Genomic DNA, 57671 nt, shown 5'->3' on the forward strand with positions numbered 1-57671 from the left:
CTCGCCCCGACCGAAACCGGCCGAGAACGGGGTATCAACATATCTGGCGTTGATTTTTGGCACGCTGTTGAGTTCTCAAGGAACGGACGCTTCCTTTGTACTCACCCTCTCGGGCTTTCCTCCAGGCGCTTCCCTTCGGTGTTCCAAACTCTATCAGTGTTTTTCCGTCCCCCTGACCACCTCCCTGCAGGCATGCAGAAGGTGACCCCGAGATAGGATCTGACAAGTGTGGGTGATGCTGAACCAAGGACGCTTGGTCGCGTCGCTCGGCCTCAAGCAGGAGTACGACTGTACACGGGGCTGGGAAGCAGGTGCAAATCGATAGGGCTGGTGGTCTAGACCACTATCCGGTATCTTCCATGCGGAACCGGCAGTTCATATGACATACCCTGCTCCACAGTGCGCCGTCCGGTACAGGGAGTGACGGCCCATATGGATCTCCACCTCTGGGAGGCTTCCCATGACCACCGTGACGTCCCCGATTGCAGGACGCGCCATCGGCCTGGCAGCAGTGCCCGATCCAGTCTTCTCCGGGGCCATGGTGGGCCCGGGTACGGCGATCGACCCCGTGCGTGAGGCGTCCGAGGCCGTCGCTCCCGTGGACGGAGTCATCGTCTCTCTCCACCCGCACGCCTTTGTCGTTGTCGACGAGCAGGGGCATGGAGTACTCACCCACCTCGGTATCGACACCGTGCAGCTCAACGGTGACGGCTTCGAGCTGCTCGTGAACAAGGGCGACACCGTGACGCGCGGGCAGAGTGTGGTCCGCTGGAATCCGGCCGCCGTGGAAGCCGCCGGCAAGTCCGCGGTGTGCCCCGTCGTGGCGCTCGAGGCCACTGCCGAGGCCCTCTCCGATCTTCGTGACGATGGTGACGTGAAGGCGGGCGACAGTCTTTTCGTCTGGAAGTGACGTCAGTGCCGTCGTATGACGGCAAGCAGGACAACCACAGCGGCGGCGGGACCCGCCGCACTATCGGAGACGGGTGAGATGGAGACAACGCTGCAAGGCGTCGGTGTGAGTCACGGTGTGGCGATCGGCGAGGTTCGGCACATGGGAACGGCGGTGCTGGAGCCGCCTGCCAAGCAGATTCCGGCCGAGGACGCGGAGCGTGAACAGGGGCGCGCCCGCCAGGCCGTGGACGCTGTGGCGGCCGACCTGATGGCGCGCGGCAATCTGGCGGGGGGCGAAGCCCAGGCGGTGCTCGAGGCACAGGCCATGATGGCGCAGGACCCCGAGCTGATGGCGGATGTCGAACGGCGTATCACCGTCGGCAGTTCGGCCGAGCGTGCCGTGTACGACGCGTTCGCCGCGTACCGCGCTCTGCTGGCAGGTGCCGGCGAGTACCTGGCCGGTCGTGTGGCCGACCTGGATGACGTGCGGAATCGTATCGTCGCCCGGCTGCTCGGGGTGCCGATGCCGGGTGTTCCGGACAGCGACGAGCCATACGTTCTTATTGCACGTGACCTTGCGCCTGCCGACACGGCGCTGCTGGACCCTGCTCTGGTGCTCGGTTTCGTCACCGAGGAGGGCGGGCCCACCAGCCACAGCGCGATTCTGGCGCGGGCGCTCGGTGTTCCGGCTGTGGTGGCGCTGCCGGGTGCCGGTGAACTCGCCGAGGGCACGGTGATCGCTGTCGACGGCAGCACCGGCGAGATCCATGTGAACCCCAGTGAGGAGAAGAAGGCGCAACTGGAGTCCGCGGCCGCTGAGCGCAGAGCAGCGCTCGCCGCCTCGACCGGTCCGGGCGCCACCTCCGATGGCCACAAGGTGCCGCTGCTGGCCAACGTCGGCGGGCCCGCGGACGTACCTGCCGCCGTTGAGGCCGGGGCTGAGGGTGTGGGCCTGTTCCGCACCGAGTTCCTCTTCTTGGACGACAGCAAGAACGCCCCTTCGGAGGCGAAGCAGATCGAGGCTTACCGGCAGGTGCTCGAGGCGTTCCCCGAGGGCCGTGTGGTCGTCCGTGTGCTGGACGCCGGCGCGGACAAGCCGCTGGAATTCCTCACGCCTGGCGACGAGCCCAATCCGGCGCTGGGCGTACGCGGCCTGCGGACGTTGCTCGACCACCCAGAGGTGCTGCGCACCCAGCTGACGGCGCTCGCGAAGGCTGCCGAGGGTCTGCCGGTCTACCTCGAGGTCATGGCCCCGATGGTGGCGGACCGTGCCGATGCCAAGGCGTTCGCCGACGCCTGCCGTGAAGCGGGACTGCAGGCGAAGTTCGGAGCGATGGTCGAGATTCCTTCGGCCGCGCTACGGGCTCGGTCGATCCTGCAGGAGGTCGAGTTTCTGTCGCTGGGGACCAACGACCTCGCGCAGTACACGTTCGCAGCGGACCGTCAGGTGGGGGCGGTGTCCCGTCTGCAGGATCCGTGGCAGCCCGCGCTGCTCGACCTGGTGGCGCTGTCCGCGGAGGCAGCGAGGGCCGAGGGCAAGAGCTGTGGTGTCTGCGGTGAGGCCGCGTCCGACCCGCTGCTCGCGTGTGTGCTGACCGGCCTTGGTGTCACCTCCCTTTCCATGGGCGCGGCGTCGATTCCCTATGTGCGCACGACTCTTGGCAAGTACACGCTGGCCCAGTGTGAGCGTGCTGCTGCTGCGGCCCGGGCTGCGGAGAGCGCCGAGGAGGCGCGCAACGCGGCTCGTGCGGTGCTGTCCGGCGAGTAGCCGAGCGGCGGCCGCCGGCTGTTGTTTCGCCGAGTGTTCTTGAGGGGCGCTCCACCCGCGGGTGGAGCGCCCCTTCTGCCTTCAGTGGCGGTGGCCCGGGCTCTGTCCTTCCTCCCCGAGGTCCGGCGGTACGCAGTAGTCGACGTCCGATTCCGGGGAGATCAGGTCTCCGGAATCGATGTCGGTGCAGTAAGCGTCGAACACCTCGCCTGCTGTGAGGGGTTCGAGGCCTTCTCCGCGCAGTCGCCAGCCGTAGACGCGGTCGGTGGTGCCGGGGGCGCTGGTGCGCATAACGAGCCCGCCTGGGGTCTGGGTGGCGATGCCGAGGGCCAGGACTGTGGTGAATTCGAGAGCCTCGGCCTCGTCGAGTTGGATGGCGCCTTGGTCGTCTTCGTCTGCGTGGAGGACGGAGAGGAGTGTCTCGGGGGTTGCCGAGACGCTGCAGACGAGGTGCCGGTTGCCTGCCCCTGCTGTGTCGAGGATGCGTACGACGAGGTGGGAGGCGCGTGTGAAGGCGGCGCGGCCGATGTCCTCGCCGCAGGAGGCACAGGCGCCGAGGCGGGCGAGGAGGGTGGACGCGTACTCCCAGGTGGCCTGTCGGACGGCTTCGTCGACAAGGGCGGGGACGAGGTCGGCCAGGGGCTGGCCCTCGTAGGGAAGCACAGGTCCTGTTGTGGCCAGTTCGGCGGTGAAGCGTGTTCGGCTCGACTGGACGTCGGGGTCGAGGCCCGTGTCCGCGCAGAATTCGGCGTACTCCTGCGGGTCGAAGAGGGCGACCGCGGTGTGACTGCCCTGGGAGGCGCGTGTCTTGAGGAGGGCCTCCACCTGTTGGAGATAGTGCGTGTGGTTGTCGAAGGTGAAGCTGCGGTAGCGCCGCATGGCACGGAAGTCGTGCTCGTCGGTCAACAGGCCGATGGTGCCTGCGATTTCGCGGTGCAGGACGCGTCGCATGGTCTGGTGGTCGGTGTACGCCATGTTTCCCCCTGTGCACGGTCGATCAATGCTCACTCACAGTAACCGCGGGCACTGACAATTGCGTCGGGGTGAGGTGATCACGGACCAGTCGGTGCTGAATCAAGCAGGTCAGACTGATGATGGCGCCGAAGGTCATCCAGCCGACCGGGCCGGTGGAGATGGCCGCGGTAACGGCCAGTGGCCCGACGCTGCGTTGGGCGGACTGAGCCAGACCGTGCACGCCGAGGTAGGCGCCCTGCGCGGTGCCGGGGGCGAGGGCGACGGAGAGTTCCCAGGAGATGGTGGCGTGGAGCATCTCGGCCAAGGTGAAGGCAGCGGCCGAGGCCGTGAGGAGCAGGGTCGCGGAGACGGCTCTCCCGGTGGCCGAGAGCGCCATGGCGATGCCGCCGAGAACGAAGGCGGCTGACAGCGGGAGGAGGAGCGCGCGGGCGGCCGCGGTGGTGGTCCCGAAACGGGCCAGGGGAACCTGGAGGGCCACCACCATCACGTTGTTGAGGACCAGCAGCAGGGGGGCGAGGCCGTGCGGTGCGTTGCCTGCGTGCACGATCCACAGCGGCAGGCCGACCTTGAAGACGGCGTCGTCGAGGAAGAGGACGGTATCGGTGGCTACGTATGCGAGGTAGGCGCGGTCACGCCAGGGGGTTGTGTGTGTCGGCTTGGTCGCGGGTGCCGGGGTCTTCGAGCTGGTGACGGTGCGGGAGGCGGACGGGGGCTCGCCGCAGCGCAGGGTGAGGAGGGCGGCGGCCAGGAAGGAGAGGGCGTCGCCGGCAAGGAGCCACTGATAGGCGCTGGTGGTGCCGAGGGCCAGTGCCGCCGCGGCGGCGAGGCCACCCAGGGCCCAGCCGGCGTTGGCGATGGTGCGGTGGACGGCCTGGTAGCGGACGCGGTCGGGGCCGGCCACGCGGGTGGCGTAGAGCCTGGTGAGGACGCTTGCCGCGCGATCTCCGAGGCTGCCCACTGCGGAAATGGCGAGGAGTAGGGCGTAGTCGTTGGTGGTGAGGAGTGCCAGGGAGGCCATTGCGCGCAGGAGTTGGACAGCGAGCAGGACTCGGGTGAGCGGGAACCGGTCGGCGATCCGGCCGCCCAGGGGTGCACCGGCGATGCCGATGGCCCCCGCGGTTGCGGCGAGTGTGCCGACCTGCGCGATGGAGAGGCCTGAGACATAGGTGAAGTACAGGACCGAGACGGACGCCCACAGACCACTGCCGACACGATCGACGAGGGCGATGGCGAGCATTCTGCGTCCGTCACGCCCCCCGGGTATCCGGCTCGACCATGCGGCTGCGCGGCGCATCGGATGCACTGCTCCCCCTTGCTTTCAGTTATGTACTGATACATAATTAGCAACGTGGCAACACAATATGGGATCACTGGTACGACAGCCAAGGGAATTGCCGGGTCCGTCGAACGGGCCGTGACGGAGGGAACGTTGGGGCCCGAGGCCGCGCTGCCACCGGTGCGGCGGCTCGCGGACGACCTCGGAGTCAGCCCGGGGACGGTCGCGACGGCCTACAAGGAGCTGCGGCAGCGCGGGATCGTGGTCACGCGAGGGCGTGGCGGAACCGTCGTGGCGGCGGCGCCGGCGGTGGCGTCACGGAGGCCGCCAAGGGTCCCGGAAGGACTGCGGAACCTGTCCGGCGGGCACCCGGATCCCGCGCTCCTTCCTGCCCTCGTACCTCCCTCCCGCCTGTCCCCCGGCGTCCGGGCCCATCGCTCGACGCCCCGCCTGGCCCGGCTGGAGGACGTGGTGCGCGACTGGATCGGGGCCGACGGCGTGCCCGCCAAGCATGTGACGTTCGCGCATGGAGCGCTGGATCTGATCGGGCGGCTGCTGTCCGTGGAGTTGCGGCCCGGCGACGCCGTGGCCATGGAAGACCCCGGATATCACCATCTGCTGGATCTGGTCACGGCGTTGGGTCTGCGTATCGTGCCGGTGGCCGTGGACGAGGAGGGTGTGCGTCCAGATGCCCTGCGTGGGGCGCTGCGGGCCGGGGCGCGGGCTCTGGTGTGCAGCCCGCGGGCACAGAATCCGTACGGCGGCTGTTTCTCCGCCGTACGCCGGGACGCACTCGTGGACCTGCTCCGGGACGAGCCCGACGTGCTGGTGGTGGAGAACGACCACGCGTCCGCCGTGGCCGGTGCGCCCCTGCACTCGCTGGCTGTCGGCGGGCTGGCGCGCTGGGTGCACGTGCGGACGGTCAGCAAGTTCCTTGGTACGGATCTGAGGTGGGCCGCGGCGGCGTGCGACGCGACCACCCTGGCCCGCCACGACGGCAGGCTGCTGCTGACCTCGGGCTGGGTCAGCCATCTGCTCCAGGAGATCGTGTACGGGCTGCTGTCGGACGACGGCACGCGCGCGTTGGTCGCCCGCGCGCGGGACACGTACGCGCTGCGCCGCGGTGCTCTGCTCCAGGAGCTCGGACAGCGCGGGATCGACGCGCACGGGGCGAGCGGCATGAACCTGTGGGTGCCTGTGCGCGACGAGTCGGCCGTGGTGAACGGGCTGCGGTCCCATGGCTGGTGGGTCGCGGCCGGCGCCAGGTTCCGGTTGTCGTCGCCGCCGGGCGTACGGATCTCCGGGACCGACCTGGAACCGGCCGACGCGGCTCGGCTGGCCTCGGATTTCGCTGCCGTGCTCGGCGAGTCCGAGGCCACCTACGGCGGTTGAGCCGCCCCTGTCAGGCGCGCTTGCGGGCGAGGTCCTCGTAGAAGTGCAACAGATCCAGGTTGTCGATGGAGCCCGGGTTGACGGCCTTCTCCAGTGGCGTGCCCTGGAGGAGGCGCTTGACCGGGACCTCGATGCGCTTTCCGGTGAGCGTGTGCGGAATGCCGGGTACCTCGATGATCTCGTCGGGGACGTGGCGCGGTGAGAGCTGTTCGCGGATGGTCCGCTTGATGCGGTCCAGCAGGGCATCGTCCAGGGCGGCGCCGGGGACCAGGTGCACGAAGAGGGGCATCCAGTAGCCGCCGTCGGGTTGTTCGACGCCGATGACGAGAGATTCCCTGATCTCGGGGATGCGCTCGACGGCCTCATAGATGTCGGCCGACCCCATGCGCACGCCCTGGCGGTTGAGCGTCGAGTCGGAGCGGCCGTGGATGACGACGGAGCCGCGGGAGGTGACGGTGATCCAGTCGCCGTGGCGCCACACACCGGGATAGGTGTCGAAGTAGCTGTCGTGGTAGCGGCTGCCGTCGGGGTCGTTCCAGAAGTGGATCGGCATCGACGGCATGGGGTTGGTGACCACGAGCTCGCCGACCTCGTCGATCACGGGCTTGCCGGTGGGGTCCCAGGACTGAAGGTCGGTGCCGAGGCCGGGTGCCTGGAGCTCGCCGATGTGGACCGGGAGAGTCGGTACGGCTCCTGCGAAGCAGGAGCACACGTCCGTCCCGCCGCTCACGGATGCGATCCACAGATCGTGGCGTACCTCGTCGTGCAGCCACCGGAAGCCGTCGGGCGGCAGCGGTGATCCGGTGGTGGCGACGCACTGCACCTTGGAGAGGTCGAAGTCGCGCGCCGGGTGGACGCCGGCCTTGCGGCAGGCCATGACGTAGGCCGCCGAGGTGCCGTAGAGGGTGGCTCCGGTCCGTTCGGCGATACGCCATTGGGCGCCCGCGTCCGGGAAGCCGGGGCTGCCGTCGTAGAGCACGATCGTCGTTCCGGTGAGGAGGCCGGAGACGAGGAAGTTCCACATCATCCAGCCGGTCGAGGTGTACCAGAAGAAACGGTCCTCGGGGCCCAGGTCGCAGTGCAGGCCGAGCTGTTTGAGGTGTTCGATCAGGATGCCGCCCTGGGACTGGACGATGGCCTTGGGCAGGCCGGTCGTGCCCGAGGAGTACAGCACCCACAGGGGGTGGTCGAAGGCGACCTGCTCGAAGACGGGCTCCACGTCCGCGCCGGTCAGGGCCGACCATTCCAGGGCGCCCTCGGGGGGTTCGGTGCCGAGGAGGGGGATGTGGACGACGGCACGCAGCGTGGGCAGTTCGTGGCGGAGCTCGGCGACGATGTCGCGGCGGTCGTGCTCCTTGCCGCCGTAGCGGTAGCCGTCGACGGTGAAGAGGACGACCGGTTCGACCTGCTGGAAGCGGTCCAGGACGCTGCGGGCGCCGAAGTCGGGGGCGCAGGAGGTCCAGACGCCGCCCACGGAGGCCGTGGCGAGGAGAGCTACGACGGCCTGCGGGATGTTCGGGAGGTAGCCGCTGACGCGGTCTCCGGGGCGTACGCCGAGGGTGCGCAGTTCGGCGGCCAGGGAGCCGACCTGGCGGCGCAGCTCGGCCCAGGTCACCGGGAGCGGCTCGTGTGTCTCGTCGACGTGCAGGAGGGCTGGTTCGTCCGCGCGGGTGGCGGCCGCGCGCAGGGCGTGCTCGGCGTAGTTCAGGGTCGCCCCGGGGAACCACTGGGCTCCCGGCATCGAGCGGTCGCCGAGTACGCGCGCGTAGGGCGTCGAAAACCGTACGTCGAACCACTGGGTGACGGCTTTCCAGAACGTGTCCAGTTCGGCGACCGACCAGCGGTGCAGTGCCGCGTAGCCGCCCTCGGCCGGGGCGCCGTGGTGCTCGGACGCCCAGGCCTGGAACTTCGTGACCTGCGCCTGGGCGATGCGTTCCGGATCTGGCTGCCAGAGCGGCTGGGGGTTCACGGTCGACATGGGGCGGCTCCCGGACTGTGCGCGTCGTATGCGTCGGTCGCGCACGTGCGGGGTGTGCGCGTGACGCGGCTGACACGGACGATGCCATGTGATCGACTTCTACACCAGGGCGCGCCGCACATAGTCCGCGTCGTGAAGATGTGGTCCCGGCACGGGTGAACGGCAGTTGAACGACACACGCGCGCGGGGCGGTCAATGGCAGGGTGAGCAGCATGGACGGTCGTGACCTGGTGCGTTCGATAAGGGTGGTCGGTTCGGTGAGGGCGGCCCAGGGGTTGCGTACCGTGAAGGCGGCGTGGCGGAGGAGGCGGGCCGACGCCTCCGCGCTGCCGTCGCGGGGCGCCGAGCGTGCACGGGTGCCCGGACCCGTGCAGGAGGTGGAGCCGGGTCCGGGGGGTGGCGTCGTCCGGTTCAGCCGGTCCGAGTTGCGCATCTTCGTCGCTGTGAACGGGGCGGTCTTCTGGGGCTGGGACGGGGCCTCTCCCGAGCCGTCGTACGCGCTCGCGGGCCGCTGTCCGGAGCCGGATCCCCGGGCCGTCCTGGAGCCGGACAAGGACGGCGGCTGGCGGGTCGTGGCCGAGCGGGTGACGGTCGTCGTCTCGCGGCACGGCGCGGTCGAGGTGCTCACGCCCGGAGGTATGACCCTGCGCCGTGATCTGCCGCCCCGCTGGTGGGAGCCGGTCGGAGGCGGTACCGCACGCTGGATGCAGCGCTCGGAGGTGGCCGCGGACGCACGGTTCTTCGGGCTCGGCGGGCGGGCATCGGGCCCGCGGCTGCGCGAAGGAACGTACCGCCTGTGGAACACCGACCCGGGGCGCGCGTTCGGTCCCGGAGACGATCCGCTGTACATCACGATGCCGGTGCAGCTGGTGGTGGCCGACGCGGCGACGCATCTGGTGTTCCACGACACGTCATGGGACGGCACGGTGACGCTGCGAGAGGGCGAGGAGGGCGCCGGTTCCGGGCACGACCGAGCGGGGACGTGCGAAGTACGGACGGACGGCGGCCCGCTGCGCTGCTGGGTGATCGTGGGCACCCCCGCGCGCGTGCTGCTCACCTGGGCGTCGTTGACGGGTGCGCCTGCGCTTCCGCCCGCGTGGGCGCTGGGCCATCACCATGCGCGCTGGGGCTTCGGCAGTGAACAGGAGGTGCGACGGATCGTCTCCGGCTACCAGGAGCGTGGGCTGCCGCTCGACGCCGTCCATCTGGACATCGACCACTACGACGAGCACCAGGTGTTCACGGTCGACCACGAACGCTTTCCGAAGCTGCCTGTACTGGCCGAGGAGCTGCGGCGGGACGGGATCCGGCTGGTGTCGATCGTCGACCCCGCGGTCAAGGCCGCTGAGGGGAACGCGGTGTACGACGGCGGGGCCGCCGTGGACGCCTTCGTGCGGGACGCTTCGGGGCGGCTCGTGCGCGGCGTCGTGTGGCCCGGGGAGGCGGTCTTCCCGGACTTCACGCACGCGCGCGTGCGTGAGTGGTGGGGCGGTCTGTACGAGGAACGCCTCGCCCAGGGGTTCTCGGGTTTCTGGCACGACATGAACGAGCCCACTTCGTTCGCCGCCTTCGGGGAGTCGACGCTGCCTCGTTCGGCAAGGCACTCGCTGGAAGGCCGTGGCGGAGACCACCGGGAGGCGCACAACGTCTACGCGCTGTGTATGGCCAGGGCCGCCTACGAAGGGCTGCGCGAACTGGATCCTGAGGAACGGCCGTTCATTTTCTCGCGTTCCGGTTGGGCCGGCCTGCAGCGCTACGGGGGGACGTGGTCCGGTGACGTGGCCACGGGCTGGCCCGGGCTGCGGGCCTCACTGTCGCTGGTCATGGGGCTGGGATTGTGCGGAGTGCCGTATTCGGGTCCGGACGTGGGCGGTTTCGACGGGAGCCCGTCGCCCGAGCTGTATCTTCGCTGGCTCCAACTGGGCGCCTACCTGCCGCTGTTCCGCACGCACGCGAGTCTGCGGGCGGGACGCCGGGAGCCCTGGGAGTTCGGTGCCGACGTGCTGGAGCACGCGCGCGTGGCGCTCGTCGAACGCCGGCGGCTGCTGCCGTACTTCATGATGCTCGCGCATCTGGCCCGGCGCACCGGAGCGCCGTATGTGCGGCCGCTGTGGTGGGCGGCGCCCGAGGACCGGGCGTTGCGCGACTGCGAGGACGCGTTCCTGCTGGGCGACTCCCTGCTGGTGGCGCCGGTGCTCGACCCTGGCGCGGACCGGCGGGCGGTGCAGCTGCCCCGGGGGCGCTGGTACGACACGGTGACGGAGCAGGCGTACGAGGGGCCGGCGCAGGTGCTCCTCGACGCCCCCTTGTCACGGATTCCCGTGCTCGCGCGCGCGGGGGCCGTCGTCCCCGTGCGCGGGGACGACGGCGGGCTGGAGCTGGAGGTCTGGGCACCCGCCCGGGGACGGAGCGGGGGTGGACTGGTGGTGCAGGACGCGGGTGACGGATGGGACGAGCCGGAACTGGAGCGATACGTCGCCCGTTGGACGAGACGGCGCCTGGTGGTCGAGCGGGAGGGGGAGGGAGGCAGGAGCGAGCCGCCCTACCCGGTGCGAGTGCGAGGGCTGAAGGAGGGCTGACTCAGATGTACCGGCCCTCGAACCACGCGCGTACGGCGAGCGTGTGCAGAGGGAAGGCGAGCTCCTCCGGCCTGCGCAGGAGGTGCCAGCCCTCCGTCTCATCGGTGACCGTGGACGGGGGAAGGCCCTCGGCCGGGCGCTCCGGGAGGAGCCCGAACAGCAGCAGGTGCCCGTCGGGTGAGCTCATGGCGTCGACGAGTCGTACGTCGCGGCCGGCCACGTCGATGCCGGTCTCTTCCTTGAGTTCGCGGACGACGGCCTGCCGCCAGTCCTCGCGGTCGTCGATGTAACCGCCGGGCAACGCGATGCCTCCGCGCGCGGGGGCGACGGTTCGGGTGATGACGACCAGGGCGGTTCCCTTGGTGTCGTACACGGGCTGGAGTGCGATGGCCACCGGCAAGGGGTTGCGGTAGGCCACCGCGTGGCAGGCCGGACAGGTGCGGGGCCAGCCTGAAACGCCCTCTCCGTAGGGCGCTCCGCAGCTCGAACAGTGGGAGTCGGGCGCGGAGTTGGGGGTGGAGGCATGAGTTTCGGACACGAAGCGGAATGTATCCGATCAACTGATTGGCGTTTTCGGCAGGCGGCTCAGTGGCCGCCGGCCAGCGACTTCCAGGAGACCGGGAAGTCGAAGTAGGTGTCCGGGTACGGCTCGGGCTTGTACGTGTAGTGCCACCATTCCTCGGCGAGGTTCACAAATCCCAGGCCCTCCATGGTGCTCATGAGGAGCAGTCTGTTGGCGCGCTGTTCGCCCTGGATACGCGGGTCGAGGGTGTGGGCGAGGGTGTCGAAGCAGTCGAATCCGGTGCCCATGTCGACGGAGTTGTCGGGGAAGCGCTCGCCCTTGGGGGCGTAGCAGGACACCAGGGGCTCTCCCGGGTGGTACGGCCGGGTCGGTTTCGCGGGGAGCTTCACGATGGTGAGGTCCATGGTCGAGCCGCGGCTGTGGCCGGATTTCTCGGCGATGTAGCCGTCCTCGAACAGACGGGTCTTGTCGACGTTCGGGTAGAACTCGCCCTTCATCGCCTGGTCGTGGAGGTCCTCGGCCCAGCGGACGAAGTGGTTCACGGCACGCTGCGGCCGGTAGCAGTCGTACACCTTGAGGCTGTAACCCTTGCGCAGCAGCCTCAGCTGGGCCTTGTGGAGCGCTTCGGCGGCCTGCCGCGTGAGCAGGCAGATCGGCTGCCGGTAGCCGTCGATACGCTCGCCGACGAAGTTGTGCGGGGTGAAGTAGCGCATCTCCTGGATGATCGTCGGGTCCACGGTTCTCAGGGCGACGAAGTCCTTCGGTGCCTTGGGCTCCGTCGTCGCCTGGGCGGGCGCGGAGGCGGCGGTCACGGCCAGCAGGGCGGCGAGGGCGGCGATCAGTCCGCGTACTGCGCTGGAGAGACGTGTCATGTCTCCTGCGTCTATCAGGTCGGTGTTCCTCTCGGGAAGCGATCGGATGCAGTTCATACCCGAGGCTCCGGGGGACGGCTCGAACGTGACCCTGCCCATTTCCGGATGCCCGTGGCAGACTCCTGACGTTCCGTCAGATTCTACAGCGGGGAGGGGTTTTGTCGCGTACGCGCACACCTGTGGTCGACGGGTGGTTCGCCGACGACGGGGACGGCTTCAGGCTCCTCGGCACGCGCTGTGCGGCGTGCTCCTCGGTCTTCTTCCCGCGTGAGGACGCACACTGCCGCAACCCCCGGTGTCCCGGCGGCGATCTGGAGGAGGTGCCCCTTTCGCGGCACGGGCGCGTCTGGTCGTACACCGACAGCCGGTACCGGCCACCGTCACCCTATGTGACCGATCCGGAACTTCCGTGGGAGCCGTATGCGTTGATCGCTGTGGAGCTGGAGTCCGAGCGGATGGTGGTGCTGGGGCAGGCGGCTCCCGGGGTCACCGTCGCCGACCTGACGGTGGGCATGGAGGTGGAGGTCGTCGCCGGGGTGCTCCATGAGGACGCGGAGACGATCTGGACGACCTGGCACTGGCGGCCGGCGGGGGTGAGGGCATGACGGGCGAGGTGGCGGTGCTCGGCGCGGGCATGCACCCGTGGGGCAAGTGGGGGCGCAGCTTCGTCGAGTACGGGGCTGCGGCGGCCCGTGCGGCGCTCGCCGACGCCGGGCTGGAGTGGCGGGACATCGGCTCGGTGGTCGGCGCGGACACCGTGCGGGGCGGCTATCCGGGCTATGTGGCCGGTGCGACCTTCGCGAAGGCTCTGGGCTGGCAGGGGGCCAGGGTGGCGAGTGTGTACGCGGCGTGCGCGTCCGGGGCGCAGGCCGTCAACACCGCGCGGGCGCAGATCCTTTCGGGGCTCGCGGACGTGGTTCTCGTGGTGGGTGCCGACGCAGCACCCAAGGGGTTCTTCCGGCCGGCGGGAGGCGACCGGCCCGACGATCCGGACTGGCTGCGCTTCCGCGTGCTGGGGGCGACCAACCCCACGTACTTCGGGCTGTACGCACGCCGTCGCATGGCCGTGCGCGGCGACACGGTGGAGGACTTCGCACAGGTCAAGGTGAAGAACTCGGCCCTGGGGGCGCTCAATCCGAACGCGCGCTACCGCAAGCGGGTCACCGCCGAGGAGGTCGCCGCGTCCGCGGTGGTCGCGGATCCCCTGCGGCTGCTCGACATCTGCGCGACGTCGGACGGAGGCGCGGCTCTGGTGCTGTCGAGCATGGAGTTCGCGCGCCGGCACGGAGCAGGCCGGCCGGTGCGGATCCGGGCCGTGTCCACGGTGACGCCGCGTTACCCCAACACGGTGCTGGATCTGCCGGACATCGCGACGGATTCCGCGGTGGCGGCCGAGCCTGTCTCCGAAACGTTCCGCGCGTCGATCGCGCGGGCGGCCTACGAGGAGGCGGGCCTCGGTCCCGAGGATCTGTCCCTCGCGGAGGTCTACGACCTGTCCACCGCCCTGGAGCTGCAGTGGTACGAGGATCTGGGGCTGTGCGGGCAGGGAGAGGGCGCGAAGCTGCTTCGGGAGGGGGCGACGGCCCTGGGCGGGCAAATACCGGTGAACGTGAGCGGTGGACTGGCCTCCTTCGGAGAGGCGGTTCCCGCCCAGGCGATTGCCCAAGTGTGCGAACTGACATGGCAGTTGAGACAGGAGGCGGGTGAGCGGCAGGTCGCCGGGGCGCGTGTGGGGATAACGGCGAACCAGGGATTGTTCGGGCACGGGTCGGCGGTGATCGCGGTGCGGTAGCCGGGCGGGGGGGCAAGCCCTTTCTCGTACGCTGCGTGATCGCCCCGGAATCCTGCGTGAACGTCTCATGAACTGGGCCTGGGCGTGCGCCGACGGAGCCATCATGCTCCCGTGCACTCCTGGACGGATACTCTCCGCTTCGCCTTCCAGCCAGTGGTCAACCTGACCACCGGAGGGGTCGCAGGGCTGGAGATACTCGCCCGCCCGGAGACCGGAGACATCCTGGCCGAGGCCCGTCGAAATCCCGAACTCGACGGCCGGCTGGCGGTGTTGGCGGTCCGAGCGGCGGCTCGCAAGGAGACTCTGCTGCCGCTGCACGTCAACGTGTTCGCGGGCACCCTGGCCGATCTCGGCGGTCTCACCCCGCTGCACACCGCCGTGCGCGAGTCGGGACGGCTGCCGTGGGAGGTGACGATCGACATCGGGCCTCCCTACACTCACGTTCCGCAGCAGGCGCTGCTGGAGGCGGTACGCGCACTGCGGGCGCAGGGCTTCCGGATCAGTGCGGACGGCGTCGGGGACGGGGACGTACCCCTGCGACTGCTCACAGATATGGCGCCCGACCTGGTGAAACTGGATGCGTCGCTGCTGGTGCGGCCGGCGGCCGTCAGGGCGATGCGGACGCTCTGCGAGCAGTTGGGAGCGCTCCTGTCCGTCGAGGGCGTCGAGACGGAACTGCAGTGCGCGGCAGCGGTCTCGGCAGGGGCTCAGCTGGCGCAGGGCGAGCTGTTCGCACCGCCGGCCCGGCTGCCCGCGGCGGATGTATACGTTCCGCCCCGCCCCTCCGGTGTCCTGCCGGTCCCGAAGTCGGGGCCCTCCGTGCGGGAGTTCGTGCGGCCGGCCGCGCTGCTGCCCGCCACCGCGTCGGCCGGTCAGGTACGGGCCCTGCTGACCGGGTCTCCGGAGGTGTCGGGCGTGCTGCTCGTGGATGTGAACGGGCTCCCGGTCCGGTCGGTGCACCGCTCGCGGTTCCTGCTGTCGATGTCGGGACGCTACGGACACGCCCTGTACGCCGACCGGCCGGCCGCCAAGCTCGGGGATCCGCCGCGGACGGTCGGCGTGGACGCCACCGCCTGGGAGGTCCTGGACGTGGTGGCCGTCGGCGGCCGGGGCCGCACGTCGGACGATGTGGCGGTGGTGGACCGGACCGGGCGGTGCGTGGGTGTCGTCCGGCTCGCGGACCTCGTTCGGGCACTGGCCGAGAGCCGGGTAGAGGAGGCGGCCAGGCTCAATCCGCTCACGCGCCTGCCCGGCTCGGACGCGATCACCGGCGAGGTGGACCGCCGCATCGCGGACGGCCGGCCCTTCGCCCTGAGCTGGCTGGATGTGGACCACTTCAAGCAGGTCAACGACGGTGCCGGGTTCGCAGCGGGCGACGAGCTGATCCGCTCGGTCGGGCGGGCGCTGCAACACGCGGCGTCCGGGAGCACCCGCGTCGGCCACATCGGCGGCGACGACTTCCTGGTGCTCGCCGAGCCGGAGTGGCTGGATCCGCTGGCCGCCTCGATGCTGGACGCGCCCTGGTCGGCCGGTGGGCGCCCCGTCACGTTGTCCCTGGCCACCGTCCTGTGCCTGCCGGGCAGTGTGACGGACCACCGGCAGGCCGCCGCATGTCTGGCGCCGCTGAAGAAGGCCGCGAAATCGCTGCAAGGGGCCAGCTGGGTGCTGGGCCGGGCGGGCCTGCCGGGCCACGAGATCCGGCGCGGCTCGGGGACGGCGCCCGCCCAGGCCGGGTGCGCGGTGGCGGAACCCGGCCTAGGCTGATCGTCGTAAGCGACCGACCGTCTCTCCTTCGCTCGGACACAACGGCGGCTGTCACCGTTGCCGTCGGCGACCTTGACGCTCTGTGGGCGCCGGTGAACACTTCCGGTGTCAGTCGACATCGCCGTACATACACGGTGTATCCAGGCACGCGCCGCGCGGGCCCCACCTGGAGAACAGGCCCGTTCCCCCACGGGCGATTCGGCTGCGACGGCACGCTCGTCACGGACGCCGGGCGGGGCGCGGGAGCGTCTCCGCCTTCGGCTGAAGTCGCCACGGGAAACGCACCCTGAACCGAGAACCGGGGTCGATCACCCCGGGACAGGGCCTAGGAGCCGCCATGGGCAACACAGACACACACGGCGAAGGCCGCGGCACGCGGATCCCGGTGGTCGGACCGCTGATCGGCGGGGTGCTTTCCGGGCTCGTCTTCACAGCAGCCCTCTGAATCCAAAGCAGCCTTCTGAAGGAACGACGAAGAGGACGTCATGACGGACAAGTTCGTCGCCGCTATCGACCAGGGCACCACCTCCAGCCGCTGCATCGTGTTCAACCAGGACGGTGCGATCGTCGCTGTCGACCAGCGCGAGCACCGCCAGATCTTCCCGAAACCCGGCTGGGTGGAGCACGACGCCACCGAGATCTGGTCCAAGGTGCAGGCGGTGGTCGCGGGGGCGATCGCCAAGGCCGGACTGCGCGCCGACCAGCTCAGCGCGCTCGGCATCACCAACCAGCGCGAGACCACGGTCCTGTGGGACCGCGCGACGGGCAAGCCCGTGCACAACGCCATCGTGTGGCAGGACACCCGCACCGCGGCTCTGACCAACCAGCTCGGTGGCTCGGACGGGCAGGACCGTTTCCGCGAGCAGACCGGACTGCCGCTGGCCACCTACTTCTCCGGCCCCAAGGCCGCCTGGCTGCTGGACAACGTGCCCGGGCTCAGGGCCCGCGCCGAGAACGGCGAGATCGCCTTCGGCACCGTCGACTCCTGGCTCATCTGGAACCTGACGGGCGGCACCGACGGCGGACAGCACGTCACGGACGTCACCAACGCCGGGCGCACCATGCTGATGAACCTGGAAACCCTCCAGTGGGACCCGTCCATCCTCTCCGCGATGAACATCCCCGAGGCCGTCCTTCCCGAGATCAGGTCGTCGGCCGAGGTGTACGGCACCGCGGTGGGCCAGCTGGCCGGGGTGCCGGTCGCCTCGGCCCTCGGCGACCAGCAGGCGGCCGTGTTCGGGCAGGCCTGCTACGACGTGGGCACGGCGAAGAACACCTACGGCACGGGCAGCTTCCTGCTGCTCAACACCGGCAACCGGCCGGTGGCGTCCAAGAGCGGGCTGCTGACGACGATGGGCTACAAGATCGGCAGTGAGGCGCCGGTCTACTGCCTGGAGGGGTCGATAGCCATAACGGGTGCCCTCGTGCAATGGTTCCGCGACCAGCTGGGCATCATCCGTACCGCCGATGAGATCGAGCCCCTGGCGGCCAGTGTCGAGGACAACGGCGGAGCGTACATCGTGCCGGCCTTCTCCGGCCTGTTCGCGCCGTACTGGCGCTCCGACGCGCGCGGTGTCATCACCGGCCTGACCCGCTACGTCACCAAGGCGCACCTCGCCCGAGCGGTGCTCGAAGCGACGAGCTGGCAGACGCGCGAGGTCGTGGACGCCATGTACCAGGACTCCGGGGTGCACATCACCACCCTGAAGGTGGACGGCGGCATGACCAAGAACAACCTGCTCATGCAGCACCAGGCGGATGTGCTCGACGTTCCGGTGGTCCGTCCGAAGGTCTCCGAGACCACCTGTCTCGGCGCCGCGTACGCGGCCGGTCTCGCCACCGGCGTCTGGAACGACCTCGACGAGCTGAAGTCCCACTGGCAGAAGGACGTCGAGTGGACGCCCTCCATGGACGCCTCCGTACGGGACCGCCAGTACCACAACTGGCGCAAGGCCGTGGAGAAGAGCTTCGCCTGGGAGGAGGACGGCGAGAACTAGGCCCACGCGCACGTGTGTGAGCCCTTCGGCTGCGGCCCGTACCCCGGTCGGCGGGGGTACGGGCCGCGCACATGGTTCAGGTGGTGACGGTCTGACGGCGGTCGGCCGCGTACGCCATGGCGTGCTGGACCACGCCGATGAGGACCTCCTTGGCTGACTCGCGGTCGCGGGCGTCGCACAGCAGGAGCGGTACGTCGTCGTCCAGGTCGAGGGCCTGGCGGACGTCGTCGGCAGGGTAACGGGCCGAGCCCTCAAAACAGTTGACGCCGACCACGAAGGGTATGGAGCGTCGCTCGAAGTAGTCGACGGCGGCGAAGCAGTCCTCCAGGCGACGGGTGTCGGCGAGCACGACGGCGCCGAGGGCACCCTCGGAGAGCTCGTCCCACATGAACCAGAACCGCTCCTGCCCGGGTGTGCCGAACAGATACAGCACCAGGTCCTCACGGAGGGTGATACGGCCGAAGTCCATGGCCACGGTGGTGGTGTGCTTGCCCTCCACCCCGCTCGTGTCGTCAACGGGCCGTCCGGCCTCGGTGAGCAGTTCCTCGGTGCGCAGCGGCCTGATCTCGCTGACCGCGGCGACGAGGGTGGTCTTGCCCACGCCGAAGCCGCCGGCCACCAGGATCTTGAACGTGACGGGCTCCACCGGAGGCTTCCCGCGCTCAGAACGCCCGAAGATCATCGATCTCTTCTCCTGCTTGCTGGGGGTGGGACGACGGCGGTCCGTAGCCTCCGCCGCCAGGGGTTTCGATGACGAGTACGTCGTCGGGGCCGACGTCCGCCGAGTCGCTTCCGCCGAGCGCGGTGACCGTACCGTCCGCATGCTCCACCCGGTTGGCGCCCAGCGCACCGGGCTCGCCCCCCGCCATGCCGTAGGGCGGGACCCTGCGGTGCTGGGAGAGCGTGGAGACCGTCATGGGCTCGTGGAAGCGGATGCGGCGCACCGCACCGTCCCCGCCGGGCCAGCGGCCGGGGCCGCCACTGCCGTACCGGACGGCGAACTCGTCGAGCCGTACGGGCAGCCGCCACTCCAGGACCTCGGGGTCGGTGAGCCGCGAGTTGGTCATGTGGGTCTGTACTGCGGGCGCTCCGGGGAAGCCGTCGCCCGCGCCGGAGCCGGAGGCGACGGTCTCGTAGTACTGGTGCCGTTCGTTACCGAAGGTGACGTTGTTCATGGTCCCGGATCCTTCTGCCTGGACGCCGAGGGCGGCGTAGAGGGCGCCGGTGATGGCCTGGGAGGTCTCGACGTTGCCTGCGACGACCGCGGCCGGCGGTTCGGGCGCGAGCATGGAGCCGGGCGGGACGACGATGTCGAGAGGGCGCAGGCAACCGTCGTTGAGGGGGATGTCGTCGGCGACGAGGGTGCGGAACACGTACAGGACGGCCGCGTTGACCACGGCGAAGGGGGCGTTGAAGTTGCTGGCCAGTTGGGGGGAAGTGCCGGTGAAGTCGACGGTCGCGCGGCGGTTTTCGCGGTCCACGCGCACGCGTACGCGGATGACGGCCCCCGAGTCGGTCTCGTAGACGTACTCGCCGTCGTCCAGGGCGTCGACGACCCGTCGCACGGCCTCCTCCGCATTGTCCTGGACGTGCTTCATGTACGCCTGCACCACGTCGAGTCCGAAGTCCCCGATCATGCGGGCGACTTCGTCGACGCCCTTCTGGTTGGCGGCGATCTGGGCGCGCAGGTCGGCGAGGTTGGTCTTGGGGTTGCGGGAGGGGTAGGGCGCCTCGGTGAGCAGGCGGAGGGTCTCCTCCTCGCGGAAGCGGCCGTTCTCGGCCAGCAGCCAGTTGTCGAAGAGGATGCCTTCCTCGTCGATGGTCCGGCTGTTCGCGGGCATGGAGCCAGGGGCGATGCCGCCGATCTCGGCGTGGTGGCCGCGGGAGGCGACGTAGAAGAGGATTCGGTCACCGTGCGTGTCGAAGACGGGGGTGATCACCGTGACGTCCGGCAGGTGGGTGCCGCCGTGGTACGGGTCGTTGACCGCATAGGTGTCACCGGGCCGCATCGAGGTGCGCCGGCGCCGGACGACCTCTTTGACGCTTGTCCCCATGGAGCCCAGGTGGACGGGGATGTGCGGCGCGTTGGCCACCAGGTTTCCGTCCGGGTCGAAGAGGGCGCAGGAGAAGTCGAGCCGCTCCTTGATGTTGACGGACTGGGCCGTGGACTCCAGGCGGGCGCCCATCTGTTCGGCGATCGACATGAAGAGGTTGTTGAAGACCTCGAGGAGAACCGGATCAGCTTTTGTGTCGAGTTCGGAACTCTCCGTAATCGCCGAGCGTTCCATGACCAGATGCCCGTCGTCTCGTGCCACGGCCTGCCAGCCGTCGTCGACGACGGTCGTCGCACTGGCTTCGGTGATGATCGCGGGGCCGGTCACGGTTTCGCCGGGAGGAAGGTCCTCGCGGCGGTGGAGGGGGACGTCGCGCCAGGCGCCGCCGGTGTGGAGCCGGACGGTCTCGGGCGTGGCCGAGCAGCCTGCGCGGGCGGCTCGGTACGGGGCGAGGACAGAGAGATCGGGGGGATCTGTGATGCCGGTGGCTTCGACCGAGAGGGCTTCGACGACGATCGGGCGGTCGAGCGTGAAGGAGTACGTGGCGCGATGACGCTCTTCGAAGGTGTGACGCATTGTGGCGGGCTCGGTCAGCTCGACGGTGAGGGTGGTGTCCGTGCCGTCGTAGCGCAGCTGTGCGCGGCGGGTGACCTGGATGCGGTCCTCGGGGATGTCCTCGGCGAGGAGTTCCGCGCGGGCCGCTTCCGCCAGGTCGTCGGCCGTCTTGAGAACGGCGGGCATGGACGCGGGCTCCAGGGGTGTCTCGACGGACTGTTCGCGCATGGCGGTGGTGTCGGCGAGGCCGATGCCGAGCGCGGACAGCACGCCCGCCATGGGCGGTACGAGGACGGAGCGGATGCCGAGCGACTCGGCGACCTTGCACGCGTGCTGGCCGCCCGCGCCGCCGAAGGTGGTGAGGGCGTAGCGGGTGACGTCGTGGCCCTTCTGGACGGAGATCCGCTTGACGGCGTTGGCGATGTTGGCGACGGCGATCTGCAGGTATCCCTCGGCGACCTGCTCGGGGGTGCGGTCGTCTCCGGTGCTGGTGCGGATCTCGCGCGCGAGGGCGGCGAAGCGGGCGCGGACGAGCGCCGCGTCGAGAGGCTGGTCGCCGTCCGGGCCGAACACGCTGGGGAAGTGGGCGGGCTGGATCCGGCCCAGCATGACGTTGGCGTCGGTGACGGCGAGCGGGCCGCCGCCGCGGTAGCAGGCAGGTCCTGGGTCCGCGCCCGCCGAGTCCGGCCCTACGCGGTAGCGGGAGCCGTCGAAGTGGAGGACCGAGCCGCCGCCGGCTGCGACGGTGTGGATGTCCAGCATGGGCGCGCGCAGCCGGACGCCGGCGATCTGCGTGGTGAAGACGCGCTCGTAATCGCCCGCGAAGTGCGAGACATCGGTGGAGGTGCCGCCCATGTCGAAACCGATGACGCGGTCGAAGCCGGCCAGCTGAGACATCCGGGCCATGCCGACGATGCCTCCGGCCGGCCCGGAGAGGATGGCGTCCTTGCCGCGGAACTGCCCGGCCTCGGCAAGTCCGCCGTTGGACTGCATGAACATCAGCCGTACGCCGTGGAGTTCGTCGGCGACGTGCTGGACGTAGCGGCGCAGCACGGGCGACAGGTAGGCGTCGACGACCGCGGTGTCCCCGCGCGGCACGAGTTTCATCAGCGGGCTGACCTCGCTGGACAGCGAGATCTGCGGAAATCCGATGCGGGCGGCCAGCTCCCCCACGGCCTGCTCGTGAGCGGGGTGCAGATGGCTGTGCATGCAGACGACTGCGACGGCGCGGATGCCGTCGTCGTACGCCTCCTGGAGGGGGGCGAGGAGGGCGTCCAGGTCGGGGGCGCGAAGGACGGTTCCGTCCGCGGCGATGCGCTCGTCGACCTCCACGACCCGCTCGTGGAGCAGTTCGGGGAGGTCGATGCGGCGGGCGAAGATCTGCGGGCGGTTCTGGTAGGCGATGCGCAGCGCGTCACGGAAGCCTCGGGTGACGACGAGCAGCGTACGTTCGCCCTTGCGTTCCAGGAGCGCGTTGGTGGCGACCGTCGTCCCCATGCGGACGGCCTCGATGGGGTCCCGGGAGCCGTCCAGCAGTTCGCGGACGCCGGCGACCGCTGCGTCGGAGTATCGCGCCGGATTCTCCGACAACAGCTTGTGCGTCAGCAGGCGGCCGTCCGGGCGCCGAGCGACGATGTCGGTGAACGTGCCGCCTCGGTCGACCCAGAACTGCCAGCCTGTCACGTCAGTACCCCGCTTCCGCGCCTCTCACAGTGCCCGGAGGCCGTTGATCACGTCGCGCAGAATACTCTCGTCCGGCAGTTCGGCAGGGGGTACCGGCCGCGTCACATGGACGAATTCCCCTGCGACGAGGTCACCGACGAGGACACGCACCACTCCGATCGGCAGATCGAGTCCGGCGGCGAGTTCGGCGACCGACTGGGGGGCGTCACGGCACAGATCGACGATGTCCACGTGTTCCGGGGACAGCGTCGCGTCGGCGTCCGGATCGTCCGACTGGGGCTCCGAGACGACCACCGCGATCAGGTCGAGGCGGTGCTGGCCCGCACTGGTGGTGCGGCCGCGGGTCATCGCGTACGGACGGACGACCGGTCCGGCTTCGTCGTCGAACCAGTGGCTTCTTCCCTGACCGTCAGCGCTCATGACATCCCACTACCCGCCTGCGGGCAGATCGGTGCGCGGAGCGGCGCCCAGATGCACGCCGACCCGCTTGACGAGGAGCGTCATCTCGTAGGCGACCTGGCCCACGTCCGAGTCGGCGTCCGAGAGGACGGCCAGGCAGCTGCCGTCGCCGGCGGCCGTCACGAAGAGGAAGGCGTCGTCCAGCTCGACGACGGTCTGCCGGACGTTGCCTGCCTCGAAGTGCCGGCCCACGCCCTTGGCCAGGCTGTGGAATCCGGAGGCGACGGCTGCGAGGTGCTCGCTGTCCTCGCGGGTCAGGTCCTTGGACACACCCGTCGGCAGGCCGTCGCCGGAAAGGACGAGGGCTTTGCGGATGCTCGCGACGCGGTCCACCAGGTCGTCCAGGAGCCAGTTGAGCTCCCCGGACCTGCCTGTGTCGGTGTGGCCGCTCGCCTTCGGTGCGGTCATCGACCGTCCCCCTTTGTCGTTCGTTGTGGTGCTGTGCCGCTGTGGGCGTCGTCGCCCGCGGCGTTCTCGTCGCGGCCGCGCTGCCAGCCTCGCTGGAGCGAGGCCATACGGCTGCGTACCTCGTCGGCGTCCCGCTCCACGAGTTCCGGGCCGTCTTCCGTGCGCCGCTGGGCGCTCTGCTTCAGCTGCGGGGCCAGGTTGGCCTGCCGTACGCGGCGAGGCAGCGGGCCCGTGCCGGGGCCTGGCTCCTGCCGTGCCGAGCCGGGGCGCGGGCCGGCGGCGCCCTGGCCGCTCGGTGCAATCGCGGTGGGGCCACTTCGCATGGGAAGAACCGGGGGCTGCGGGCTCTCGCCGCGGCCCTCGCGCTGTGGTGCCGTGGATGCGTCGCGTCCAGCTGGGTGGTCGGCCCCGCCCGCGCCTGGGCGCAGCGGTGAGGCACCGCGCCGACGGGTGGGCAGCGGTGGCGCGGATTCCTGGTCGGGCCGGTCCGCACCTCGCCCGGTCGGCGGCTCCTCCGCCCGGCGAAGGGAGGGCAAGGGTGCGGCGGCATCCGGCTCGGGTCGTCCCCCACCCGTCAGCGGCTCATCGGCGGCGGTCTCGCGCCACGACCGCTGCTCGGGGACCGGGCGTCCGTGCGAGCTGACCAGCTTGGGCGTACGGCGGCGAGGCAGCGGGACCGGCGCACCCATGTCCGCGTCGGCGTCGCCGCGGGCCGGTTCGTGGTGGTCCGGCTCGCCATGGAGCTGACCGCCACCGGCGCCGGTCGTCTCGTTCTCCGCGAGCGCGATGGAGCGGCGGGGGCGGAAGAGTCCGCCGCGTTCGCTGTCCTCGTCGTCGAGCGCACCGGGGAAGTCCCCGATGGCGTCGAGGTCGACCGGTGCTTCCAGTTCGACCGGCCCGTCCAGGAGCCCGGCGGGCAGACCGGGAAGCTGCACCGGTGTCCGGGAGAGCGCGTTCCCGTGCCGCTCCTCCAGCTCGGCCTCCTTCGAGTGGTGGGGCCGGTCGAGGCGGAAACCGATGCCGTTGGTGTCCGGGACGTCGTCCGTCAGCAGCGCGTCGGGGACGAAGAGGACCGCGGTGGTGCCGCCGTAGGGAGACGGCTGGAGGGAAACTCGGACGTTCTGCCGCTGGGCGAGCCGACTGACCACGAACAGTCCGAGCCGGTCGGTGTCGGACAGCTCGAACTCCGGTGTCTCGGCGAGCCGGAGGTTGGCGTCGAGGAGGGCGTCGGCCGCCATGCCGAGGCCGCGGTCGTGGATCTCCAGAGTGAAGCCGTTGGCGACCCGCTCGCCCAGGACCTGGACGGCCGTGTGCGGCGGGGAGAACACCGTGGCGTTCTCGAGGAGTTCGGCCACGAGATGGGTCAGGTCGGCGACGGCGGGACCGGTGACGGCGATCCGCGGCAGGCGGCGGACCTCGATGCGTTCGTAGTCCTCGACCTCGGCGACGGCGGCCCGGACGACGTCCATGAGCTGGACGGGCTTGCGCCACTGCCGGGACGGGGCGGCGCCGGAGAGGATCACGAGGCCCTCGGCGTGCCGTCGCATACGGGTGGTCAGGTGGTCGAGGCGGAACAGGTCGGCGAGTTCGTCGGTGTCCTCGGTCCGGCGTTCCATGGTGTCGAGCAGGGTGAGCTGTTTGTGGAGCAGGACCTGGCTGCGGCGGGCGAGGTTGACGAACACCTCGGAGACTCCGGCGCGCAGTTCGGCCTGTTTGACGGCGGCCTCGACGGCGGCACGCTGCAGGGTGTTGAGGGCCTGGCCGACCTCGCCGATCTCGTTCCTGTCGTACTCCAGGCGGGGGACCTCGGTCTCCACGTCGACCTGTTCGCCCGCGGACAGGCGCCGCATGACGCTCGGCAGCCGTACACCGGACGCCTCATGGGCCTCCAGGCGCAGCTGACGCAGGTCGCGGATGAGAGTGCGGCCGATACGCGCCGAGACGACGAGCGAGACCAGCACGGCGGCCAGGCCCAGGACGCCGGCGACGGCCGCCTTGACGATGACGTTCATCGCGACCGGTTGCACGCGGCCCTGGAGGCGGTCGCCGGCCTGGTCGTCGAGGGTGGCGAGCTCGGTGAGGACACCGTCCGCGTCGGCGTCCCAGCTCTTGGCACTGACCGAACGGGGCGTGCCGGCGCCGGAGTCGATGACGGACTGCTCGGCCGAGCGCAGCGGGGCGCTTGCGGCGTTCTTCCAGAACCGGTCGTAGCGTCCACGCTCCGCCGACGGGAGCACCGGCAGGCTGATGTCGTACAACTGGGTGCGCTGTGCGGCCAGGTCGGAGACCTCGCGGATCTCCTCGCGGGTGAGCTTGCCGACCACCAGGGAGGAGCCGAGCAGGGCGTCCTCCCGGGAGAGGAGTTCGCGGGCGCGGCTGATGTTGACGAGGGCGCGGGCCTGGCGGTCCATCTCCACGTTGTCGACCGCGTTGAGGGCCGCCAGGAAGGAGTAGCAGGGGTCCACGAGACGGTTGTAGAGGTGGAGGGCCTCGGCGCGGGTCACCGTGCCCTGCTCAGTGCTGCTGCGCAGGGAGTCGACGCCGTCGAAGGCGTCCAGTACGGCGGTGAGGCGTTCGTCGTCGCCCGCGTTCAGTCCGTCGCGGACGTCGGGGTCTTTCGCGTTCTTGCGGACCTTGGCGATGGCCTCGTCGGAGGCGTGGCGGGTGCTGCGGAGAGCGGCGAGCGCGTCCGCAGCCCGCGGGTCGGCGAGATAGACAAGAGTCTGGCGGCGTTCCTGCTGGAGGACGCGGACGGTGTCCTCGATGGGATAGCCCATGTCCTCGACAGCGGTCGACGCCTGGAACAGCTGAGTGACCGCCCGTCCCGTGAGTACCGTGGCGAATCCCCAGATCGCGGTCAGGGACACCAGCGGCACGAGAAGCAGCGCCACGATCTTCCGGCGGATCGACTTCCCGCGAAAGCGCATGGCCTCCCCCAGCTCGACCCCCACCGGCCGGGGGTACACATGTGCGTCAACAAACGGCGCGAGCCTACTACCGACGCACGGTTAACTCGAAGACCCGTCCGGAGGCTGAACTGCCGCACTGGTTCAGCGAGATGCGGAGTTGTCCGGGCATTGCGGGAGATTGCCGCCCGCGTTCGTGCAGACACCACCCGTGCGGATCCGGCCGGTGGGGGCGGCCAGTTGGCCGGAATTTTTCGATTCCTGGGAATCTTCGGAGCGCGTTGTTCGTCCTTCTCTTCGGGAAACGGGGGCGGAATCGGCCACACGAGCCGCATCCCGCAACCGGGCGGCGTAAAACAGCGCAAGCCGGGCAACCACTGGGGAGCCGTGTGTTCGGACACGGACGGGGGGTCTGCCGGCGGTGGGGAGTGACACGTTGATGGGCACGGTGGAGCGGAACGAGGCGGCCACGGCGGGCGATGCGGCGCACCTGACGGTGCGGCAGAGCCCCGAGGCACTGGATCACGACATTCCGGCGCAGAGGGCCGGGACCGGCCCCGCTGGGCGTGTCACGGCTGAGGAGCAGCCGTACTACCGGCCCTTGTGGGTCGAGGAGTCCGCGCCGCGTCGCAGAATGCCCGATCCGGTGCGTACGGCCGCGGTGCGCGCGGTGCTGATCATCGCCGTGACGCTGATGCAGGCGATGGTGGCGTTCCTGTGCACTCTGGCCGGATCATGGCTGGCGTTCCCCATGGTCCTCAGCAGCGTGGCGAGCACCGTGGCGGCGACATGGGCTGCACTCGACGTCTGGGTGACCCGTCAGGTGTGGAACCAGCGCAACGGCGTGGTGTCGGTCCCGAGCAGCACCGCTCGCGCCCTGCGGCGCGAGCGGCGAAAGACACGGCGACAGGCGCGGGCCGCGCAGCGGGCCCAGGCGCGGATACGCCGGCGGGGCGGAGCGGGGCAGCTGTCGCACCCCTGAGAGATCCGGCCCCTGAGCGGTCCAACCCCAGAGATCCGAGTCGCGGGACGCGGTCGCTCGCCCCTAGGGGGTCGCTGACGCCGGGCGTTTGAACATCCGTGTCGCCGTGATCTCGCTGTGCACGGCGGTCTCCTCCGCCTGGGGCTGCTGCGGCAGTCCGGGGCGGAGGTGTTCCTCCACGCTGATGTACTTGAGGCCGGCGCGCAGGTCGGCATCGTTCCGCAGCCGGATCACCAGTGGGAACTCCGCCAGCGCCGTCGTGTCGAACAGGCCGGTGGTGTAGAGGAGTTGGACACCCAACGCGTCCGACACAGCCCGCTGCAGCTCCAGCAGATAGGTCGCGTTGGCGCGGCCGATGGGGTTGTCCAGGAACAGCGTGCCCGCGTGCCGGTGCTTGTCGCGGCCCCGGTCGTTCGAGCGCAGCGCGGCCATCGTGCAGTAGAGGGCGATGGCCGCGGTGAGCAGCTGGCCGCCGGAGAACACGTCGCCCATCTGCCCGACGGGCACCCGCTCGGCGCGCAGCACGGCGTCCGGCTTGAGGATCTCGACGGCGACCCCCTTGGGCTGAAGCGCCGCGCCCACGCCCCGCAACAGCAGGGACATACCGTCGCGCCGCAGGTCGGAGTTCTTCTTCACGGCCGCCCGGGTCGCCTCGTCGATGACCTCGCCGAGCCGCTCGGTGAGCGTGGCCTGGTCGGGCTCCTCGAAGCGGATGCGCAGGAACTCCTGCCCGGACCACTCGCCCAGCCCCTCCGGCAGCCGGGACAGCCGCTGGGCGGACCGCAGGGTGGCCAGTGCCGACTCCACGAGCCCGCGCAGCCGGTCCACGATCGAGTCCCGGTTCCGCTCCAGCTGCACCAACTCGTCGGTGAGGACACGCAGTCGGGGCGCGAACGCGTCCGCCCACTTCTGGGCGTGCTCGGGCAGCGCGGAGGCGGGCAGCTCACGGATCTGCTGCCGCGCCGGGGTGCGGACCTGCTCGTAGCGGGTGGAGTTGGCATGCCGCACGAGCACATCACTTGCCTCACGTACGGCGGCCTCGGCGGCTGACAGGTCGGCTGCGCAGCCGCGCAGGGAGCGGCGGGCCTCGGCGGCGGACTGCCGGGCCTCCTCCAGGCTGCCGGGATACGGCTCCGGCTCCTCCTGCTCCTCGTCCAGGGCGTGTTCGCGCAGCAGGTCGCGGAGCATCGCAGCGATCTCGTCGAAGCCGCCGGCCGCGTCCTCGGCGGCGCGGTGGGCGTCGAGGAGCTCGGCGTGCGCCTCACGGGCCTGACTCAACGCCTCGGTGCGGGAGGCCAGTTCGGTGGTGGCCGTGCGCAGCAACGCATGTGCGTGCTCGGCGTCGCGCGGCTCGAGTTCCGCGGGCAGCTCGGTGTGCGCCTCGCCGTCCTCGGGCGCGTGCCGCTCGGCCTCGCCGCGCAGCCGTCCGAGCTGCTCGCTCGCGGTCGACATCCGGGTCTCCAGGAGCTGCACCAGCTCCTCGGCCCGGGCGGCGGCCGCCTGCCGGGACGGTCCGTCGGAGCCGTCCGGCGACTGCAGCAGTTGCTCCGCGCGCGTCCGGACCCTGTTGCTGAGGCGGTCCAGTTCGGCGCGGGCCGCGCTCTCGTCGCTCTCCGCGCGGGCCTGTTCGGCGCGCAGATCGGCGCCTACGCCGACCTTCTCGTAGAGCTGGGAGGCGGCGCGGTAGGCCTCGCGGAGTGCGGGCAGCGAGGACTTCGGGGCCGCCCCCTCGTCCTCGGGTACGTCGTCGGGGGCGCCAGCGATCTCCGCGCGCTCGGCGCGCAGTGCCCGTGCGGTGCGGCGGGCGTCGTCAGCGGCGCGCTGGGCGCCGCGGCGGTCCTCGTCGGCGGCGCGGGCGCGCTCCAGGCAGGCCTGGGCGCGGGCCTCCGACTCGACGCCGTCGTCGGCCAGTTCGCGCAGTTTGACCTGCCAGCCGACCCGCTCGCGCAGCCGGTAGGCGAGCCCGGCGAGGGCGTCGGCCGCGCGCCGGGCCTTCTGCGCCGCCTCCTGCCGCTCGTCCCGCAGTTGCGCGGCCTCGGCGGCGACCTCGTCGGCCTCGGCCCGCACCGAACGCGCCTCGGCCAGCTCGGCCTCGGCCTCCTCGGCGAACGCTCCGGCGTCGTGCGCGGCCCGGGCCAGCTCGACGAGCCGCCCAGCCGGGCAGCCGGTCCGCCAGGAGGCGAGTCGCGCCGCCAGCTCCCGGTCCTTGCCGAGGCGCGCGGCGAGCGTCCTGATCTCCTCGTCCCGCTCGGTCGCCCGCGCGCGCAGCGCCTGCCGTTCCTCGTCCGCGGCATGCTCGTCGTGCATGGCGGGGTTCGGTGGTACGAGGAAGACGTTGCTGTCGCCCGAGTCGGCGCTCGGGGTGGGGGCGAGCAGGGCGGCGGCGGTACCGACGGCCACGGCGGACCGCGGCAACAGCGCCGCCTCGGTGAGGGCCTCGCGGGCGCGGGCGTGTGTGTCGGGATCGGTGATGATCACGCCGTCGACGAGCTCCGGCCGCGCCGCGAGCACGCGTGCGTGGTCGGCAGGGTCCACCGCCTGGGCGAGGTAGCGCCAGCCGGGCAGCGCCGGGATGCCGTGCTCGCCCAGGTACTCCACGGTGGCCAGTACGTCCGGGCCGGGCGGCAGCAGCCCGCCGTCACCGAGCGCGCCGAGGATCCGCGCATCGTCGGCCGCCGCGGTCCGCAGCTCGAACAGCTGCCGCTCGGCGGAGGACACGGAGCCGTCGAGCAGCTCGCGCAGCTCGTCGGCGAAGCGGTCCAGCTCCTCGGGGGTGAGAGCCGCTTCGTCGCTGTCCGTTTCGTGACGGGGGTGCGGGACCGACGGCCGGGGATCCGGGAGAGCCGGCCTGGTGTCCTTGCCAGACAGGCTCAGCAGCTCCGCCAGCCGTTCCTCTGCGGCGAGCGACTCCGCGATGCGGTGCTCGGCCTCGTACGACCGGCGCGTCGCCGTCGCCGCGTCCGCCGCGCGGGCCGCCGTCAGCTCGGCGCGGGACTCGGCGGAGGCCGCCTCGCGCGCGTGCTCCGTGGCCCTGTGCGAGGCCTCACGTGCCGTGTCCCAGGCGGCGACCGCCGTCTTCTCGGCGTCACTGGCCGCGAGGGCGGCACGGGCCGGGTCGGCGTCGGGTGCGCTGTCGTCGAGCCATCCCGCACGCACCGCCTCGGCCGTCTCCTGCTCGACTTCGGTGAGGCGCTGCCGCAGGTGCCCGATCTCGCTGCGGGCTCGCTGGGCCTCCGTGGCGGCGGCGGTCGAGTCCCGGTGGGCGACCTCGCCGACCTCCTGCAGCGCGGCGGAGCGCTCCTCCTCCTCGTTGGCGAGGCGCTCGGCGCTCTCCGCGGCCGCGTACAGGGCCCGTACGAGATCCACGGCGGCCTTGGCCCGGGCGGCGAGCGCCGGAGCCGCGTCCCGCTCGGCCTCCTGGATCGCGGCGGCCACGCGCGCGACGCGGTCGGCGGCGGCGCGGTGGCGCAGCACGGCCTCGGCGGCCTGCCAGGCGGAGTGCAGGGTCCGCGCGTCGGCGAGCTCGCGCTTCTGCCCGGCGGCGGACTTCTCGGTGGCGGCGAGCGCCAAGGAGGCGTTCCGGTAGGCGAGTTCGGCGGCGATCAGCGCGCTGCGCTCCCGGCCCGCCTCGGAGTGCGTGACCGCGTGGGCGGCGGCGGTGACTCGCTGTGCGAGGTCAGCGGCCCTCACCTGCTCCCGCACACCCCGCGCGGACAGCCGACGGGCCAGGGTGCGGGTGCGGCGTTCGGCACCGGCGTGGATGTCACGCGCGCGTGCACGGGCCTCGGCGGCCTCGACGATCCGCCCGAGCAGGTCGGCCGACCCGGCGGTGAAGTCCCGTTCGGCGATCAGCTCGGCCCGGCGGCCCAGCTTGTTGCCGAAGCCGCTGACCAGGTCGGCGAGCCCGTCGGTGTCCCGGGTGTCGGTCACGGCGCGCAGCAGCAGGTCGGTGAAGTCGGAGTCCTTCTTGACCGCGAAGAGGCCGGCCGCCTCGCCCTCGTCGGCGTTCATCTCCCGCTGGTAGCGGAAGAGTTCGGGGTCGAGGCCGAGGTCGCCGAGGTGCTCGATCCAACGGTCGTGGATCTCCTCCCAGTGCACCTCCAGGTGCGGATACGCCTTGCCCGCCTCGGTGAGGGCGTCCCGGAAGCCCTTCATGGTGCGGCGGCGGCCCTGTGCACCCGACTGCCCCTCGGCGACCGGCCGTACGGCGGTGGCCTCGGCGACGGGCAGGTTGTCCAGGGACAGTCCGGGTCCGGGCCGGAAGGAGTACCAGGCCTCGGCGAACTTCCGCGGATCGTTGGAGACTTGCCGTCCTCGCCACTCGCTGACCTTGCCGACGACGACGCACTCGCCGGTCAGCGTGTGCTGCCACTCCAGGGCGACGTGTCCGCAGTCGTCGGCGAGCAGGAATTTGCGCAGCACGCCGGAGCTGGCGCCGCCGAGGGTGTTGCGGTGGCCCGGCAGCATCACCGAGAAGATCAGCTTCAGCAGGACCGACTTGCCGCCGCCGTTCTCCAGGAAGAGCACGCCGGCGGGCGCGGGGCGGCGCGGCGGGCCGAGGGGCTCCTCCTCGAAGAACTCCGCCTGGGTGGGTGCGGGGTCGGGCACGGGCTCGCCGACGCCCCGCAGGTCAAGCACGGTGTCGGCGTAGCGCGCACCGGCTGGGCCGATGGAGTAGAGGCGGACCCGGGACAGCTCGTACATGGCGGACTCTCGTAAGTCTTCGGCAGGTCGGGGAAGTTCAGGAGTGCGACGGCGCGTGGAAGGGCAGCCCGGCGTCGGCCGCCAGCTCCAGGTCGTCGGTGTGCTCGGCGGGCAGCAGCGTCGGCGTGCCGTCGGTCACCGGGACCACGCCGAGTTCCAGCAACTCGGCCATCGCGGCACTGCCGGCCATGTCTCGCACCTGGAGCTGGTAGCGGGAAGTCGTCCGGTAGGTGCCGCCGTTGTCCTCGCCGGTGCGCTGCAGGAAGCCGGAGTCGGTGAGGAACGCGGCGGCCTTGCCGACGATGCCGGTGGTCGAACCGGCGAGCCGGCGCGCGTCCTTGGTGGCACCGGCCGCGCTGCGTCTCGCCCAGATCCGCCACGCGGCCTCAAGGCCGGGCGCGTCGGTGGCCGGGTCGGTGTTGTCGCCGTGCTCCTCGGCACGCTCCTCCAGACGGCGGCAGGCCTGTCGTACGAACGCGTCGACGCCGTTGACCGTCACGCGTCCGATGTATCCGTCGTCGGCCAGGTCCTCGGGGCGCGGGAACGCCATGGCGGCGACGGCGAGATGGGCCAGGCCGTGCAGGAAGCGGTCGCCGCCGTCGGCGGACGTACGACGCGCGTAGTCGCCCATACGGACGGCGAACACGGAGTCCTCGGCCGCCGTCACGGCCATCCCCGCCCGCGGGGAAACCTCCAGCACCACGAGACCGAGCCCGGCGGCCACGGCGTCCGCCAGCCGCGCGAACGGCGGGTCCTCGCGGTAGCGGCGCAGCAGCTCGGCGTACTCCTGGTCCCGCGCGGGCTGCAGCTTGGGCTGCAGCCCGAACGCGACGAGCCGCGCCGCGTCAGCGGCGTCGGCGGGGGTGACGGCGGCGGTCGCCGACGGGGCCGGGGCCTCCGTCTCGCTCCACTCGACGTGCTCACTCACTGCTTGGGCTCCTTGTCGCGTTCCTGCTCACTCATGCTGCTTCCGTCCGGTCCGCCGCCATCCCCGCCGCGTCCAGCAGGGCCGTGCCGACGATGAGATCGGCGCCGCCGAACTCCGGATCGGCCAACTCCGTCCCGTCGTCCACGGCGAACAACAGCTTCTCCTCGCCCTGGCGGTATGCCGTACCGACCGCCGGACTGGCCGCGTGCACCGCCAACAGAGCCACCAGGTACGGCAGATCGGGGTCCTGTCTCCGGGCCTCGGCCAACAACCCCGACAACCGGCGCGGCGCGTCGGCTGGCAGGTCCAGCAGTTCCGTCGCCGCGGCCAACTGCTCCTCGCTGAACCGGCTGTCGTCCGGCGTGGCGATCAGATCCGGCTCGGGCATCTCCGCGCCCAGGTGCTCCCGCTCCACCGGCGGCGTCAGCAGTATGTCGACGAGGTCGCCCACCCGCACGGACACCGGCGTGCGCAGTCCGGTACCGCGGGCGAAGAAGGCATCCGTGACCCGGACCGCCTGTTCCAGCGGCAAGGGCAGCACGGGGGCGACCAGGTGCCCGTACAGGTCGATCCCGGACGATGTCATGGGGGTCGCGAACGCCTGCCGGTCCTGTTCGGCGCGGAACAGCGGCCCGGCCTCCAGGAGGCGGGACTGCAGCTGTGTGTGCCTGCGGATGCAGTCCTTGACGATGTCAACGAGTTCGGCCGCACGCCGCTTGTGCTCGGGGTCCTCGGTCTCATCCCGGGCCTTGCGGATGTTGGTGAGGATCGCGTTCTCGTGCCGGTAGCGGTCTGCCACGTGGTCCAACGCTTCGGCGATCATGTCGGGCACGGAGTTGAGCCAGTCCACCGCCCGGACGTTGCGCCGGGTCGCGTCCAGGGCTCTGCGCAGGGTTTCCGAGTACTGCACCGTCCGGTAGCGGGCCTGTTCGGCGGCGAGCTGGGCGTCGGCGAGGCGACCCCGGTTGATCAGGACCTCCAGCTTGACCTCGGCGGCGATCTGCGCGCTGGTGACGTCCGTGTCCAGGGCGCCGACCAGGACGTTGACCGCCTCGTCCGTGGTACGGAGGTAGACGGTGCCGCCGGGGCCCGGCACCTCCTCGATCAGTTTGAAGTCGTAGTCACGGCGGACGTAGCTGCCGTCGGTGGTGAACGTGCCGTAGACGGCCCTGAAGCCGCGGTCGACACTGCCGACGTTGATCAGGTTCTCCAGGACCCAGCGGGCCACGCGCTCGTGCTCGGCCACCGGCCGCTGTGGTGCCTGGGCGGCGATGCGCGGGATGAGCCGCGCGACTATCTGGTCGTGGTCGGCGCCCGTGTCGAAGTCCATGTTCAGGGTGACCAGGTCGATGGCGGCCAGGGCCACCTCCGCCATGCCGTAGACCGAGTACTCGCCCGCGAGGTTGGCCTTGCGTGCGTCGAGGTCGTGCAGCGGCGCGGTGCAGGCGAGCGCGCGCAGGCGCCGCGCCAGCCCCTCGTCGGCGGCCGGGCCCGGGGCGGGGCGCGGCCCCGCGCTGAGCTGGGGCGGAACGCTGTCCGTCGATGCAGGCGAAGTCACGGTGCACAGACTAGGTCCTCGGTCTGACATCGACCCAAACGACTCAGATGCGACCAGGCGTCACGGTTCTCACACCGGTGGGGCCGGTACTCCCGTGTCCCGCTATTCCTCGCCGACCCGCCGCCGGTACACCTCGACGACCCGCTCGAGCGAGTCGTCGAGGTAGACCTCCAGCAGTTTCTCGGCCTCCGGGCGGTCCGGCGCCTGCAGGGCCTGCAGGATCTGCCGGTTGCGGGCCAGGTACGGCTCGTGCAGGGCTCTGGGGTCGTCCACGACGTGGAAGGCGAGGCGCAGTTCGGCGAAGACGCTGCGCATCAGTTCGTCGGTGCGGGCGCTGCCGGCCAGGGTCACCAGCTCCCGGTGGAAGTGGATGTTGGCGGTACCCACGCCTTTCCAGTCACCTTCGCGCGCCGCCCGCTGCCCCTGGCCGACGACCTCGGCGAGCGCGTCCAGGCCGTACGGCGGTTCGCCGAGCCCGCGGACGACGGCGCACTCGACGAGGCGGCGGGTGCGGTAGATGTCCTCGACATCCTCGACGGTCAGGACCCGGACGAAGACGCCGCGATTCAGCTCGTGGACGAGCAGACGTTCATGGGTGAGCAGGCGGAAGGCCTCGCGCAGGGTGTTGCGGGAGACTCCGAGTGCGCCCCCGATGCTGTCCTCCGACAACCGGGTGCCGGGCGGGAAGAAGCCCTCCGCGATGCGGCCCCTGAGGATGTCCGAGACGCGCTCGGCGGTGCTGGTGCGCCCCAGGAGAGCCCGGTCGTCGGCCAGTCCTGTCAGCTGCTCTGCCATGCCCGGAATTCAATCGCAGATACAAGAACGAAACAACATGGGTATTGAAGGATCGTTCAACGATCCTCTACCTTGCTACACACGGCGCCGTCGTTCACCCCGGGCGCCGACCGCTCCTCCCGCACGGCACGGCTCACTTCTGAAGCACCCTCCGTCCTCCCACTGCGAGGTGCCCATGAGCACGACCCCTCCACCCCAGGCCCTGACCAAACAGCCCGGAACCGATGAAAACGCCCTCGACGACGGCGCGTTGAGCTGGCTGCGCGCCCTCGGACCGCGCGGCCGCCGCGCCTTCGCCGGCGCGTTCGGCGGCTATGCCCTGGACTCGTACGACTACTTCACGCTGCCTCTGAGCATGGTCGCGCTGGCCGCGTACTTCGGCCTGGACAGCGGTCAGACGGGCCTGTTCACGACCGTCACACTCGTGGTCTCCGCAGTCGGCGGGGCCGTCGCGGGTGTGGTGGCGGACCGGGTCGGCCGGGTCAGGGCGCTGATGATCACCGTGATCACCTACGCGGTCTTCACCGTGGCCTGCGGTTTCGCACCCAACTTCGAGACGCTGCTGGTCTTCCGCGCTCTCCAGGGCCTCGGTTTCGGCGGCGAGTGGGCGGTCGGCGCGATCCTCGTCGCCGAGTACGCGAGCGCCAGGAACCGGGGCCGTACCCTCGGCGCGGTCCAGAGTTCGTGGGCCGTGGGCTGGGCGCTGGCCGCGGTCGTGTACACCCTGGTCTTCTCGTTCGTCGGCGACGATCTGGCCTGGCGCATCATGTTCTGGACGGGCGCGCTACCCGCGCTGCTGGTGATCTGGATGCGGCGCCGGGTGCACGATGCCCCGGAGGCTGCCGCGGTACGCGAACAGAGCGCGCAGAAGGGCTCGTTCACGGCGATCTTCAAGCCCGGCCTGCTGCGCACGACGGTCTTCGCCGGACTGCTCTCCACCGGCGTCCAGGGCGGCTACTACACGCTCGCCACCTGGGTACCGACATACCTGAAGACCGACCGCGGCCTGTCGGTGGTCGGCACCGGCGGCTATCTGGCGTTCCTGATCTCCGGTGCCTTCCTGGGCTATCTGACCGGCGGCTACCTCACCGACCGGCTGGGCCGCCGGCGCAACATCTGGCTGTTCGCCCTGCTGTCGGCCGTCTGCATCCTGGCGTACGCGAACATCCCGCACGGCGCCAACACCCTGCTCCTGGTGCTCGGTTTCCCACTCGGATTCTGCATGTCGGCGATCTTCAGCGGCTTCGGGTCCTACCTGAGCGAGCTGTACCCGACGGCGGTACGGGGCACGGGGCAGGGCTTCACGTACAACACCGGGCGTGCCGTCGGCGCCGTCTTCCCCACGGCGGTCGGCTTCCTGGCCGACAGCTGGGGTGTGGGCGGCGCGCTGGTGTTCGGTGCGATCGGCTACGGCCTCGCGGCGCTGGCGCTGCTGGGGCTGCCGGAGACCCGGGGGAAGGAGCTCGCGTGAACCGTACGGAAGACCGCCCGCTGACCGTCGTCGACGAGCACGCGCACGCGTGGAGCCCGAAAGCCGCCCGGGCCCGTTTCCGGGAAGGACTCAGCGGCCCCACCGCCGGGGTCGCGGCCGGCCACACCCAGGTCAACCTGATCTCGGTGCCCGCCGACTGGGCATACGACATGCTGCTGTTCTGCCAGCGCAACCCCAAGCCCTGTCCGGTGCTCGACGTCACGGACGCCGGCTCCGTCACGACGATCCTCGCGGACGGCGCGGACCTGCGCACCGACCTGCCGCGCTACCGGGTGTGGCAGGACGGCGTGTTGGCGGACGAGCCGACCGACGTACGCGCGCACTGGCGCGAGGACCTGGTGTCGTTCCTGATCGGCTGCAGCTTCACCTTCGAGTGGGCGCTGGCCGAGGCAGGAGTACCGATCCGCCACGTCGAGCAGGGCCGCAACGTCCCGATGTACGTGACGAGTCGTCAGTGCCGTCCGGCGGGGCGGCTGCACGGCCCGCTGGTGGTGTCCATGCGGCCGGTGCCGCCGGAGCACCTGGCGGCGGCGATCCGGGAGAGCAGTCTGCTCCCGGCGGTGCACGGCAGCCCCGTACACTGCGGCGACCCTTCGGCACTCGGCATCGACGACCTCGGCCGCCCCGACTTCGGCGACCCGGTGGCCTCGGAACCTGATGACATCCCGGTGTTCTGGGCCTGCGGAGTGACCCCGCAGGCGGCGGTGATGGCCTCGCTCCCTCCCTTCGCCATCACGCACGCACCCGGCCAGATGTTCCTGACCGACGCCCGCGACGAGCAGTACCGCGTGGCCTGAGAGAAACCACGAAGGACCCATGACCTCGATCGATCTGAACGCCGACCTCGGCGAGGGCTTCGGCCGCTGGCAGCTGACCGACGACGAGCGGCTGCTGTCCGTCGTCACCAGCGCCAACGTGGCCTGCGGCTTCCACGCCGGGGACGCGGCCACCATGCGGCGGGTGTGCGAGCGGGCGGCCGAGCTCGGCGTCCGGATCGGCGCCCAGGTCTCCTACCGGGATCTGGCGGGGTTCGGGCGGCGGGCGATGGACGTGCCGCCCGCCGAGCTCGCGGCCGAGGTGGCGTACCAGATCGGTGCGTTGGAGGTCTTCGCGCGCGCGGCAGGCACGCGCGTGTCGTACGTCAAGCCGCACGGCGCGCTCTACAACCGCGTCGTGCACGACGCGGAGCAGGCCTGCGCGGTCGTGGACGGCGTACGGCTGGCCGACGCCTCGCTGCCCGTGCTCGGACTGCCCGGCTCTCGGCTGCTGGAACTCGCTGCCGAGGCGGGCCTGCCGGCCGTCACGGAGGCCTTCGCGGACCGTGCGTACACGGCGGAGGGCACGCTTGTGCCGCGCGGCCAGGAGGGTGCCGTGGTCACCGACCCGGAGGTGGTCGTGGAGCGCTCGGTGGGCCTGGCCCGCCTCGGCACGGTCACCTCGCACTCCGGTGCGCGCGTGGACGTACGCGCGCGTTCGCTGTGTCTGCACGGCGACACTCCGGGCGCCGTCGAACTGGCCCGGCGCGTCCGGGAACGCCTGCAGGAGTCGGGCGTCCGGGTGGAGGCCTTCGCATGAGGACGCTGCCCGTCGGGGACCGTGCCCTGCTCGTCGAGGTGACTTCCGGAGAGGAGGCTCAGGCCCTGCACGCGGAGTTGCTGCGCCGCCGCGCGGCCGGCCTGATCACGGTGCGCGAGATCGTCCCCGCGGCCCGCACCGTGCTGCTCGACGGCCTCGACGACCCGGTCCGTCTGGCTTCCGAACTGACCGCCTCCGAGGTGCCTGCCCTTCCCCGTCGCGAAGAGGCCGCCGTGGACATCCCGGTGCGCTACGACGGCCCTGACCTGGCCGACGTCGCCGCCCACTGGGGTGTCGGCGAGCGGGAGGTGGCCCGTATCCACGCGGCCACCGAGTTCAGCGTCGCCTTCTGCGGGTTCGCCCCCGGTTTCGGCTATCTCACCGGCCAGCCGCCGCGGTACGACGTCCCACGCCGGGACACCCCTCGCACGGCCGTCCCGGCCGGTTCGGTGGCTCTGGCGGGCCCCTACACGGGCGTGTACCCGCGCTCGTCGCCGGGCGGCTGGCAGCTGATCGGGCGCACGGACACCGTGCTGTGGGACCACGCGCGCGTGCCGGCCGCGCTGCTGTCCCCCGGCACACGCGTGCGCTTCGTCCCGGTGGGGTGCCCATGACGGACCGCGCACTCGTCGTCGTACGAGCCGGAGCGCTGACCACCGTGCAGGACCGGGGGCGTCCCGGGCACGCGCATCTCGGCGTGCCCCGCTCCGGTGCGCTCGACGGATCCGCGGCGGCGCTCGTCAACCGGCTGGTCGGCAACCCGCCCGAGGCGGCCCTCCTGGAGACCACGGTCAACGGGTGCGCCGTACGCCCGCGTTCGACGGTCACGGTCGCGGTCGGAGGCGCCCCCTGCCCGGTCACGGTGGACGGCCGGCCGGTCGCCTGGGGAGCTCCGGTGAGGGTGCCCGCGGGCGCGCTCCTGGACATCGGCACCGTCAGCTCCGGAGTGCGCTCCTACGTCGGCGTCTCGGGGGGCATCGCCGTCGACCCGGTGCTCGGCAGTCGCTCCACGGACCTCCTGTCCGGCCTCGGTCCGGCACCACTCGCGGCCGGCACTGTGCTGCCCCTGGGGACGCCGCAACGCCTCCACGCGCGCGTGGACGTCGCTCCACAGCCCGCGCCTCCGACCGAACTCGTCCTACGGGTGACGCTCGGACCGCGCGACGACTGGTTCACACCGGAGGCATTGCGTACGTTCACGTCCCGCACGTACCGCGTTTCCCTCGCGAGCAACCGCATCGGCCTGCGCACGGAGGGACCCGCACTGGAGCGATCCCTACCGGGTGAACTGCCCAGCGAGGGCATGGTGCTGGGCGCGGTCCAGGTCCCGCCGGACGGCAGACCGGTCGTCTTCCTCGCGGACCATCCGACCACCGGGGGTTACCCGGTGATCGCGGTCGTCCGCCCACAGGACCTCCCGGCCGCAGCCCAGGCGGCACCGGGAACACCGGTCCGCTTCACGGCGATGCGCACACGCCAAGGCTGTTAGGGGCGCGGGGAACTGTGCGACCAGCCACCACGGGCCCGCAGCGACCAACCGGCCTCAAGTGCCCCGGCCTCTGCGCGCAGCGCTACGCCGCGTCCGGCTGCTCCACCACAGAAACCGCGGCCAAAGCCGCCGAAACCGCCGCAGCGGCCCGCAGATCCAGCCGCGCACTCGTCCCCCGCACCCGGTGCCGCATCTCGTCGGCGGCAAGACGAAGGAGCTGGGGCAGCAGGTCGGTGCACCGCCGTGCCACCCACGCCGTACCCGCCGTGGCCAGCCACAACAAGCTCGCCGACCTCGTGGGCACGGAGAACTCCGGCTCCGGGGAGGGCGCGACACCCGCCGCACGGTCCGCTTCCACCAACAGCGAGTGGAAGCGCACGGCCAGCTGGCGGTGCCCCTGTTCGCCCGGGTGCAACCGGTCCGCGCTCCACATCGCGCGGTCTGTGATCCAGGCTTCCTCGGCCGCATGGAGATGGACGGCCCCGTAACGGTCCGAGAGCGCGTGGACCACCCGGTTGACGGCTCGTTGCCGCCGGGCCAGGGGACGGGCCAGCGAACCCGGCAGGCCGAGCATCGAGCCGGGGTCGGGCAGGCAGGCCGTGAGCAGGGTCGCGCCCTGCTCGGTGAAGGCGGCGTACACCTTGTCCAGCCGTTCGGCCACGGCGTGGATGTCGAAGGTGCAGCGCAGGGTGTCGTTGACGCCGATGACCACGGACACCACGTCCGGCCGCAGCGCGAGCCCGGCCGGCGTCTGCTGCTCCAGCACCTCCCGGGTCTGGGCGCCGCTGACGGCGAGGTTGGTGAACTCCACGGTCTCCTCGGCGAGCCCGCCGGCGAGCAGCGCGGCCCAGCCGCGCCACCCGTCGGCGACGGGATCGCCCACGCCCTCGGTCAGCGAGTCCCCCAGGGCGACGAAACGCACCGGTCTCATGCCACGCCTCCGGGCGCAAAACGACGCACCGGTACCGTCGCGTCGTGCGCGGCGAGAAACGCATCCACCGCCGTGTTCCACCCGAAGCACTCCGCACGCGCGCGTGCGGTCTCGCGCCGCTCCCGCTCGGGAAGTTCGAGCAGCATGTCGACGGCGTCCGCGAACGCGTCCCCGTGGTCCGCGGCCACGGCTCCGGCTGATCCGATCACCTCGGGCAGCGCGGACGACGTGCTCACCACCACGGGTGTGCCGCAGGCCATCGCCTCCAGCGCGGCGAGCCCGAAGGTCTCGGCGGGCCCGGGTGCCAGGCACACGTCGGCGGAGGCCTGGAGGGAGCCGAGCGCGCCGCGGTCGGAGACGTGCCCGAGGAAGGTGACCGGCAGCCCGCGCTCCCGCGCCCGCTGTTCGAGCCGCGGCCGCAGCGGCCCGTCCCCGGCCACCACCAGCACCACCCGCCTGCCCCGCCGCAGCAGCGCCTCCAAGGCGTCCAGCGCCGTGCCGGGCCGTTTCTCCACGGACAGCCGCGTGCAGGTCACGAGCAGCGACTCGTCCACGCGCGCGTAGCGTGCACGCAGTCCCGGGTCGCGCAGCGCGGGATGCCGCTCCACCAGGTCGACGCCCAGCGGGGCGCGTACGACATTGCGGGCGCCGATCCGCACGAACTCCCGCTCGGCGAACTCGGTGGTGCACACCACACGCGCGTACGTGTGCGCCGTACGCACGTTCAGAGCGTCGGCGGCTCGGCGGGCCGCCCCCTCGGGCAGCCCCCAGGTGCGCAGGACGCCGTCGGCGGTCTCGTGGGAGACCATCACGGCGGGGATGCGGGCGCGCCGCGCCCACTTGCCGGTCCAGCGCAGGGTCGTACGGTCGGAGACCTCCAGGCGGTCTGGCGCCAGCTCTTCCAGGAGGCGGGCCACGCGCCGTTTGTCGGTGAGCACGCGGTACCCGCCCGTGCCGGGCAGCAGCGGCCCGGGCAGGGTGATGACGCGCCCCTGCTCGGTGTCGCGGTCGTCGGCGCGTTCGCCGGGGACGACGAGCACGGGCTCGTGGCCTGCGGCCTTGAAGCCCTTGCCCAGTTCGCGCAGGGCGGTGCGCAGACCCCCGGAGGAGGGAGCGACGAAGTTCGCGAGTCGAACGATCCGCAAGGAGGTCATGCCGCCACCGCCGTCCTCTGCCGCGCGGCGAGTACGTCCGCGTAGTGCCCGATCAACTGATCGCCGACGGCGGTCCAGGTGCGTCCCTCGACGGTGGCGCGCGCGGTGGCGCCGAAGGTGATCCGCTGCTCCGGATCGGCGGCCAGGGACCGCACGGCGTCCCGTACGGCGTCCGCGTCATGGGGCGGCACCAGCAGCCCGGTGCGCCCGTGGGCGACCAGGTCGAGGGGGCCGCCGGCGGCGGGCGCGACGACGGGGACGCCGCTCGCCATGGCCTCCTGCACGGTCTGGCAGAAGGTTTCGAAGGGGCCGGTGTGTGCGAATACGTCCAGTGAGGCGTAGATCCGGGCGAGTTCGTCACCGGTGCGGCGGCCGAGGAAGACCGCGCCCGGCAGCGCCTCGGCGAGGCTCGGCTGGCTCGGGCCGTCACCGACGATCACGACCCTCACTCCTTCGAGGCCGCTGACGCCGGCCAGGAGCTCGATGTGCTTCTCGGGGGCGAGGCGGCCCACGTAGCCGACGATCAGCTCGCCGTTCGGGGCGAGTTCGCGGCGCAGGGCCTCGTCGCGCAGGTGCGGGCGGAAACGGACGGTGTCCACGCCACGCTGCCAGAGCCTGACCCGGGGCACGTCGTGGGTCTCCAGGTCGTGCATCGAGGCGCTGGAGGGGGCGAGGGTGAGGTCGGCGGCGGAGTGGACGGAGCGGATGCGCCGCCAGGCCGCGGCCTCGCCCGCGCCCATGTAGGTACGGGCATATCCGGCCAGATCCGTCTGGTAGACGGCCACGGCCGGGACGCCGAGACGGGCGGCGACCGCCATGCCTCGGACGCCGAGGACGAAGGGGCTGGCCAGGTGGACGATGTCGGCCCGGTGCTCGATGACGGCCGCGGCCAGGCGTCGGCTGGGCAGGGCGACACGGACCTGGGGATAGCCCGGGAGCGGGAGGGAGGGGACACGGACGACGGGGCACGGCGCCTGGGCGTCGGGCCCGGTCCCGGCCCGGCCGGCAAGTGCGTTGCTGGCCGGTGCGACGACGAGCGGAAGGTGACCGCGATCTACGAGGTGCCTGGCGGTCTGGAGGGCGCAGTGGGCCACGCCGTTCACGTCGGGGGGAAAGGATTCGGTCACTATGACGACACGCATACCCGTGTTGTCGCCGTGCTGGACGTGGTCGCGTCAACGTGGATCTTTGCGAACGATGAACGTCCCGTGAGCGTTCCCCCGCACACCCGAGCAGGTCAGGCCGTGTCCATGACCGCCTGACCCGCGGGTCACCCGTTGTTCATACGGCGGCTGTGCCGCGGCGCGGGACACACGTGCGCGGCCGTCTCAGACGGCGGGTCCGTCGGGTGCGATCCGGCTTCGTACCGCGGTCTGCACTTCGGCTTCCTCGGCCGGATCGGCGGCGAGCCGGCGGAGCTGTTCGACGACCCGTGCGTCACCGGTCTCGGCGTGCCGGGCGGCGATTTCGCGGGTGGTCTCCTCGCAGTCCCAGAGGCACTCGACGGCGAAGCCCGCCGGGAAGGAGGGGTCGGTTGCGGCCAGGGCGCGGGCGGCCCGTCCGCGGAGATGGGAGGAGGCGGTTTCGCGATAGATATGGCGCAGTACGGGAGCGGCGCAGGCGATGCCGAGCCGGCCGGTGCCGTCGACAAGGGTCCACAGGGTCGGGGCGTCCGGCCCTTCGCCCCGTACGGCTTCGCGCAACGCACCGAGGACGAGGTCCTTGTCCTCGGTCCCCCCGCGGCAGGCGAGCATACGGCCGGCGGCGGCACCGAGGGGGTCGGGCCGGTGGGCCCAGCCGCGGGCCCGGTCGACGGCGGCGACGCTGCGCATCCGTTCGAATGCGTCGACGGCGGCCTCCACGACGGCCGGTGAGCCGGTGAGCACGGCACCCTCGATCAGGTCGAGAGCGTCGGGGTCATTGCTGTCGGCGAGATAGCGCAGCGCGGTACAGCGGGCTCCGTCGGTGCCGCCCTTGGCGGCCTGGACGATCTCGGGCCGGTCCTCAGGGCCGGCGACGGCGGTGAGGCAGCGGGCGGCCGGGACGTGCAGCGCGGCGCCGCGTTCGACGCCCTGCTGGGCCCACTCGAACACGGCCTGCACGCTCCACCCCGGACGGGGCCCGGATGGTCGCATCTGCCGCTGCCAGCGGTCGAAGCAGCCGGTCTCCTGAGCGGCACGCACACGCGTGGCGATCGATTCGCGCGGGTCCTGCGCCCACAGCCGCCACGGCCGGGGTTCGAAGGCGTCCCGCACGACGACGGCCAGCTCGGCCTCGCCCTCGGCGTCGGTGGCAAAGCGGGCCAGCACGGGAGCGGCGAGGGCCCCTAGCCCGGCGTCGTCGTCGCGCAGCGCCAGCTCGTCGAGGGCCCAGGCCCAGTTGGAGCCGGAGGCGGCGTACCTGCGCAGCAGTTCGAGCGCGTCCCGCCTGCCGTAGGAGGCGAGGTGGCCGAGGACGGCCAGGGCCAGTCCCGTGCGGGACTCCTCGGTGTCGAAGACGTCCTCGACGTCGAAGAGGTGCGCCTCGATCTCGTCCAGCTCGCCGTTCAGGTCGAGGTAGAGACGGGCGTAGTAGAGGGAGCGGTTCTCCACCTGCCAGTCGTGGCGGGGATCGCGCAGCACACAGTGGTTCAGCGCCGCAAGCGCCTCGGGGCGCGGGGCGGTGAGCGCGTGCAGTGTGCCGTCGCCGCGGCCCCGCTGGAGCAGGCCGAGCAGCGTACCGCTGGGCGCTATGACCGGATCGAACATGGGAAACAGCCTCACATCAAGCGTCGACGCAACCGGGGAACACGCATTACCTGGCCGCGTGACACAACGTCGGGGCGCCCGCCGTCTCGTGCTTGCTGTTGACCATCTTCCTCTGCCTCTCGTCATTGGCCCTTGCGGACCGCATCACGGCCCGCGCGGTGCGGCAACACCTGCCCGACCATCACGTCCGTGAATCACGACGCCATGATGACTCGGCACTTCGACCTGCCGCGACCGAAATTTCGACGGCCCTGTACCGCCTCCCCCGTTTTCTGTGTTTTTACTGGTCAGAACATTCGGATCAGTGTGCGCCGAACAGCTCGAGCAGTTCCGTCTTGCCGAACATCCGCGCCGTGTCGACGGCCGACGGGGTGCCCGCGGCCGGATCGGCACCGCCCTCCAGGAGGGCCCTGATCACTTCCGTCTCGCCCTTGAAGACAGCCCCGGCGAGCGGGGTCTGGCCCCGGTCGTTGATCCGGTTGCCCTCCGCGCCCCGGGCGAGCAGGGCGCGCACCGCGTCCGCGTGTCCGTGGTAGGCGGCGAGCATCACGAGCGAGTCACCGCGGTCATTGGTGAGGTTGGCAGGAACGCCCGCGTCGACGTACGCCACAAGCGCCTCGGTCTGCCCCTGCCGGGCCAGATCGAAGATCTTGGTCGCCAGCTCCACGACCTCCGGGTCGGGGGCTTCAGTCATCGGCCGGACCGCCTCTCAATACAACCGTTCAGGTGAATCGCCAGGGTACTGGCTTCCGCGGCACATGACCCGGTGCACCGGAGGTAAAGATCACCACATACCAGGCAGGACACGGGGGTCCGGCCCGGCTGTCCCGAGACGGCTCGACCACCTGAGGGAAATGTGCCGAGATTCATCCATTTGCACCTTTAATAGTATGGATACATGCTGTGATCCTGGAAGTACTCATGGTGACTGTCCCCGTGAACCAGGAGAAAAAAATGATCTTGTCCATCTCCGGCGTGGTCCTGCTCGGCATCATCGTCTTCCTCTTCTTCCGCAAGGACGGTCTGAAGGCCTCGCACATGCTGGTCTCGGCCCTGTTCGGCTTCTACCTCGCGAGCACCGCGATCGCCCCGAGCATCAAGGCGGGCGGTGAGAGCCTCGCGAGCCTCCTCGGCGGCATCAAGTTCTGACGCCACCCCTCCCGCCCGTACGCACCACCAGGAGAATGCAGTGGCCCGGCGCCCCCTCCCCCGCATCCTGAGCAAGGACAACGCGCAGATCGCCCGGATGCAGATCGCCCGGAGCCGGGAGCTGGCCCGGACGGCGGCCGACAGCGCCACAGACGTCCTCCACCCGCTGATCACGATCACCCGCGGTCTGCGCCGACTGGCGGCGGCCGCGCGGCACAAGTGGGCCGACACCCCCAAGGACAGGCGCGGGCCGCTGCTGTTCCTGGCAGCCTCGGTGGTGCTGGTGGTGGCACTCGTGCCCTATGGCCCGCTGCTCGCCGTCATCGGTCTGATGACGGCGGCAGCCCTGCACGGCCGGGACCGCGAACCGGCGGCACCCGAAGGGCCCGACGAGTCCCAGGTGCAGCGCCTCAAGTCGCTGTACGAGGCCCTGATCCCGTACTTCTCGATCCCCGAGGACCCCTCCCCCCTGTACGCCCACGGCGGCGAGTGGGAGAAGGCCTTTCCCGCGTACGAGTTCGACGAGTCGGGCCGGGTCACCCACCTCGTCATCCGCTACCCGGCGTACTTCACCGACGGCGAGGCCGAGTCCCGCACCAGGATCGAGCAGTTGCTGCACGCCAAGTCGGGACGGGGCCGCGAGTACCACTTCGCGTGGGAGGAAGAGGGCAACGAGCTCGCGGTCACGGTGCTGCCTCCGCTGCCCACCGACATCGCCGCCCAGCGATTCGTCACGGCGCCGGGCGAGACGGTCCTCGGCTTCACGGACCCCACCCAGGTCCAGCGCACCCTTCCCCTCACCTACGGGGAGAACAGACGCGATGTTCCGCCGGTCGTCTGGCGCACCGGCATCCGCTCCACCGCACCACACCTCCTGATCATGGGCCAGCCCGGCAGCGGCACCTCGACCCTGCTGCGCTCCCTCGCACTGCAGGCGCTCCAGCACGGCGACGTCGTGATCGTCGAGGGGGGCACCGGCGAGTACGCGTGCCTGACCGGCCGCAACGGCGTCCTGGCCGTCGAGTGCGGGCTGACCGGGGCGCTGACAAGCCTTGAGTGGGCCGCCCTCGAGACGGAGCGCCGGCTCATCGCCGCGAACCGCGCCCGGCAGGCAGGCCACCCGCCGCCGGAGGACACCAAGCGTCCACTGTGGCTCCTCCTGGACCGCCCCAGCGCCTTCACCCACCTCGCCGCCGCGGACGGCCGCGAGGACCCGCAGTCCCTGCTCCAGGTCCCGCTCCGGCACGGCCGCGCGGTGAACGTGACGGTCGTGGTGGGCGAACAGTTCGACCACGCCGAAGCACTCAGCGATGACGTACGGCAGCACACGCGCGCGCGTGTCGTCCTCGGCCCCGCCACGGCCGAGCAGTTGTCAGGGGTCCTGGGGGCCCTTCCGCCCACGACTCCGGCCGTCGATGTCCCGCCCGGCCGCGGTTACGCCCGTCTCGGCACCGGTCCGGTGCACCGGCTTCAGGTGCCGTCGACTCCTGACCCGTACGACGACACGACGAGCGACGCGCACCGGAGGGCGGTGCTGGCGCTGCTGCCGCCGCGGACCGCACCGGTCGACCAGGAACCGGCCGAGGCAAAGACCCTTCTTGCGGCCGTGCCCGTCGAGGCCGTACCCGTCGAGGCCGTGCCTCTCGACGAGGAGCCGGTGGAGGCAGAGCCGGTGTCTGCGAAGGCCATGGCGGCGGAGGCGCCGTAGGTTCACCGCCCGGGGCCGCGGTCCTGGGGACCGACGCCCGCCCCGGCAGAAACCGCCCGCAGCTACGCCACGAAAGTCCGCGGCGACTCCCCGCCCCCCGACACCCCGCTCGCCACCAACCGCGCCGCAGCGGCCAGCCGCACCGCCGCCTCGTCGGCGACCGCACCGGCCACGGTGAACGGCAGCCGCACATACCCCTCGAAGGCACCGTCGACCCCGAAGCGCGGCCCGGACGGCACCCGCACCCCGACCCGCTCCCCGACCTCGGCGAGCCGGGAGCCCGACAGCCCCCCGGTCCGCACCCACAGCGTCAGTCCGCCCCTCGGGACCTCGAACTCCCAGTCGGGCAGCTCCCGCCGCACCGCGGTGACCAGCGCGTCCCTGTTCTCCCGGGCCTGCCCGCGCCGCACTTCCACGGCCTGCTCCCAACCTCCGGTGCTGAACAGCCAGTTCACGGCGAGCTGCTCCAGTACCGGGGTGCCCAGATCGGCGTACGCGCGCGCGGCGACCAGGCTGCGGATCACATCCGGTGCCGCGCGCACCCAGCCGATGCGCATCCCCGCCCAGAAGGCCTTGCTGGCCGAGCCGACGGTGATCACCGTGGAGCCGGCAGGGTCGAAGGCACACACGGGCCGCGGCATCTCGACACCTTCGTCCAGCCAGAGCTCGCTCATCGTCTCGTCGGCGATCAGCACCGTCCCCGCCGACCGGGCCGCCTCCACGAGCTGACGCCGCTGGTCGTCGTCGGCGAGGGCGCCGGTCGGATTGTGGAAGTCGGCGACGATGTACGCGATCCGGGGTGCGGCGTCACGCAGCACCTGCCGCCAGCGGTCCAGGTCCCAGCCGGTCAGCCCCTCGGCCATCGCCACGGGCACCAGCCGCGCCCCCGCCTCCCGCATCAGCTGGAGGATGTTGGCGTACGACGGCGACTCGACGGCGACGCGCTCGCCCCGGCCGGCGAAGAGGTGGCAGATCGCGTCGATCGCGCCCATGGCTCCCGTCGTCACCATGATCTGCTCGGGCATCGTCGGGATCCCGCGTGCGGTGTACCGGTCGGCGATCATCGAGCGCAGCGCGGGCAGCCCGGCCGGGTAGTCGCCGTGGGTGTGGGCGTACGGGGGCAGTTCCTCCAGGGCGCCCTGGACCGCGCGGGTCAGCCACGGCTCGGGCGCGGGAAGCGCCGCGGTGCCCAAGTCGATCATCGAGCCCAGGGCCTCGGGCGGCAGGGGTTCCAGGCCGCGCGCGGGGAGCGGGTTCCCGGCCGGTACGGCGGTCCAGCTGCCGGCGCCGCGCCGGGACTCCAGGAATCCCTCGCTGCGCAGCGCCTCGTAGGCCGCCGCGACCGTCGTGCGGCTGACGGACAGGGACAGAGCCAGCTCGCGCTCGGCGGGCAGCCGGGCGGCCACCGGAACGCGGCCCTCCAGCACCAGCAGCCGGATGCCGTCGGCCAGCGCACGATAGGCGGGCGGGCGGCGCGTCCCGGGGCCGGCCGGGCGGTCCTGCTGGGAGTTGAGCAGCCGGGCGAGCTGCGCCGCCCCCATCGCCGAGGTCCACGACGCCATGGAAATCAGTCCACCTTCCCTGAATTGGCCATGGATGATGTTTCCACCCAAGCCTCAGGGTGTCACGAACCAGTCCACTACGACCACGGGGGCACCTCTTGTCCACGAAGAACCGTCTCGGACGACGGTTGATCCAGCTCTACGTCGGGCTCGCGCTGTACGGCGTGAGTTCCGCACTCCTCGTGGAGGCGGGCCTGGGACTCGAACCCTGGGGGGTGCTGCACCAGGGCCTGGCCAGGCTCACCGGCCTGACCATCGGTGTCGTGTCGATCGTCGTGGGCGCGGCGGTGCTGCTGCTGTGGATCCCGCTGCGCCAGCGCCCGGGCCTCGGCACGGTCTCCAATGTCTTCGCCGTCGGCCTCACCATGGACGGCACGCTCGCCCTCGTCCCGGCCGTGCACTCCCTGGCCGTACGGATCCCTCTCCTGCTGGCCGGCATCCTGCTCAACGGCGTGGCCACCGGGCTCTACATCTCCGCCCGTTTCGGGCCGGGCCCGCGGGACGGGCTGATGACGGGCCTGCACCGGCGCACCGGCCGCTCGATCCGGCTGATGCGGACGGCGATCGAGCTGGCGGTCGTCGCGACCGGCTTCACCCTCGGCGGCACCGTCGGCATCGGCACGGTCCTCTACGCGGTGTCGATCGGCCCGCTCGCCCAGCTCTTCCTGCGGGTGTTCGACGTCCCGCCGGCATCCGGCGGCAGCACGGTGGTTGCCGAAGGGCAACCCGCCGGGGCCATACTGCGACGGTGACCACCCGGATACGCCACCCCTATCTCGACCATCCCGGCCCGATCGCCTTCGCCCACCGGGGCGGGGCAGCGGACGGCCTGGAGAACACCGTGCTGCAGTTCCGGCGGGCGGTGGAGGCGGGCTACCGCTACATCGAGACCGACGTCCACACGACGGCGGACGGCAGGCTGGTCGCCTTCCACGACTCGACCCTGGACCGGATGACGGACGGCGCGGGGCGCATAGCGGACCTGCCGTGGAAGGACGTGAGCCACGCGCGCGTGGCGGGCAAGGAGCCGGTGCCCCTCTTCGAGGAGCTGCTGGAGACCTTCCCCGAGGTGCGCTGGAACGTCGACCTCAAGGCGGAGACCTCGCTCCACCCCTTCCTGGACCTGATCGAGCGCACGCGCGCGTGGGACCGGATCTGCGTCGGCTCGTTCTCCGAGGCGCGCGTGGTGCGTGCCCAGCGGCTGGCAGGTCCGCGCCTGGCGACGTCGTACGGCACACGTGGGGTGCTCAACCTGCGGCTGCGCTCCTGGGGCGTCCCGGCCGCGCTGCGCGCCTCCGCGGTCGCCGCTCAGGTGCCCGAGGCGCAGTCCGGCATCCAGGTCGTCGACCACCGCTTCGTCCGCGCCGCCCACGCGCGCGGGCTGCAGGTGCACGTGTGGACCATCAACGAGCCCGATCGCATGCACCGGCTCCTGGACCTGGGAGTCGATGGCATCATGACCGATCACATCGACACGTTGCGCAAGGTCATGGAAGAACGCGGCGTCTGGGCCTGAGCTCCCGGCGGCCCCTCCCCCGAGCCTTCGCACGGCACTTCAGCGGGGAAGCGAGGGCACGGGTGAGCACCGACACCGTGCGGACGGACGTCATCGACAGGCGGCGCGAGCAGCGCGGCTGGTACTTCTACGACTGGGCCTGTTCCGTCTACTCGACGAGCGTGCTCACCGTGTTCCTGGGCCCCTATCTGACGGCGGTCGCCAAGTCGGCGGCGGACCCGGACGGTTTCGTGCATCCGCTGGGCATCCCGGTGCGCGCCGGCTCGTTCTTCGCGTACTGCGTCTCCGCGTCCGTGATCGTGTCGATCCTGGTGATGCCGCTGGTGGGCGCGGCAGCTGACCGCACGGGACGGAAGAAGCCGCTGCTCGCCGCCTGCGCCTACGTGGGAGCGACGGCCACCACGGGCCTGTTCTTCCTGTCCGGGGACCGCTATCTGCTGGGCGGCCTCCTGCTGATCGTCGCCAACTCGTCCGTGGCCGTCTCGATGGTCGTCTACAACTCCTACCTGCCCCAGATCGCACCGCCCGAGGACCGCGACAGGGTCTCCTCGCGCGGGTGGGCGTTCGGCTACGCGGCCGGCTCGTCGATGCTGGTCGTGAACCTGGTGCTGTTCACCGGGCACGACTCCTTCGGTGTCTCCGAGTCGACGGCGGTGCGCATCTGCCTGGCCTCCGCGGGCCTGTGGTGGGGCGCCTTCACCCTCGTACCGCTGAAGCGTCTGCGCGACCGCCGTACGACGTACACGGCGCCGGCGGTGCACGGCTGGCGGCAGCTGGCGTCCACCGTCCGGGACATGCGCGGCAAACCGCTCACCCTCGCCTTTCTTCTCGCCTACCTCATCTACAACGACGGCATCCAGACGGTGATCTCCCAGGCGTCGGTGTACGGCTCCCAGGAGCTGGGCCTGAGCCAGTCCACGCTGATCACGGCCGTGCTGATGGTCCAGCTGCTGGCGGTGGCGGGCGCGCTGGGGATGGGAAGGCTGGCCCGGACGTACGGAACCAAGCGCACGATCCTCGGCTCGCTGGTGGCGTGGACCGTGACCCTGGGGGCGGGGTACTTCCTGCCGGCCGGAGCACCGGTGTGGTTCTTCGTGCTGGCGTCCGGGATCGGTCTCGTGCTGGGCGGCAGCCAGGCCCTGTCCCGCTCCCTGTTCTCGCATCTGGTTCCGCCCGGCAAAGAGGCCGAGTACTTCTCGGCGTACGAGATGAGCGACAGGGGCATGAGCTGGCTGGGACCGCTTCTGTTCGGGATCACCTACCAGTTGACCGGAAGTTATCGCGACGCGATCATCTCGCTCGTGGCCTTCTTCGTCATCGGATTTGCCCTGCTCGCACGGGTTCCGGTGCGGCAGGCGATCTTGGATGCAGGCAATCCGGTTCCCGAGACGATTTAGCACTCGCGGCGAAAGGGCTGTAGTGTACGCGTTTGGCCTGCCAGGCGTACCGTTACTGCGCGTCAAAGATGCCGAAACGCTGAGTGACATCTGCTAGCAGATGTGACAAACCGGGCGCTGGTGGGTACAACAAGGGGCGGCTACGACGGCGACGCATGACCCGGAACGGGACACGGAACGGGAATCTTTACCGCCGACCGGACGTTGACCGGATGACGACGACAGCGACACCTGTCCTGTGGGCGACAAGCCCGGGAGGCACGATTCATGAGTGAGCGAGCTCTTCGCGGCACGCGCCTCGTGGTGACCAGCTACGAGACGGACCGCGGCATCGACCTGGCCCCGCGCCAGGCCGTGGAGTACGCATGCGAGAAGGGGCACCGGTTCGAGATGCCCTTCTCGGTCGAGGCGGAGATCCCGCCGGAGTGGGAGTGCAAGGTCTGCGGGGCCCAGGCACTCCTCGTTGACGGCGACGGCCCTGAGGAAAAGAAGGCCAAGCCCGCGCGTACACACTGGGACATGCTGATGGAACGGCGCACCCGCGAGGAACTCGAAGAGGTCCTCGAGGAGCGCCTGGCCGTTCTCCGTTCGGGCGCGATGAACATCGCGGTCCACCCGCGGGACAGCCGCAAGTCGGCCTAGTTCCTGCCGGGGTCGGGCGGACAACAACGACGCAAGCGACTGCGGGCGTCCACGTGGAGATTCACGTGGGCGCCCGCAGTCGTGTGTCCTACGGCGTTCTCAGCGGGTCAGCGGCGGCTTGGGCCCTGCGGGGCGTCTCCGCCCGGCTCGTCCCTGATGACCTCGCCCTGGACGACCTTGCCGTCGGGGCGGTGGATACGGGCCTGCTGGAAGGCGTCACCGAAGCTGCCCGCGCCGGCCTCGCGCAGCTTGCGGTCGAGGGTGCGCTCGGTGAAACGGCTCAGGGCCTTCTGGACGGGGGGGATCAGCAGGAGCAGACCCATCGCGTCCGAGATCAGGCCGGGGATCATCAGGAGCAGCCCGCCGAGCATCAGCAGGCCGTTGCCGCCCCCGCTCTGCGGGGTGCCGCCGCGCTGCAGCGCCTCGTTCAGGTTCTGGAAGGCGCGTCGGCCCGCCTTCTTGATCACCGCGGCACCGAGCACGAAGCCCGCGAGCAGCAGCAGAAACACGGTGAACCCGTTCGAGGCGCCCGCGACCACGGTCAGCAGCCAGATCTCCAGCACCAGCCAGGCCGCGACTCCGAGCGGCAGGAAGGTCCGCAGCCGGGAGCGCCGGGGCCGGGCGGGATACGTGGGGGTCGGAGCACCTGTCGTCATGCATCCAGTGTGCCTGGGCCCGGCTCAGCGCGGCATAAGCGAATGATCAGCCGATCCTGTGAGACCGTGCGCGGGCCCTACCGTGCGGGCCCGCTGCAGGCGGATGGCGGGTCAGGCCTTCTTGGAGCGGCCTGTGACCTTGCCGACCCGCTCCCCCACGCCCCACACCGTGACCCGCCACAGGGCCTCGACGAGGATGTCGCGGCTCATCTTGGAGTCGCCCAGTTCGCGCTCGACGAAGGTGATGGGCACCTCGACGACGTGGTAGCCGGCCTTGACCGCGCGGCGGGCCAGGTCGACCTGGAAGCAGTAGCCCTGGGAGGCGACCTCGTCGAGGCCGAGGCCCTCGAGGGTCTCGCGGCGGAAGGCGCGGTAGCCGCCGGTGATGTCGCGCAGCGGCAGGGCGAGGGCGAGGCGTGAGTAGAGGCTGCCGCCGCGGGAGATGAACTCGCGGCTCTTGGGCCAGTTCACGACCCGTCCGCCCGGCACCCAGCGGGAGCCGAGAACCAGGTCGGCGCTCTTGAGCGCGGTGAGCAGCCGGGGCAGTTCCTCGGGCTGGTGGGAGCCGTCGGCGTCCATCTCGACGAGGACGCCGTAGCCGTTGTCCAGGCCCCAGCGGAAGCCCGCGAGGTAGGCGGCGCCCAGGCCCTCCTTGCCCTTGCGGTGCAGCACCTGGACGTGGTCGTCCTCGGCGGCCAGTTCGTCTGCCAGCTTGCCGGTGCCGTCGGGGCTGTTGTCGTCGGCCACGAGGACGTGCGCCTCGGGGACCGCCTTCCGCACCCGGCCGACGATGGACTTGATGTTCTCCGCCTCGTTGTAGGTCGGAATGATCACCAAGGCCGTGCCGAGCGGGCCGAACTGCCTCCCCTGGGCTTTTGCCGCGAGGGTCCCGTCGCCGTCGTTCACTGCTGCCCCTTCGTGTCCCGTACGCAGACGTCCACCATAGTGGCCACGGCCTGGGATGACGCGGCAGGACGTTCGTATAGTGGTGTCGATTCCACAAGAGCGGGGTAAGAACGCGTTTTCGGGCACATTCGTGAAACTACGGATGGGGGCCCGGCGCTCTTCGGGCCGACCTGGGGCCCGCTGGCTGCGGGTCGACCGAGAGCCGTTGTCTACTGAGCCCGGGCCCCACCCGGGTCACACCTCCCCGACCGGCCGGAACGTTCCCCCGTCGCGGCGCGGGCGCTGAGCCTGGCTCCCAGTGGCGGTGCCCCGGTGCGGCACACCGTCCCTGACCCAGTGGCGCTGCGACGAGTGCGGTAGTTCCCCGGTCGGGCGTCCGGTGGTGGACTCGGCCGAACCTACCGGCCCCCTGCCATCGGCTGTCAACAGCCGTTTGACCTGCGCATTTTGCATCAATGCCCTGGTCAGGGCGGAGGATACGCAGGTCGTGCGACGCCGTTCGGGACGTCGATCGGCGCCGCGCCACCCCGGGAGATCACTCGCCCGGCCGTACGAACACCGTCCGCCCGCCGACCACGGTGCGCAGACAGACGGGCAGGTCGCGGCCGGGGCTGAGGTCGGGCAGGCCGGGGGTGCCGGAGCGGGGGTCGGTGGACCAGCGGGCGACCCGGTCGTCGGGCGCCTGGACCACCAGTTCGTCGGTGCGCCACACCGCGTAGTCGGCGGGTGCGCCCGGCACCAGGACGCCCGCGTCGTCCCGCCCGATGGCCCGCCAGCCGCCACGTGTGTGGGCGGTGAAGGCCGCGCGCACCGAGACGCGGTGCTCGGGCGTGCGGTGGAAGGCGGCGGCGCGGACCGTGCCCCACGGATCGAGTGGCGTGACCGGGCTGTCGGAACCGAACGCGAGCGGGACGCCGGCCCGCAGCAGGGCCGCGAACGGGTTCAGGGTGCGCGCCCGGCCGGCGCCCAGGCGCTGGGCGTACATACCGTCCTCGCCACCCCACAGCGCGTCGAAGGCCGGCTGAACGGAGGCGGTCAGGCCCAGGTCGGCGAAGGCCGCGATCGTCTCGGGTGTGAGCATCTCGGCGTGCTCCACGCGGTGGCGGGCGGCGCGCACACGGGCGAGGCCGACCTTCTCGGCAGCGGCGCGCACACCGTCGACGACGGTGGTCACGGCCGCGTCGCCGATCGCGTGGAAGCCCGCCTGGAGGCCGGCCTCGGTGCAGGCCACGACGTGTGCGGCCACCGCGGCGGCATCCAGGTAGGCGCGGCCCGTGTGGTCGGCGTCGGTGTACGGCGTGTGCAGACAGGCGGTGTGCGAGCCGAGGGCGCCGTCGACGAAGAGGTCACCAGCGGCACCGGCCGCGCCCAGTGCGCGCGCCTTCGCCACGTCCTGTTCGGCCCAGTAGCCGATCACTCGCGGCCCCGTCTCCTGGGCCGCGAGCCGGAGCAGACCGGTGAAGTCGTCCTCGGAGGAGATCTCCGGTCCGGCGCACTCGTGGACGGAGCCGATACCGAGGGAGGCGGCGTGCGCGAGCGCGGTGCGCTGGGCCTCGGCGCGCTGGGCCGGCGTCACGGCTGCGAACGCGGCGGCGCGCACGGCGTGATGGGCGTCGGCGGTCAGCGGGCCGTCCACCGTGCCGAGACCGGCGGTCAGGTCGAGCAGGGCCGTGGTGACGACCGCCGAGTGGACGTCGATACGGGACAGATAGAGGGGGCGCCCCGCGGCGGCCTCGTCCAGTTCCGTGCGCGTCGGGGGGCGGCCGCCGGGCCAGCGGGAGGCGTCCCAGCCGTGCCCCAGGAGCACCTTGTCCTGCGGACGGGCCGTCGCGAAGTCCCGTACCAGGGCGAGGGCCGCCTCCAGGGAGGGCGCGTCGGACAGGTCGAGCCCGGTGAGCGCGAGGCCGGTGGAGGTGGTGTGCACATGGGCGTCGGCGAAGGCCGGGGTGACGAGGGCGCCGTCCAGGTCGACCACCTCGTCGACACCGTCCGCGAAGGCGTCCGCAGCACCCTCCGAGCCGACCCAGGCGACCAGGCCGCGCTCCACGACCATCGCGGTCGCGAAGGGATCGGCGGGGCTGTGGACCTCTCCGCGGCGGAGCAGGACGGTCTTCGGCTCGGGGCTGCGCTCACTCATGGGGAACAGTCTCGCGCCTCACCGGGACCGCCCGGTACGCAGGTCCGCCTTGGCCCGGCCGTCCTGCCCACGGGCGGTCAGATCCGCGGCGGCCGTGCCTCGTACGGCGTGGAGAGGACCACCGTCGTGCGCGTCGAGACGCCCGCCAGCGTGCGCAGGCGCGCCAGCAGTTCCTCCAGCTCGTGCGGCGTGGCCACCCGGACCTTCAGGATGTAGTTCTCCTCGCCCGCGACGCTGTGGCAGGCCTCGATCTCGGGGACCCCGGCCAGACGGTCCGCGATGTCGTCGGGGGCGCTGGGGTCGAACGGTTTGACCGAGATGAACGCGGTCATGGGCAGCCCGACGGCCTCCGGGTCGACCACCGCGGCGTAGCCGCGGATGACGCCACGCTGTTCCAGCCGGCGCACCCGCTGGTGCACGGCCGACGTGGACAGACCCGTGGCCTTGCCCAGGTCTGTGTAACTCATCCGCCCGTCCTTGACGAGCAGCTGCACGATTTGACGGTCCAGCTCCTCCATGACGCAAGAACCTACAGTGCGCTTGATCTCCTCGGATACCTGAGCCGTCCAGGTCATACCCGCTTTGTGATGTGCCCGAGAGCTGCCCGTGAGCCGCCTGTGGGCCGCCTCAGGGACAAACGTCCGCCCCGGGCACCTGCGGGCGGCATGTGACGAAGGACACAGCCGCCGAGACGTCTCCGTGATGCTCTCGTGATTACCGCCCAGACGGGACGGGAAGTGCTTGCTGTGGTCGAGGCCGCAGTGCCCGAACGGCCCACCCGAGGGGGAGAATCCATGCAGAGTCTTAAGCGCCCTGGTCGTACCGCACCCAAGCGGCTCCAGGCGGTCGTCGAGCCCGAGCCGGAGGGTGTCGAACCCGACGCCTTCGAGGACGAACTCGACGCGTACGACACCTTCGAGATGTACCGGGTGATCTGCCCGGACTGCACGCAGCCCATCGCGCTGCTCGCGGACGAGGAGGCCCTGCCGGAGCACGCGCTGTGCGCCTCGCCGTGGAACCCGTTCGGCCTCACGGTCTGCGCCGGAACCGGCCGCAGGGCGGCCGAGGCCCGCTCCGCGGACGAGTCGGCCGAGCCCCAGGAGCAGGACACGGCCCTGCTGTTGACGCTCCCCCAGGGACTCGACTGGCGGACGCAGCCGTTCTCGCACGTCGGCGGGCCGGGTTCGCGCCCGATGCGCGTACCGGCGATGCGCCGTCAGGCCGCCTGAACCGCCTCGCTCAACTCCAGTAGCTGCCCTGCACCATGGCCCGCAGACTGTCGTGGTGCAGGATCAGTGTGTCCGGATCCGCCGGCACGGCGGCCTCTGCGAAGTGCACCTGCCGGTAGGCGATCCGCAGCATGACGATCGCGTGCCGCAGCGCGGCGTACAGGGTGTGGAAGTCCATGTCGCGCGGTGTGTGGCCGGTGAGTTCGGCGTAGCGGGCCTCGACCCGGTCGCGGCGCAGGAAGTCCGGGAGACCGTGCTGGCCGAAGGCGACCGTCAGGTCCTGGAAGAAGCGGTGCAGATAGACGGTCCAGCCGAGGTCGACCTCGCGCGGGGCCAGTGCCGCCATCTCCCAGTCCAGGACCGCGGCGGGGTCGAAGCCGTCGTAGACGACGTTCCCGATGCGTGCGTCGCCCCAGTTGAGTACCGGTGTGCCCGGAGCGCTGGGCCAGAGTTCCTCCAGCCGGTCGAACGCGGTCTCTATGAGCGGTGAGCGCTCGCGCCCGTCGACGACCCAGTCGTAGTAGGCGCGTTGGGCGGTGACA

The 57671-nt window shown here is 71.2% G+C and carries 45 protein-coding genes and 1 pseudogene (1 of these 46 running past the window's edge); 21 read left to right on the top strand and 25 right to left on the bottom strand.

What is annotated here, in order from left to right:
* Window positions 1-460: 460 nt before the first annotated feature.
* Both LJ657_RS27190 and ptsP read left to right on the top strand, forming a co-directional pair.
* Complete coding sequence (locus tag LJ657_RS27190) at window positions 461-910, top strand: PTS sugar transporter subunit IIA (protein ID WP_232651388.1); 450 nt, start codon at window positions 461-463, stop codon at window positions 908-910.
* A 78-nt stretch (window positions 911-988) separates the two neighbouring features.
* Complete coding sequence (gene ptsP, locus LJ657_RS27195) at window positions 989-2659, top strand: phosphoenolpyruvate--protein phosphotransferase (protein WP_232651389.1); 1671 nt, start codon at window positions 989-991, stop codon at window positions 2657-2659.
* Between the two features lie 81 nt (window positions 2660-2740).
* On the opposite strand, the gene LJ657_RS27200 is transcribed toward ptsP, so the two are convergent.
* Together LJ657_RS27200 and LJ657_RS27205 are read right to left on the bottom strand one after the other, a co-directional pair.
* Window positions 2741-3634 carry a DUF8829 domain-containing protein gene (locus LJ657_RS27200; protein ID WP_232651390.1) on the bottom strand — a complete coding sequence of 298 codons (894 nt, stop codon included), beginning with the start codon at window positions 3632-3634 and terminating at the stop codon, window positions 2741-2743.
* A 22-nt stretch (window positions 3635-3656) separates the two neighbouring features.
* Window positions 3657-4871: an MFS transporter gene (locus LJ657_RS27205; protein ID WP_232651391.1), complete on the bottom strand. Its 1215-nt coding sequence runs from the start codon at window positions 4869-4871 to the stop codon at window positions 3657-3659.
* A gap of 111 nt (window positions 4872-4982) precedes the next feature.
* Between LJ657_RS27205 and LJ657_RS27210 the strand changes: the two genes are divergently transcribed.
* Window positions 4983-6302: an aminotransferase class I/II-fold pyridoxal phosphate-dependent enzyme gene (locus LJ657_RS27210; protein WP_232651392.1), complete on the top strand. Its 1320-nt coding sequence runs from the start codon at window positions 4983-4985 to the stop codon at window positions 6300-6302.
* 10 nt (window positions 6303-6312) lie between these two features.
* Here the strand turns inward: LJ657_RS27210 and LJ657_RS27215 are convergent, their stop codons facing one another.
* Window positions 6313-8280, bottom strand: coding sequence for an acetoacetate--CoA ligase (locus tag LJ657_RS27215; RefSeq protein WP_232651393.1), 1968 nt, complete (start codon window positions 8278-8280; stop codon window positions 6313-6315).
* Between the two features lie 212 nt (window positions 8281-8492).
* Between LJ657_RS27215 and LJ657_RS27220 the strand changes: the two genes are divergently transcribed.
* Entirely contained in the window at window positions 8493-10859 is a 2367-nt protein-coding gene (locus LJ657_RS27220; RefSeq protein WP_232651394.1) for a glycoside hydrolase family 31 protein, read from the top strand.
* A 1-nt stretch (window position 10860) separates the two neighbouring features.
* On the opposite strand, the gene LJ657_RS27225 is transcribed toward LJ657_RS27220, so the two are convergent.
* Entirely contained in the window at window positions 10861-11397 is a 537-nt protein-coding gene (locus tag LJ657_RS27225) for an NUDIX domain-containing protein (protein WP_232651395.1), read from the bottom strand.
* Between the two features lie 47 nt (window positions 11398-11444).
* Window positions 11445-12254, bottom strand: a complete 810-nt coding sequence (locus LJ657_RS27230) for a M15 family metallopeptidase (protein WP_232651396.1) — start codon at window positions 12252-12254, stop codon at window positions 11445-11447.
* Between the two features lie 179 nt (window positions 12255-12433).
* Between LJ657_RS27230 and LJ657_RS27235 the strand changes: the two genes are divergently transcribed.
* The 4 genes from LJ657_RS27235 to glpK all read left to right on the top strand — a co-directional run bounded on the left by LJ657_RS27235 (window position 12434) and on the right by glpK (window position 17807).
* Window positions 12434-12859: a Zn-ribbon domain-containing OB-fold protein gene (locus LJ657_RS27235; protein WP_232651397.1), complete on the top strand. Its 426-nt coding sequence runs from the start codon at window positions 12434-12436 to the stop codon at window positions 12857-12859.
* Entirely contained in the window at window positions 12856-14046 is a 1191-nt protein-coding gene (locus LJ657_RS27240; protein ID WP_232651398.1) for a lipid-transfer protein, read from the top strand. The genes LJ657_RS27235 and LJ657_RS27240 overlap by 4 nt, the downstream gene beginning before the upstream one ends.
* A 111-nt stretch (window positions 14047-14157) precedes the next feature.
* Window positions 14158-15810 (top strand): GGDEF domain-containing protein, encoded by a 1653-nt coding sequence (locus LJ657_RS27245; RefSeq protein WP_232651399.1) that lies wholly within the window; start codon window positions 14158-14160, stop codon window positions 15808-15810.
* Between the two features lie 485 nt (window positions 15811-16295).
* Complete coding sequence (gene glpK, locus LJ657_RS27250; RefSeq protein WP_232651400.1) at window positions 16296-17807, top strand: glycerol kinase GlpK; 1512 nt, start codon at window positions 16296-16298, stop codon at window positions 17805-17807.
* Between the two features lie 76 nt (window positions 17808-17883).
* Here glpK and LJ657_RS27255 read toward each other — a convergent pair whose 3' ends face one another.
* The 5 genes from LJ657_RS27255 to LJ657_RS27275 are packed head-to-tail and all read right to left on the bottom strand — an operon-like array spanning window position 17884 to window position 25893.
* Window positions 17884-18489: a GTP-binding protein gene (locus LJ657_RS27255; RefSeq protein WP_232651401.1), complete on the bottom strand. Its 606-nt coding sequence runs from the start codon at window positions 18487-18489 to the stop codon at window positions 17884-17886.
* Entirely contained in the window at window positions 18470-22099 is a 3630-nt protein-coding gene (locus LJ657_RS27260) for a hydantoinase B/oxoprolinase family protein (protein ID WP_232651402.1), read from the bottom strand. Before LJ657_RS27260 ends, LJ657_RS27255 begins: the two co-directional genes overlap by 20 nt.
* A gap of 24 nt (window positions 22100-22123) precedes the next feature.
* On the bottom strand, window positions 22124-22519 hold the full coding sequence (locus LJ657_RS27265) for a DUF742 domain-containing protein (RefSeq protein ID WP_232651403.1): 396 nt from the start codon (window positions 22517-22519) through the stop codon (window positions 22124-22126).
* A gap of 9 nt (window positions 22520-22528) precedes the next feature.
* The gene (locus LJ657_RS27270) at window positions 22529-22966 is read right to left on the bottom strand and encodes a roadblock/LC7 domain-containing protein (protein ID WP_030946644.1); all 438 of its coding nucleotides are present in this window, start codon (window positions 22964-22966) and stop codon (window positions 22529-22531) included.
* Window positions 22963-25893 carry a nitrate- and nitrite sensing domain-containing protein gene (locus LJ657_RS27275; RefSeq protein ID WP_232651404.1) on the bottom strand — a complete coding sequence of 977 codons (2931 nt, stop codon included), beginning with the start codon at window positions 25891-25893 and terminating at the stop codon, window positions 22963-22965. The genes LJ657_RS27270 and LJ657_RS27275 overlap by 4 nt, the downstream gene beginning before the upstream one ends.
* Window positions 25894-26311: 418 nt before the next feature.
* Between LJ657_RS27275 and LJ657_RS27280 the strand changes: the two genes are divergently transcribed.
* A complete protein-coding gene (locus LJ657_RS27280) occupies window positions 26312-26854 on the top strand; it encodes a hypothetical protein (protein WP_232651405.1) in 543 nt (180 codons plus the stop codon).
* Window positions 26855-26917: 63 nt separating this feature from the next.
* Here LJ657_RS27280 and LJ657_RS27285 read toward each other — a convergent pair whose 3' ends face one another.
* The 4 genes from LJ657_RS27285 to LJ657_RS27300 all read right to left on the bottom strand — a co-directional run bounded on the left by LJ657_RS27285 (window position 26918) and on the right by LJ657_RS27300 (window position 34839).
* Window positions 26918-31558: a hypothetical protein gene (locus tag LJ657_RS27285; RefSeq protein ID WP_232651406.1), complete on the bottom strand. Its 4641-nt coding sequence runs from the start codon at window positions 31556-31558 to the stop codon at window positions 26918-26920.
* 37 nt (window positions 31559-31595) lie between these two features.
* On the bottom strand, window positions 31596-32486 hold the full coding sequence (locus tag LJ657_RS27290) for a hypothetical protein (protein ID WP_232651407.1): 891 nt from the start codon (window positions 32484-32486) through the stop codon (window positions 31596-31598).
* Between the two features lie 31 nt (window positions 32487-32517).
* A complete protein-coding gene (locus LJ657_RS27295) occupies window positions 32518-34044 on the bottom strand; it encodes a hypothetical protein (protein WP_232651408.1) in 1527 nt (508 codons plus the stop codon).
* 102 nt (window positions 34045-34146) lie between these two features.
* Window positions 34147-34839, bottom strand: coding sequence for a GntR family transcriptional regulator (locus tag LJ657_RS27300; RefSeq protein WP_232651409.1), 693 nt, complete (start codon window positions 34837-34839; stop codon window positions 34147-34149).
* Between the two features lie 175 nt (window positions 34840-35014).
* Between LJ657_RS27300 and LJ657_RS27305 the strand changes: the two genes are divergently transcribed.
* From LJ657_RS27305 to LJ657_RS27325, 5 genes are read left to right on the top strand one after another with little or no spacing between them, the layout of a single operon-like run.
* Window positions 35015-36310, top strand: coding sequence for an MFS transporter (locus LJ657_RS27305; protein ID WP_232651410.1), 1296 nt, complete (start codon window positions 35015-35017; stop codon window positions 36308-36310).
* Window positions 36307-37128 carry a putative hydro-lyase gene (locus LJ657_RS27310; RefSeq protein WP_232651411.1) on the top strand — a complete coding sequence of 274 codons (822 nt, stop codon included), beginning with the start codon at window positions 36307-36309 and terminating at the stop codon, window positions 37126-37128. The genes LJ657_RS27305 and LJ657_RS27310 overlap by 4 nt, the downstream gene beginning before the upstream one ends.
* Window positions 37129-37147: 19 nt before the next feature.
* The gene (locus LJ657_RS27315; protein WP_232651412.1) at window positions 37148-37906 is read left to right on the top strand and encodes a LamB/YcsF family protein; all 759 of its coding nucleotides are present in this window, start codon (window positions 37148-37150) and stop codon (window positions 37904-37906) included.
* Window positions 37903-38520, top strand: coding sequence for a 5-oxoprolinase subunit B family protein (locus LJ657_RS27320; protein WP_232651413.1), 618 nt, complete (start codon window positions 37903-37905; stop codon window positions 38518-38520). The genes LJ657_RS27315 and LJ657_RS27320 overlap by 4 nt, the downstream gene beginning before the upstream one ends.
* On the top strand, window positions 38517-39395 hold the full coding sequence (locus tag LJ657_RS27325; protein WP_232651414.1) for a 5-oxoprolinase subunit C family protein: 879 nt from the start codon (window positions 38517-38519) through the stop codon (window positions 39393-39395). The genes LJ657_RS27320 and LJ657_RS27325 overlap by 4 nt, the downstream gene beginning before the upstream one ends.
* Window positions 39396-39477: 82 nt before the next feature.
* Here the strand turns inward: LJ657_RS27325 and LJ657_RS27330 are convergent, their stop codons facing one another.
* The 5 genes from LJ657_RS27330 to LJ657_RS27350 form a co-directional block, all read right to left on the bottom strand.
* On the bottom strand, window positions 39478-40326 hold the full coding sequence (locus LJ657_RS27330; protein ID WP_232651415.1) for an SGNH/GDSL hydrolase family protein: 849 nt from the start codon (window positions 40324-40326) through the stop codon (window positions 39478-39480).
* Window positions 40323-41480 carry a glycosyltransferase gene (locus LJ657_RS27335; RefSeq protein ID WP_232651416.1) on the bottom strand — a complete coding sequence of 386 codons (1158 nt, stop codon included), beginning with the start codon at window positions 41478-41480 and terminating at the stop codon, window positions 40323-40325. The genes LJ657_RS27330 and LJ657_RS27335 overlap by 4 nt, the downstream gene beginning before the upstream one ends.
* Entirely contained in the window at window positions 41477-42622 is a 1146-nt protein-coding gene (locus LJ657_RS27340; protein ID WP_232651417.1) for a glycosyltransferase family 4 protein, read from the bottom strand. The genes LJ657_RS27335 and LJ657_RS27340 overlap by 4 nt, the downstream gene beginning before the upstream one ends.
* Window positions 42623-42808: 186 nt before the next feature.
* A complete protein-coding gene (locus LJ657_RS27345; protein ID WP_232651418.1) occupies window positions 42809-44227 on the bottom strand; it encodes a HEAT repeat domain-containing protein in 1419 nt (472 codons plus the stop codon).
* Window positions 44228-44528: 301 nt separating this feature from the next.
* A complete protein-coding gene (locus LJ657_RS27350; protein ID WP_232651419.1) occupies window positions 44529-44921 on the bottom strand; it encodes an ankyrin repeat domain-containing protein in 393 nt (130 codons plus the stop codon).
* Between the two features lie 260 nt (window positions 44922-45181).
* Here LJ657_RS27350 and LJ657_RS27355 point away from each other — a divergent pair, with 260 nt between their 5' ends.
* Together LJ657_RS27355 and LJ657_RS27360 are read left to right on the top strand one after the other, a co-directional pair.
* A complete protein-coding gene (locus tag LJ657_RS27355; RefSeq protein WP_099934012.1) occupies window positions 45182-45376 on the top strand; it encodes a hypothetical protein in 195 nt (64 codons plus the stop codon).
* Window positions 45377-45416: 40 nt separating this feature from the next.
* Window positions 45417-47084: a P-loop NTPase family protein gene (locus LJ657_RS27360; RefSeq protein ID WP_232651420.1), complete on the top strand. Its 1668-nt coding sequence runs from the start codon at window positions 45417-45419 to the stop codon at window positions 47082-47084.
* A gap of 62 nt (window positions 47085-47146) precedes the next feature.
* On the opposite strand, the gene LJ657_RS27365 is transcribed toward LJ657_RS27360, so the two are convergent.
* Entirely contained in the window at window positions 47147-48646 is a 1500-nt protein-coding gene (locus LJ657_RS27365) for an SCO1417 family PLP biosynthesis transcription factor (protein WP_232651421.1), read from the bottom strand.
* A 98-nt stretch (window positions 48647-48744) separates the two neighbouring features.
* Between LJ657_RS27365 and yczE the strand changes: the two genes are divergently transcribed.
* The 4 genes from yczE to LJ657_RS27385 all read left to right on the top strand — a co-directional run bounded on the left by yczE (window position 48745) and on the right by LJ657_RS27385 (window position 52201).
* Window positions 48745-49398 carry a membrane protein YczE gene (gene yczE / locus LJ657_RS27370; RefSeq protein ID WP_232651422.1) on the top strand — a complete coding sequence of 218 codons (654 nt, stop codon included), beginning with the start codon at window positions 48745-48747 and terminating at the stop codon, window positions 49396-49398.
* Window positions 49395-50162, top strand: coding sequence for a glycerophosphodiester phosphodiesterase family protein (locus tag LJ657_RS27375; protein WP_232651423.1), 768 nt, complete (start codon window positions 49395-49397; stop codon window positions 50160-50162). Before yczE ends, LJ657_RS27375 begins: the two co-directional genes overlap by 4 nt.
* Window positions 50163-50224: 62 nt before the next feature.
* Window positions 50225-51559: an MFS transporter gene (locus tag LJ657_RS27380; protein ID WP_232651424.1), complete on the top strand. Its 1335-nt coding sequence runs from the start codon at window positions 50225-50227 to the stop codon at window positions 51557-51559.
* A 267-nt stretch (window positions 51560-51826) separates the two neighbouring features.
* Complete coding sequence (locus LJ657_RS27385; RefSeq protein ID WP_003977404.1) at window positions 51827-52201, top strand: RNA polymerase-binding protein RbpA; 375 nt, start codon at window positions 51827-51829, stop codon at window positions 52199-52201.
* 99 nt (window positions 52202-52300) lie between these two features.
* Here LJ657_RS27385 and fxsA read toward each other — a convergent pair.
* From fxsA to LJ657_RS27405, 4 genes and pseudogenes are all read right to left on the bottom strand, one after another.
* Window positions 52301-52857: pseudogene (gene fxsA, locus LJ657_RS27390) on the bottom strand (FxsA family membrane protein).
* A gap of 111 nt (window positions 52858-52968) precedes the next feature.
* The gene (locus LJ657_RS27395; RefSeq protein WP_232651425.1) at window positions 52969-53763 is read right to left on the bottom strand and encodes a polyprenol monophosphomannose synthase; all 795 of its coding nucleotides are present in this window, start codon (window positions 53761-53763) and stop codon (window positions 52969-52971) included.
* Window positions 53764-54298: 535 nt separating this feature from the next.
* Window positions 54299-55900, bottom strand: a complete 1602-nt coding sequence (locus LJ657_RS27400; RefSeq protein WP_232651426.1) for an amidohydrolase — start codon at window positions 55898-55900, stop codon at window positions 54299-54301.
* A gap of 77 nt (window positions 55901-55977) precedes the next feature.
* Complete coding sequence (locus LJ657_RS27405; RefSeq protein WP_232651427.1) at window positions 55978-56418, bottom strand: Lrp/AsnC family transcriptional regulator; 441 nt, start codon at window positions 56416-56418, stop codon at window positions 55978-55980.
* Window positions 56419-56694: 276 nt separating this feature from the next.
* Here LJ657_RS27405 and LJ657_RS27410 point away from each other — a divergent pair, with 276 nt between their 5' ends.
* Window positions 56695-57129: a hypothetical protein gene (locus LJ657_RS27410; RefSeq protein WP_232651428.1), complete on the top strand. Its 435-nt coding sequence runs from the start codon at window positions 56695-56697 to the stop codon at window positions 57127-57129.
* Between the two features lie 10 nt (window positions 57130-57139).
* Here the strand turns inward: LJ657_RS27410 and LJ657_RS27415 are convergent, their stop codons facing one another.
* Window positions 57140-57671 carry the 3' portion of a phosphotransferase family protein gene (locus LJ657_RS27415; RefSeq protein WP_232651429.1) on the bottom strand. Its footprint extends 566 nt past the window's final position, so 532 of the gene's 1098 nt are visible here — the last part of the coding sequence; its start codon lies beyond the right edge, outside the window; its stop codon occupies window positions 57140-57142.

The sequence above is a fragment of the Streptomyces guryensis genome (genome assembly GCF_021261325.1).
Taxonomy (GTDB): Bacteria; Actinomycetota; Actinomycetes; order Streptomycetales; family Streptomycetaceae; genus Streptomyces; species Streptomyces guryensis.

Bases quoted from the DNA above. Each gene is read 5' to 3' on its own strand.
- LJ657_RS27350 (WP_232651419.1), bottom strand. From the start codon at position 44,921: ATGACTGAAGCCCCCGACCCGGAGGTCGTGGAGCTGGCGACCAAGATC.
- LJ657_RS27325 (WP_232651414.1), top strand. From the start codon at position 38,517: ATGACGGACCGCGCACTCGTCGTCGTACGAGCCGGAGCGCTGACCACC.
- LJ657_RS27215 (WP_232651393.1), bottom strand. From the start codon at position 8,280: ATGTCGACCGTGAACCCCCAGCCGCTCTGGCAGCCAGATCCGGAACGC.
- LJ657_RS27305 (WP_232651410.1), top strand. From the start codon at position 35,015: ATGAGCACGACCCCTCCACCCCAGGCCCTGACCAAACAGCCCGGAACC.
- LJ657_RS27270 (WP_030946644.1), bottom strand. From the start codon at position 22,966: ATGACCGCACCGAAGGCGAGCGGCCACACCGACACAGGCAGGTCCGGG.
- LJ657_RS27280 (WP_232651405.1), top strand. From the start codon at position 26,312: ATGGGCACGGTGGAGCGGAACGAGGCGGCCACGGCGGGCGATGCGGCG.
- LJ657_RS27255 (WP_232651401.1), bottom strand. From the start codon at position 18,489: ATGATCTTCGGGCGTTCTGAGCGCGGGAAGCCTCCGGTGGAGCCCGTC.
- glpK (WP_232651400.1), top strand. From the start codon at position 16,296: ATGACGGACAAGTTCGTCGCCGCTATCGACCAGGGCACCACCTCCAGC.
- LJ657_RS27240 (WP_232651398.1), top strand. From the start codon at position 12,856: ATGACGGGCGAGGTGGCGGTGCTCGGCGCGGGCATGCACCCGTGGGGC.
- LJ657_RS27205 (WP_232651391.1), bottom strand. From the start codon at position 4,871: ATGCTCGCCATCGCCCTCGTCGATCGTGTCGGCAGTGGTCTGTGGGCG.
- LJ657_RS27300 (WP_232651409.1), bottom strand. From the start codon at position 34,839: ATGGCAGAGCAGCTGACAGGACTGGCCGACGACCGGGCTCTCCTGGGG.
- LJ657_RS27365 (WP_232651421.1), bottom strand. From the start codon at position 48,646: ATGGCGTCGTGGACCTCGGCGATGGGGGCGGCGCAGCTCGCCCGGCTG.
- LJ657_RS27285 (WP_232651406.1), bottom strand. From the start codon at position 31,558: ATGTACGAGCTGTCCCGGGTCCGCCTCTACTCCATCGGCCCAGCCGGT.
- LJ657_RS27335 (WP_232651416.1), bottom strand. From the start codon at position 41,480: ATGACCTCCTTGCGGATCGTTCGACTCGCGAACTTCGTCGCTCCCTCC.
- LJ657_RS27410 (WP_232651428.1), top strand. From the start codon at position 56,695: ATGCAGAGTCTTAAGCGCCCTGGTCGTACCGCACCCAAGCGGCTCCAG.
- LJ657_RS27400 (WP_232651426.1), bottom strand. From the start codon at position 55,900: ATGAGTGAGCGCAGCCCCGAGCCGAAGACCGTCCTGCTCCGCCGCGGA.
- LJ657_RS27200 (WP_232651390.1), bottom strand. From the start codon at position 3,634: ATGGCGTACACCGACCACCAGACCATGCGACGCGTCCTGCACCGCGAA.
- LJ657_RS27340 (WP_232651417.1), bottom strand. From the start codon at position 42,622: ATGCGTGTCGTCATAGTGACCGAATCCTTTCCCCCCGACGTGAACGGC.
- ptsP (WP_232651389.1), top strand. From the start codon at position 989: ATGGAGACAACGCTGCAAGGCGTCGGTGTGAGTCACGGTGTGGCGATC.
- LJ657_RS27230 (WP_232651396.1), bottom strand. From the start codon at position 12,254: ATGACACGTCTCTCCAGCGCAGTACGCGGACTGATCGCCGCCCTCGCC.
- LJ657_RS27320 (WP_232651413.1), top strand. From the start codon at position 37,903: ATGAGGACGCTGCCCGTCGGGGACCGTGCCCTGCTCGTCGAGGTGACT.
- LJ657_RS27345 (WP_232651418.1), bottom strand. From the start codon at position 44,227: ATGTTCGATCCGGTCATAGCGCCCAGCGGTACGCTGCTCGGCCTGCTC.
- LJ657_RS27385 (WP_003977404.1), top strand. From the start codon at position 51,827: ATGAGTGAGCGAGCTCTTCGCGGCACGCGCCTCGTGGTGACCAGCTAC.
- LJ657_RS27275 (WP_232651404.1), bottom strand. From the start codon at position 25,893: ATGCGCTTTCGCGGGAAGTCGATCCGCCGGAAGATCGTGGCGCTGCTT.
- LJ657_RS27405 (WP_232651427.1), bottom strand. From the start codon at position 56,418: ATGGAGGAGCTGGACCGTCAAATCGTGCAGCTGCTCGTCAAGGACGGG.
- LJ657_RS27330 (WP_232651415.1), bottom strand. From the start codon at position 40,326: ATGAGACCGGTGCGTTTCGTCGCCCTGGGGGACTCGCTGACCGAGGGC.
- LJ657_RS27220 (WP_232651394.1), top strand. From the start codon at position 8,493: ATGGACGGTCGTGACCTGGTGCGTTCGATAAGGGTGGTCGGTTCGGTG.
- LJ657_RS27315 (WP_232651412.1), top strand. From the start codon at position 37,148: ATGACCTCGATCGATCTGAACGCCGACCTCGGCGAGGGCTTCGGCCGC.
- LJ657_RS27355 (WP_099934012.1), top strand. From the start codon at position 45,182: ATGATCTTGTCCATCTCCGGCGTGGTCCTGCTCGGCATCATCGTCTTC.
- LJ657_RS27265 (WP_232651403.1), bottom strand. From the start codon at position 22,519: ATGAGCGCTGACGGTCAGGGAAGAAGCCACTGGTTCGACGACGAAGCC.
- LJ657_RS27190 (WP_232651388.1), top strand. From the start codon at position 461: ATGACCACCGTGACGTCCCCGATTGCAGGACGCGCCATCGGCCTGGCA.